This is a genomic window from Chthoniobacterales bacterium (assembly GCA_035274845.1).
Lineage (GTDB): Bacteria > Verrucomicrobiota > Verrucomicrobiia > Chthoniobacterales > UBA10450 > AV80.
The window spans coordinates 113,482-170,545 of sequence record DATENU010000002.1 but is presented as its reverse complement, the minus strand read 5'-3'; the positions used below and the strand labels follow the sequence as shown (position 1 = coordinate 170,545).

The 57,064-nt window shown below is 58.6% G+C and carries 58 protein-coding genes and 1 tRNA gene (2 of these 59 running past the window's edge); 37 read left to right on the top strand and 22 right to left on the bottom strand.

Translation table 11 applies throughout. The features are described 5' to 3' along the window. The 4 genes in view from VJU77_01115 to VJU77_01100 are tightly spaced (at most 4 nt apart) and all read left to right on the top strand, a layout consistent with a single transcriptional unit that may run on beyond the window. A protein-coding gene (locus VJU77_01115; protein ID HKP01935.1) for an efflux RND transporter periplasmic adaptor subunit crosses the window boundary here: on the top strand, positions 1-831 show its 3' portion. Its footprint begins 480 nt before the window's first position; the window shows 831 of its 1,311 coding nt (coding positions 481-1,311); the start codon falls outside the window, past its left edge; its stop codon occupies positions 829-831. Continuing rightward, entirely contained in the window at positions 825-4,007 is a 3,183-nt protein-coding gene (locus tag VJU77_01110) for a CusA/CzcA family heavy metal efflux RND transporter (protein HKP01934.1), read from the top strand. The genes VJU77_01115 and VJU77_01110 overlap by 7 nt, the downstream gene beginning before the upstream one ends. After that, positions 4,004-4,414, top strand: a complete 411-nt coding sequence (locus VJU77_01105) for a MauE/DoxX family redox-associated membrane protein (protein ID HKP01933.1) — start codon at positions 4,004-4,006, stop codon at positions 4,412-4,414. Before VJU77_01110 ends, VJU77_01105 begins: the two co-directional genes overlap by 4 nt. 4 nt (positions 4,415-4,418) lie before the next feature. Next, positions 4,419-5,480, top strand: a complete 1,062-nt coding sequence (locus tag VJU77_01100) for an alpha/beta hydrolase (protein ID HKP01932.1) — start codon at positions 4,419-4,421, stop codon at positions 5,478-5,480. Between the two features lie 2 nt (positions 5,481-5,482). On the opposite strand, the gene VJU77_01095 is transcribed toward VJU77_01100, so the two are convergent. From VJU77_01095 to VJU77_01080, 4 genes are all read right to left on the bottom strand, one after another. Further along, positions 5,483-5,731, bottom strand: coding sequence for a GDCCVxC domain-containing (seleno)protein (locus tag VJU77_01095; protein HKP01931.1), 249 nt, complete (start codon positions 5,729-5,731; stop codon positions 5,483-5,485). A 599-nt stretch (positions 5,732-6,330) separates the two neighbouring features. Further along, positions 6,331-7,035 carry a hypothetical protein gene (locus VJU77_01090; protein HKP01930.1) on the bottom strand — a complete coding sequence of 235 codons (705 nt, stop codon included), beginning with the start codon at positions 7,033-7,035 and terminating at the stop codon, positions 6,331-6,333. A 392-nt stretch (positions 7,036-7,427) separates the two neighbouring features. Beyond that, positions 7,428-8,465 carry a hypothetical protein gene (locus VJU77_01085; GenBank protein ID HKP01929.1) on the bottom strand — a complete coding sequence of 346 codons (1,038 nt, stop codon included), beginning with the start codon at positions 8,463-8,465 and terminating at the stop codon, positions 7,428-7,430. 276 nt (positions 8,466-8,741) lie between these two features. Next, on the bottom strand, positions 8,742-9,686 hold the full coding sequence (locus tag VJU77_01080; protein HKP01928.1) for an AAA family ATPase: 945 nt from the start codon (positions 9,684-9,686) through the stop codon (positions 8,742-8,744). An 86-nt stretch (positions 9,687-9,772) separates the two neighbouring features. Between VJU77_01080 and VJU77_01075 the strand changes: the two genes are divergently transcribed. Genes VJU77_01075 through VJU77_01065 form a run of 3 tightly spaced genes read left to right on the top strand, consistent with a single transcriptional unit; the run spans position 9,773 to position 13,102 of the window. Then, complete coding sequence (locus VJU77_01075; protein ID HKP01927.1) at positions 9,773-10,063, top strand: hypothetical protein; 291 nt, start codon at positions 9,773-9,775, stop codon at positions 10,061-10,063. After that, a complete protein-coding gene (locus VJU77_01070) occupies positions 10,060-10,419 on the top strand; it encodes a hypothetical protein (GenBank protein HKP01926.1) in 360 nt (119 codons plus the stop codon). The genes VJU77_01075 and VJU77_01070 overlap by 4 nt, the downstream gene beginning before the upstream one ends. Next, positions 10,412-13,102: a hypothetical protein gene (locus tag VJU77_01065; GenBank protein ID HKP01925.1), complete on the top strand. Its 2,691-nt coding sequence runs from the start codon at positions 10,412-10,414 to the stop codon at positions 13,100-13,102. The genes VJU77_01070 and VJU77_01065 overlap by 8 nt, the downstream gene beginning before the upstream one ends. Here VJU77_01065 and VJU77_01060 read toward each other — a convergent pair. Further along, entirely contained in the window at positions 13,099-17,340 is a 4,242-nt protein-coding gene (locus tag VJU77_01060) for a hypothetical protein (GenBank protein HKP01924.1), read from the bottom strand. The genes VJU77_01065 and VJU77_01060 overlap by 4 nt on opposite strands. A 74-nt stretch (positions 17,341-17,414) precedes the next feature. On the opposite strand from VJU77_01060, the gene VJU77_01055 reads away from it, so the two are divergent. From VJU77_01055 to VJU77_01010, 10 genes are all read left to right on the top strand, one after another. Beyond that, on the top strand, positions 17,415-17,840 hold the full coding sequence (locus VJU77_01055) for a hypothetical protein (protein HKP01923.1): 426 nt from the start codon (positions 17,415-17,417) through the stop codon (positions 17,838-17,840). A 7-nt stretch (positions 17,841-17,847) separates the two neighbouring features. Beyond that, on the top strand, positions 17,848-18,651 hold the full coding sequence (locus VJU77_01050; GenBank protein ID HKP01922.1) for a hypothetical protein: 804 nt from the start codon (positions 17,848-17,850) through the stop codon (positions 18,649-18,651). 37 nt (positions 18,652-18,688) lie between these two features. Further along, a complete protein-coding gene (locus tag VJU77_01045) occupies positions 18,689-19,786 on the top strand; it encodes a hypothetical protein (GenBank protein ID HKP01921.1) in 1,098 nt (365 codons plus the stop codon). Positions 19,787-19,789: 3 nt separating this feature from the next. Then, the gene (locus tag VJU77_01040; protein HKP01920.1) at positions 19,790-20,458 is read left to right on the top strand and encodes a hypothetical protein; all 669 of its coding nucleotides are present in this window, start codon (positions 19,790-19,792) and stop codon (positions 20,456-20,458) included. Then, positions 20,442-21,335: a hypothetical protein gene (locus VJU77_01035; GenBank protein HKP01919.1), complete on the top strand. Its 894-nt coding sequence runs from the start codon at positions 20,442-20,444 to the stop codon at positions 21,333-21,335. Before VJU77_01040 ends, VJU77_01035 begins: the two co-directional genes overlap by 17 nt. After that, positions 21,332-22,393 (top strand): TrbI/VirB10 family protein, encoded by a 1,062-nt coding sequence (locus VJU77_01030; protein ID HKP01918.1) that lies wholly within the window; start codon positions 21,332-21,334, stop codon positions 22,391-22,393. Before VJU77_01035 ends, VJU77_01030 begins: the two co-directional genes overlap by 4 nt. After that, positions 22,390-22,944 carry a hypothetical protein gene (locus VJU77_01025; GenBank protein HKP01917.1) on the top strand — a complete coding sequence of 185 codons (555 nt, stop codon included), beginning with the start codon at positions 22,390-22,392 and terminating at the stop codon, positions 22,942-22,944. The genes VJU77_01030 and VJU77_01025 overlap by 4 nt, the downstream gene beginning before the upstream one ends. A gap of 17 nt (positions 22,945-22,961) precedes the next feature. Continuing rightward, positions 22,962-23,183, top strand: coding sequence for a hypothetical protein (locus tag VJU77_01020; GenBank protein ID HKP01916.1), 222 nt, complete (start codon positions 22,962-22,964; stop codon positions 23,181-23,183). Between the two features lie 9 nt (positions 23,184-23,192). Then, positions 23,193-23,594 carry a hypothetical protein gene (locus tag VJU77_01015; GenBank protein ID HKP01915.1) on the top strand — a complete coding sequence of 134 codons (402 nt, stop codon included), beginning with the start codon at positions 23,193-23,195 and terminating at the stop codon, positions 23,592-23,594. A gap of 200 nt (positions 23,595-23,794) precedes the next feature. After that, positions 23,795-24,709, top strand: a complete 915-nt coding sequence (locus tag VJU77_01010) for a hypothetical protein (GenBank protein ID HKP01914.1) — start codon at positions 23,795-23,797, stop codon at positions 24,707-24,709. An 867-nt stretch (positions 24,710-25,576) separates the two neighbouring features. Here the strand turns inward: VJU77_01010 and VJU77_01005 are convergent. Together VJU77_01005 and VJU77_01000 are read right to left on the bottom strand one after the other, a co-directional pair. After that, positions 25,577-26,281 (bottom strand): hypothetical protein, encoded by a 705-nt coding sequence (locus VJU77_01005; protein HKP01913.1) that lies wholly within the window; start codon positions 26,279-26,281, stop codon positions 25,577-25,579. Then, positions 26,278-26,547 (bottom strand): hypothetical protein, encoded by a 270-nt coding sequence (locus tag VJU77_01000; GenBank protein ID HKP01912.1) that lies wholly within the window; start codon positions 26,545-26,547, stop codon positions 26,278-26,280. The genes VJU77_01005 and VJU77_01000 overlap by 4 nt, the downstream gene beginning before the upstream one ends. A 286-nt stretch (positions 26,548-26,833) precedes the next feature. On the opposite strand from VJU77_01000, the gene VJU77_00995 reads away from it, so the two are divergent. Together VJU77_00995 and VJU77_00990 are read left to right on the top strand one after the other, a co-directional pair. Beyond that, complete coding sequence (locus VJU77_00995) at positions 26,834-27,337, top strand: hypothetical protein (protein ID HKP01911.1); 504 nt, start codon at positions 26,834-26,836, stop codon at positions 27,335-27,337. 12 nt (positions 27,338-27,349) lie between these two features. Next, on the top strand, positions 27,350-27,628 hold the full coding sequence (locus VJU77_00990; protein ID HKP01910.1) for a helix-turn-helix transcriptional regulator: 279 nt from the start codon (positions 27,350-27,352) through the stop codon (positions 27,626-27,628). 103 nt (positions 27,629-27,731) lie between these two features. Here the strand turns inward: VJU77_00990 and VJU77_00985 are convergent. The 3 genes from VJU77_00985 to VJU77_00975 form a co-directional block, all read right to left on the bottom strand. Next, positions 27,732-27,806, bottom strand: a tRNA-Val gene (locus tag VJU77_00985). Positions 27,807-27,889: 83 nt separating this feature from the next. Next, the gene (locus VJU77_00980; GenBank protein ID HKP01909.1) at positions 27,890-28,480 is read right to left on the bottom strand and encodes a hypothetical protein; all 591 of its coding nucleotides are present in this window, start codon (positions 28,478-28,480) and stop codon (positions 27,890-27,892) included. A 484-nt stretch (positions 28,481-28,964) separates the two neighbouring features. Then, positions 28,965-29,516, bottom strand: a complete 552-nt coding sequence (locus tag VJU77_00975) for a response regulator (protein ID HKP01908.1) — start codon at positions 29,514-29,516, stop codon at positions 28,965-28,967. 244 nt (positions 29,517-29,760) lie between these two features. Here VJU77_00975 and VJU77_00970 point away from each other — a divergent pair, with 244 nt between their 5' ends. Genes VJU77_00970 through VJU77_00955 form a run of 4 tightly spaced genes read left to right on the top strand, consistent with a single transcriptional unit; the run spans position 29,761 to position 32,691 of the window. Continuing rightward, positions 29,761-30,384: an rRNA adenine N-6-methyltransferase family protein gene (locus VJU77_00970; GenBank protein ID HKP01907.1), complete on the top strand. Its 624-nt coding sequence runs from the start codon at positions 29,761-29,763 to the stop codon at positions 30,382-30,384. Next, positions 30,381-31,799 (top strand): class II fumarate hydratase, encoded by a 1,419-nt coding sequence (locus tag VJU77_00965; GenBank protein ID HKP01906.1) that lies wholly within the window; start codon positions 30,381-30,383, stop codon positions 31,797-31,799. The genes VJU77_00970 and VJU77_00965 overlap by 4 nt, the downstream gene beginning before the upstream one ends. Positions 31,800-31,803: 4 nt before the next feature. After that, a complete protein-coding gene (locus tag VJU77_00960; GenBank protein ID HKP01905.1) occupies positions 31,804-32,310 on the top strand; it encodes a hypothetical protein in 507 nt (168 codons plus the stop codon). Between the two features lie 6 nt (positions 32,311-32,316). Then, complete coding sequence (locus tag VJU77_00955; GenBank protein ID HKP01904.1) at positions 32,317-32,691, top strand: hypothetical protein; 375 nt, start codon at positions 32,317-32,319, stop codon at positions 32,689-32,691. A gap of 74 nt (positions 32,692-32,765) precedes the next feature. Here VJU77_00955 and VJU77_00950 read toward each other — a convergent pair whose 3' ends face one another. From VJU77_00950 to VJU77_00940, 3 genes are read right to left on the bottom strand one after another with little or no spacing between them, the layout of a single operon-like run. Then, a complete protein-coding gene (locus VJU77_00950; GenBank protein HKP01903.1) occupies positions 32,766-33,668 on the bottom strand; it encodes an MBL fold metallo-hydrolase in 903 nt (300 codons plus the stop codon). 2 nt (positions 33,669-33,670) lie between these two features. After that, the gene (locus VJU77_00945) at positions 33,671-34,561 is read right to left on the bottom strand and encodes a hypothetical protein (GenBank protein HKP01902.1); all 891 of its coding nucleotides are present in this window, start codon (positions 34,559-34,561) and stop codon (positions 33,671-33,673) included. An 11-nt stretch (positions 34,562-34,572) separates the two neighbouring features. Beyond that, positions 34,573-35,673 (bottom strand): DUF2891 domain-containing protein, encoded by a 1,101-nt coding sequence (locus VJU77_00940; GenBank protein ID HKP01901.1) that lies wholly within the window; start codon positions 35,671-35,673, stop codon positions 34,573-34,575. Positions 35,674-35,789: 116 nt separating this feature from the next. Here VJU77_00940 and VJU77_00935 point away from each other — a divergent pair, with 116 nt between their 5' ends. Beyond that, positions 35,790-36,296 carry a cupin domain-containing protein gene (locus VJU77_00935; protein ID HKP01900.1) on the top strand — a complete coding sequence of 169 codons (507 nt, stop codon included), beginning with the start codon at positions 35,790-35,792 and terminating at the stop codon, positions 36,294-36,296. A gap of 28 nt (positions 36,297-36,324) precedes the next feature. After that, positions 36,325-39,222, top strand: a complete 2,898-nt coding sequence (locus VJU77_00930; protein ID HKP01899.1) for a cytochrome P460 family protein — start codon at positions 36,325-36,327, stop codon at positions 39,220-39,222. A 67-nt stretch (positions 39,223-39,289) separates the two neighbouring features. On the opposite strand, the gene VJU77_00925 is transcribed toward VJU77_00930, so the two are convergent. From VJU77_00925 to VJU77_00905, 5 genes are all read right to left on the bottom strand, one after another. Next, positions 39,290-39,442 (bottom strand): hypothetical protein, encoded by a 153-nt coding sequence (locus VJU77_00925; protein HKP01898.1) that lies wholly within the window; start codon positions 39,440-39,442, stop codon positions 39,290-39,292. Further along, positions 39,442-40,224 carry an STING domain-containing protein gene (locus tag VJU77_00920; protein HKP01897.1) on the bottom strand — a complete coding sequence of 261 codons (783 nt, stop codon included), beginning with the start codon at positions 40,222-40,224 and terminating at the stop codon, positions 39,442-39,444. The genes VJU77_00925 and VJU77_00920 overlap by 1 nt, the downstream gene beginning before the upstream one ends. Next, positions 40,221-40,742: a diguanylate cyclase gene (locus tag VJU77_00915; protein ID HKP01896.1), complete on the bottom strand. Its 522-nt coding sequence runs from the start codon at positions 40,740-40,742 to the stop codon at positions 40,221-40,223. Before VJU77_00915 ends, VJU77_00920 begins: the two co-directional genes overlap by 4 nt. A gap of 444 nt (positions 40,743-41,186) precedes the next feature. Beyond that, a complete protein-coding gene (locus VJU77_00910; GenBank protein ID HKP01895.1) occupies positions 41,187-42,647 on the bottom strand; it encodes a hypothetical protein in 1,461 nt (486 codons plus the stop codon). 56 nt (positions 42,648-42,703) lie between these two features. Beyond that, on the bottom strand, positions 42,704-43,165 hold the full coding sequence (locus VJU77_00905) for a hypothetical protein (protein HKP01894.1): 462 nt from the start codon (positions 43,163-43,165) through the stop codon (positions 42,704-42,706). Positions 43,166-43,411: 246 nt separating this feature from the next. Here VJU77_00905 and VJU77_00900 point away from each other — a divergent pair, with 246 nt between their 5' ends. The 6 genes from VJU77_00900 (at position 43,412) to VJU77_00875 (ending at position 50,056) form a co-directional block, all read left to right on the top strand. Further along, positions 43,412-44,011, top strand: coding sequence for a YdeI/OmpD-associated family protein (locus VJU77_00900; protein ID HKP01893.1), 600 nt, complete (start codon positions 43,412-43,414; stop codon positions 44,009-44,011). 144 nt (positions 44,012-44,155) lie between these two features. Then, entirely contained in the window at positions 44,156-45,451 is a 1,296-nt protein-coding gene (locus VJU77_00895; GenBank protein ID HKP01892.1) for a hypothetical protein, read from the top strand. Continuing rightward, positions 45,448-46,725 (top strand): hypothetical protein, encoded by a 1,278-nt coding sequence (locus VJU77_00890; protein ID HKP01891.1) that lies wholly within the window; start codon positions 45,448-45,450, stop codon positions 46,723-46,725. The genes VJU77_00895 and VJU77_00890 overlap by 4 nt, the downstream gene beginning before the upstream one ends. 52 nt (positions 46,726-46,777) lie before the next feature. Then, complete coding sequence (locus VJU77_00885) at positions 46,778-49,231, top strand: ABC transporter permease (protein HKP01890.1); 2,454 nt, start codon at positions 46,778-46,780, stop codon at positions 49,229-49,231. A 23-nt stretch (positions 49,232-49,254) separates the two neighbouring features. Next, positions 49,255-49,584: a hypothetical protein gene (locus VJU77_00880; protein ID HKP01889.1), complete on the top strand. Its 330-nt coding sequence runs from the start codon at positions 49,255-49,257 to the stop codon at positions 49,582-49,584. A gap of 22 nt (positions 49,585-49,606) precedes the next feature. Then, on the top strand, positions 49,607-50,056 hold the full coding sequence (locus VJU77_00875; protein ID HKP01888.1) for a hypothetical protein: 450 nt from the start codon (positions 49,607-49,609) through the stop codon (positions 50,054-50,056). A 32-nt stretch (positions 50,057-50,088) separates the two neighbouring features. On the opposite strand, the gene VJU77_00870 is transcribed toward VJU77_00875, so the two are convergent. Beyond that, complete coding sequence (locus VJU77_00870; GenBank protein ID HKP01887.1) at positions 50,089-50,931, bottom strand: PhzF family phenazine biosynthesis protein; 843 nt, start codon at positions 50,929-50,931, stop codon at positions 50,089-50,091. Between the two features lie 66 nt (positions 50,932-50,997). Here VJU77_00870 and VJU77_00865 point away from each other — a divergent pair, with 66 nt between their 5' ends. From VJU77_00865 to VJU77_00850, 4 genes are all read left to right on the top strand, one after another. Continuing rightward, entirely contained in the window at positions 50,998-52,041 is a 1,044-nt protein-coding gene (locus VJU77_00865; protein ID HKP01886.1) for a hypothetical protein, read from the top strand. Positions 52,042-52,063: 22 nt separating this feature from the next. Beyond that, positions 52,064-53,140 carry an alpha/beta fold hydrolase gene (locus VJU77_00860; protein HKP01885.1) on the top strand — a complete coding sequence of 359 codons (1,077 nt, stop codon included), beginning with the start codon at positions 52,064-52,066 and terminating at the stop codon, positions 53,138-53,140. Between the two features lie 101 nt (positions 53,141-53,241). After that, positions 53,242-53,685: a YiiD C-terminal domain-containing protein gene (locus VJU77_00855; protein ID HKP01884.1), complete on the top strand. Its 444-nt coding sequence runs from the start codon at positions 53,242-53,244 to the stop codon at positions 53,683-53,685. A gap of 109 nt (positions 53,686-53,794) precedes the next feature. Beyond that, positions 53,795-54,145: a hypothetical protein gene (locus VJU77_00850; protein ID HKP01883.1), complete on the top strand. Its 351-nt coding sequence runs from the start codon at positions 53,795-53,797 to the stop codon at positions 54,143-54,145. Positions 54,146-54,193: 48 nt separating this feature from the next. Here VJU77_00850 and VJU77_00845 read toward each other — a convergent pair whose 3' ends face one another. Genes VJU77_00845 through VJU77_00835 form a run of 3 tightly spaced genes read right to left on the bottom strand, consistent with a single transcriptional unit; the run spans position 54,194 to position 55,957 of the window. Further along, positions 54,194-54,769 (bottom strand): hypothetical protein, encoded by a 576-nt coding sequence (locus tag VJU77_00845; protein HKP01882.1) that lies wholly within the window; start codon positions 54,767-54,769, stop codon positions 54,194-54,196. A 47-nt stretch (positions 54,770-54,816) separates the two neighbouring features. Beyond that, the gene (gene msrB, locus VJU77_00840; GenBank protein ID HKP01881.1) at positions 54,817-55,215 is read right to left on the bottom strand and encodes a peptide-methionine (R)-S-oxide reductase MsrB; all 399 of its coding nucleotides are present in this window, start codon (positions 55,213-55,215) and stop codon (positions 54,817-54,819) included. 7 nt (positions 55,216-55,222) lie between these two features. Beyond that, positions 55,223-55,957: a DUF1223 domain-containing protein gene (locus VJU77_00835; protein HKP01880.1), complete on the bottom strand. Its 735-nt coding sequence runs from the start codon at positions 55,955-55,957 to the stop codon at positions 55,223-55,225. On the opposite strand from VJU77_00835, the gene VJU77_00830 reads away from it, so the two are divergent. Together VJU77_00830 and VJU77_00825 are read left to right on the top strand one after the other, a co-directional pair. Next, complete coding sequence (locus VJU77_00830; protein HKP01879.1) at positions 55,850-56,650, top strand: RNA polymerase sigma factor; 801 nt, start codon at positions 55,850-55,852, stop codon at positions 56,648-56,650. The genes VJU77_00835 and VJU77_00830 overlap by 108 nt on opposite strands. After that, a protein-coding gene (locus tag VJU77_00825) for a hypothetical protein (GenBank protein ID HKP01878.1) crosses the window boundary here: on the top strand, positions 56,650-57,064 show its 5' portion. The gene runs 338 nt beyond the window's last position; 415 of the gene's 753 nt are visible here — the first part of the coding sequence; the start codon lies at positions 56,650-56,652; the stop codon falls past the right edge of the window. The genes VJU77_00830 and VJU77_00825 overlap by 1 nt, the downstream gene beginning before the upstream one ends.

The window sequence follows — 57,064 nt, the reverse complement described above, 5'->3', positions numbered from 1 at the left end:
CTAGGCGTGAATGCGCCGGGCGAGACCGTGAAAAAAAACCAGGTCTTGATGAAGCTCTACAGCCCGGAATTATTGACGACGCAACGCGAATTAATTGATCTACTGCGCACGCGCGATCGTTCGAGCGCGAACGCGCATTCGGCACGCGAAGATTTTCAGGGACTAATCGAATCGGCGGAGCGTCGGCTGAAACTCTGGAATATCACGGATGAACAGATCGCCGAAATCGAGCGAACAAAGCAGCCGCAGGAATCATTGCCGATTCTCTCGCAAGTGGATGGCGTGGTGCAAAGCCTCCCCGTTACGCAAGGAGCGAATGTCTCCGTCGGCAGTCCGCTGGTGGAAGTAGCGGACCTATCGGTTGTCTGGGTCTGGGGGGAATTTTACCAGGACGAACTGCCGATGCTGAAAGTCGGCCAGGAGATCAACGTCACTTCATCGTCTTATCCCGGGGAGAAATTCGGAGGCCAGATCACGCTGGTCGATCCGTTCATCGATCCCGCAAAGAGAACCGGCCGCGTTCGCGCGGACATTCAGAATCCGGAACTCAAACTGAAGCCCGACATGTATGTCGATCTTCTGCTGGAGATGGATATGGGCCGGTCGCTCGTCGTTCCGGTAAGCGCAGTGATGCCGACAGGCGAGAGAAACATCGCCTTCGTGGATAAAGGCGAGGGAAAACTCGAACCGCGCTTCCTCGAACTCGCCGGAAAGTACGGTGACGTTTACGCGGTCAAAAGCGGATTGCGTGAAGGCGAACGCGTCGTTGCGAGCGCGAATTTTCTGATCGACGCCGAATCGAAAATCCAAGGAGCGCTAAAGTCGTGGTAAACGAACCGACATCGTCTCCCGGCGCTCCGCGCGTGACCTTCATCGAGCGCGTAATTGAAGCGAGCGCGCGAAACAAGTTCCTCGTTCTTGTTTTCGTCATCTTCGGTGTCGCAGGTGGAATTTGGGCGCTTCAGCGCACGCCACTCGATGCGATTCCCGACCTGAGCGACGTGCAGGTAATCGTTTATACCGATTGGGAAGGCCGCTCGCCCGACCTGATCGAAGATCAAATCACCTATCCGATCTCCAGCACGTTCATCGCCGCGCCGAAAGTGAAGTTTGTTCGCGGCGAATCGATGTTCGGCAAGTCGTTCGTCTACGTCATTTTTCAGGACGGCACGGACATTTATTGGGCGCGATCGCGCGTGATCGAATACCTGAACGCGGTTCGCGGCTCGCTGCCGGAAGGCGTGAACCCGGTCATCGGCCCGGACGCGACAGGTGTCGGCTGGGTTTTCGAATACGCGCTGGTTGATGAAAGCGGCAAGCACGACCTGGCGCAGCTTCGCAGCATTCAGGATTGGAATCTGCGTTATGCGCTCTCCTCGGTGAAAGGCGTTGCGGAAATCGCGCCCGTGGGCGGATTCGTAAAGCAATATCAGGTCGATCTCGACCCGAACAAACTAGTCAGCTACGGCATTCCTCTTGCCGATGTGGTGAGCGCGATCAAGGCGAGCAACGCCGATGTCGGGGGAAGGACATTCGAGGTCGCAACGACAGAGTATTTCGTGCGCGGACGCGGTTACATCAAAAGCGTCGCAGACATCGAGAACATCCCGCTGAAGGTCGTAAACGGCACACCGGTTTACGTGAAGAATGTCGGGGTCGTGCACCTCGGCGGCGACATTCGCCGTGGCATCGCAGAGCTGGATGGGAAAGGCGAGAGTGTCGGTGGGATCGTCGTGATGCGTTACGGCGAAAACGCTCTCACCGTCATCGACGGCATCAAAAAGAAGCTGGAGCAAATCAAAGGCTCCCTCCCCGAAGGAGTGAAGATTGTTCCGACGTATGATCGCAGCGACTTGATCAAGAACTCGATTGCGACGCTGCGCCGGAAGCTGATTGAAGAAAGCATCGTCGTTGCACTCGTCTGTATCATTTTTCTCTGGCATCTCCGTTCGGCTTTTGTCGCCATCATCACGCTTCCGATCGCGATCATTCTCTCGTTCCTGCCGATGTTCCGGCTCGGACTGACGAGCAACATCATGTCGTTAGGCGGAATCGCGATTGCCATCGGCGCGATGGTCGATTCAGCCATCATCATGGTGGAGAACGCGCACAAATTCCTTGAGCACTTCCGGGAAGAGAACGGGCGCGAGCCAGACGCGCGCGAACGCATTAGCACGATCATCGCAGCGGCGAAATCAGTCGGCAGGCCGCTCTTTTTCTCGCTGCTGGTCATCACCGTTAGTTTCATTCCGGTCTTTTCGCTCGAAGCGCAGGAAGGCCGGTTGTTCAAGCCCCTGGCGTTCACGAAGACGTTCTCAATGTTCTTCGCCGCTCTTCTCGGGATAACGCTGGTGCCGGTGCTCATGACGCTGTTGATTCGTGGGCGGATCAAGCCGGAGGCGAAGAACCCGGTGAATCGATTTCTGATTTGGGCTTACCAGCCCATCGTGAACTTCGTGCTGCGACATCGGGTTATGACTCTCGCCGTCGCCGCATTGTTGCTCGCGATCACGATCATCCCCTTCAAGCGGCTTGGCTCCGAATTCATGCCGCCGCTGAACGAAGGAACGATCCTTTACATGCCCACCGCTGTGCCCGGCATGTCGATCACCGAGGCAACAAAGATCATTCAGATACAAGATCGACAACTCAGGAAAATCCCGGAGGTGCAGACCGTTTTCGGGAAAGCCGGGCAGGCCGAATCGCCCACCGACCCTGCGCCGCTCTCAATGTTTGAGACGGTGGTGACGCTCAAACCGCCGGCTCAATGGCGACCTGGAATGACGTGGGACAAGATCACCGCCGAGATGAACGCCAACATCAAAACCCCCGGCATGGCGAACATCTTCTGGATGCCGATCCAAACGCGGACCGAAATGCTCACGACAGGCTTCCGCAGCAAAGTCGGCATTAAAATTTTTGGACCGGATTTGCGCACGATCCAGGAGATCGGCGTGCAGATTGAGAAAGCGCTAAGCGATTTCCCTGATACGCGCAGTGCCTACGCGGAGCGGACGACAGGCGGCTATTTCCTCGATTTCGAAGTGAATCGCGAAAGCGCCGCGCGCTACGGGTTGAAGGTGGCCGACGTAAATGATGTCGTCGAAAGCGCCATTGGTGGAAAGAACATCACGACCACGGTAGAAGGACGCGAGCGGTATCCGGTCAGCGTTCGTTATGCGCGCGATTTTCGCGAGGACCTCGACGCGCTCAAACGCGTTCTTGTCGCCACGCCGACAGGCGCGCAAGTGCCGATCTCGATGCTGGCCGATATTAAATACAAAACCGGTCCGCCATCAATCCGGGATGAAAACGGGCAGCTCGTCGGCTTTGTCTTCGTCGACATCACAACAAGCGACATCAACGGCTATGTGCGGCGGGCGTCGCAGAAACTTGGCCAGACAATTCAGTTCCCGCCCGGTTATTACATTCAGTGGGCAGGACAATTCGAGTACCTGCAAGCGGCGCTGAAGAAACTCCAGGTCGTCATCCCGTTCACACTCCTCATCATCTTTGTGTTGCTTTACATGAACACGAAATCGCTGACCAAGACTGCGATCGTTTTGCTGGCCGTGCCGTTCTCACTCATCGGCGCGTTCTGGCTGATCTGGCTGCTCGGCTACAATATGAGTGTGGCCGTCTGGGTGGGAATAATCGCCCTTGCCGGACTCGACGCAGAGACAGGCGTGGTCATGCTGCTCTATCTCGATCACGCCTGGGAAAAATTTCGGGCCGGAGGCCGGATGAATTCCATCGATGACCTTCACGAAGCGGTGAAAGAAGGCGCCGTTCAGCGCATCCGGCCGAAAATCATGACGGTCTGCGCAATTCTCTTTGGGCTGCTGCCCATAATGTGGTCGCCCGCCACCGAAGCCGGCGCCGATGTCATGAAGCGCATCGCTACGCCGATGATCGGCGGTGTTGTTACAAGTGCACTTCTCGAACTTTTGCTCTACCCGGTGATCTACGTCCTCTGGCGTTCTCGCAGCATGAAAAACTCTCCATGAAGTTTTTGAAGATCACGCTTGGTATCCTAATCGGCGGAGTCTTGTTCGTCGCCGCAATCGGAAAGCTTTTGGATAATCGACATTTCGCCGAAGCGCTGGCGGCATGGCGGATATTTCCGCGCTGGAGCCTACTGCCGCTCGGTGTTCTGGCGTCGCTTCTTGAATTGGTCTTGGCAGCGTGGTTATTCTCCAACTGGCGCCTGCCGCAGGCGGCTCTCGCTGCCGTGATCTTTCATCTTGGCTATTTCGTAGCGACCGTGATTGCGCTGCTTCGTGGCATTCGATTGCCCGATTGCGGATGCTTCGGAATTTTGTTTCCGCATCCGCTGAACTGGGCCATGGCGTTTGAAGATTTCGGTTTCGCCATGCTTTCGTTCGCTCTTTATTTTCTGGCGAAGAAACGATGAGCGGATGAAGCGCTTGCTGACGTGGGGCTTCATTCTCTTGGGCTTGATAGCGACCGGCCTCGTCGTTTCGCGCCTTGTTCTTCAGCGCAGGGTTGCTGCGCGAATTTCGATCACATCGCCGAGCGGCATCGATTCGCTTGAAACGGTTTCCCTTGGAGGCACGGATCAATGGATTTTGATTCGCGGCTGGGATCGGACGAAACCGCTATTGCTCTTTCTGCATGGTGGTCCTGGATTCCCCGAGATGCCTTTCGCCCACGTGAACACCGCTCTCGAAAGAGATTTCGTCGTCGTGCACTGGGACCAGCGTGGCGCTGGCAAGTCTTATCCGGCGCCGAAGCAGTCGCTCGACGTTGAACAATTTGTTTCCGACACACGCGAGCTGACCGATCTACTCTTGAAACGCTTCAGTGCGCAAAAGTTGGTTGTTGTAGGCCACTCGTGGGGTTCGCTGGTTGGTGCACTTGCGGTAGCGCGCGATCCCAACAAGTTCTTCGCCTACGTCGGCATCAGCCAATTCGCAGACGCGCCGGAATCCGAACGAATGATGTATCAATGGGCGCTCGAACGAGCAGAGCAAACATCGCAGGTGCAGGCTGCGCGCGAGCTGAAGCGAATCGGCTTACCGCCGTACGAATCGATGCGCGACTTCCGTACGATGAAGAGGTGGGTCGCTCATTTCAACGCCGCTGACTACCGCCCAATCAGTCGCCTCCAATTTGTTCGATTGGCGTTCGCATCGCCAGTTTATTCGTGGCGCGATCTCATGAATCTTGCCTGGGGCGTACGAACTTCCTTCGACGAGCTGTGGCGCGAAGTGTTTTACAAGACGAACCTATTGCGCGACGCACCGCGGATCGACGTTCCGGTTTATCTTTTCGAAGGGAGACATGATCGACAGGTGACGGTTTCTGCAGCGATGGCTGAGCGCTACTTTGCCGCGCTCGATACGCCCCGAGGCAAACAGCTCATCTGGTTCGAAAACTCCGGTCATTGGCCCCAACTCCAAGAGCCGGAGAAGTTCCATGCTGTTCTCAGTCAAACAGTGGTCAAAGACCTGCGATAAATTCAGGCGCAGCAGACTTTGCCGGTCTGAATGGGTGGACATGGAACGGAACCGTAGCTGCAAAACACGCAACAATCTCCGGGCTCCGGTTTAAGGCGCGCATGGCAAGCGAGGCAATCGTAGAAAAACACACAAGCATTCGTCGGCATTGTCTGTTCGCTGCGATGTCCACATCGAGGGCAAGTGATAACTGAGTTGAGAACCGGAGCTGCCCTTTTGTTTCTTTTGCCGGCGGTGAACCGATTCCAAATCGTCGCGACCAGCAACCCTCCCAAGCCGGTGTAAAGAGCGGTTGGCGTCATGGAGAAATAAAACGCGTAGCCAAGAACCGCTGCACTGACGAATCCCAATATAATGGGACCAGGTCGCCGATGCTCCAGGGTAGCCAAAATCAACCCGACTAGCGCGAGTGCCGCGAACGCTTGGAAGATATAAAGCACGGCCGTTTCGTACCGGCCGAGCGTGCTCAGCCCGACGGCCGCACTAGCGGCCGCGAATACCGGAAAGCAACAGGGAGCAGCGATTGCCGCAATCAACGCGCCGGTAGAGCCGGCACGATCGAGAAATTTCAGGGCACCGCGCATTTGATCAATTTAGAGAGAACCATTGCCGGTCCAAACAGCATCCGCGGCCAGCGCACGAAAAAAGATTGCGGCGTAACCACCTTTGATGCGCTTCGCGCGGGAGACTGTGTTCGCTGTCGCTCGGCACAGACTCCGGGTTTGCCTGTCGGAGGTGTGATCATCTGCGCCGTCCTCACGGTGCTCTCGGTCTTCCGGCCCATGCTCCCTCTCGGAAACCGGACGCGCCGCTGCGTGTGCGCAGATCATCACGGTGAAACGCTCATCGCCTACGGCATCAGCTCGCCAGCAATTATCCGCAGGCTGACCGCCATTGCATGCTGCGCTTCACGATAGCACTCCCACAGACGTTGCGACGCAAGCGCGCCCTTCTCGTAACGCGCACCGACCGTCGGATAAAGCGGAGGCGCCTTTTCCAATCGAGCGCATTCTGCTGTCGGTAACGCGCCCGCACATTCTTGGACGACCAGCCGAAGATCATGGCTGATCCTCTTTCGTGCACGTTCGGCACTGAGCCCCGCTTTCACAACAGCCAAACCTTTGAGCGTGCTTTCGAACGCGTCGCGCGAGAGCTCTCCTGCTTTTTGATTCGGCGGGACCGCGAGCAAACTCTCGGCAGCCGCCAAAAGCGCCTTTTCTCCACCGGCCAAGAACTCTCGGGCCAGTTCAGGCACATTCGCGTCGTCGATGAATCTTTGGCGGTTCATCTGGTGTTCGCAGTCGAACCAATGCGCATCCAATTCGTCACGCGCGGTGGAGTTCCAACCAAGATGCGTGAAGAGCGCCGGCGGCATCCCGACGACGAATCGAATCGGATCGACTGTGCATTGTCCATAGATCATCGGGACGATCACGGGCCAGAACGCCGTGTCATAGAGGAAGCATGTCTGGCGAAAAGGCGCAGCATGCTCCCGCCCCAGCGAAGTGTGCTCTTTGAAGAACGCGTAGATCGCAGCGAAGGCTGCCGTCGACAAATGTGATAATAGCAGATTGAAACGCGGCCCAGATTGGTCGTTTTGTTCCGCCCAGCGCTCCAAGGCTCGGAACGGCCGCTCGCCAGCCGGAAGTTCCAGCTTCCGAAATTCATCGTTAGTATTGATGAGCCACTCCTCGGGAGGAATCGGCAACTGCGGCAACATCTCGCAGCTTGGCACGAACGCACCGCCGTTCGCAACCACGCCAACCGCGTTCTTTGGTCGATGCGGCTGGGCCGCGGCGAGACTGTGTCCCGCCCGTTTAGCGAGTGATCATCTGCGCCGTACTCGCAACGCTCTCCGGCTGTTCCGCCCCTTCCTCCCTCGCGGAATACAGCCGAAGCCGCGTCGCTACGGGTGCGCAGATCATACGAGAGGCTCAACGCGGACAGTCATTTTGACAGACTCGGCCAAATTGCAGCAACCAATGCGTCGAAATAGCTCACTGGAATTGGCAGCGTAATGAGGCAAAAACTCTCCCCATAACCTCGCGACGTGCTTTGGTACTGAAAGCCGCTATGGACATAGAGTCCCGCTTGATCCCCCGCTCGTAAAAGCTCGGTGCAACGGCGCTGCTGTTCTTCCGGAAGCAATGCCCACTGTTTGTTGCCTAACAAGGTAACGGCATTTCGCACGGTCGCCCGGGTGCTGAATATAAGACGTTCGGGCGCCACTCGGACCGGACGCTTGAAACCCTCTACGGTCATTTCCACTTCTCGAACTCCTTCCGCGCCGACTCGAAACTGTGAGAAGCCGATCTGCTTCCGAAAACCTCTCGCTGCGCCGGACGATTTGATTTCAACCTCATTCAAAAACGCCCAAAACCGTTCAACGCCAGCGCCGGCATAAGAAACGTATACGTCGTCAACGAATTCGACTGCTCTCCCGTCCGTTTTGATGATTCGGATCGTGTGGGCCTTACGCGGCCTTCCAAATTTTGTCGCAACCCTTACCGCTTCCCCTTTGCCATTTACTAAGTCTGGGGCTTTCGCCGCGGGATTGATGCGAAGAAGCGAAGCCGCAATCTTTGGATCGTTTAGTTCTTCCAATTGGCTCAGAGCGTTCGCACGGAAATCGTCATCTAGCGGTTGGAAGTTCCTCACGAATAGGTGCCATAGTTTTCCGCGAATTCGGTGTTGATAACCGCGGATGCAATCCGGAGACATAAAGTCTTCAAACGTCGCCGCGCCAATCCGCATCGCTTCAATGTCTCGAGCAAACAGTAACGCAAGCTCTGCGACACTCCCCGCCCCCAAAGCGGTGGAGTTAATGGGACTTTTACAGCGGCTAATTCGATCTTCGAAAACTTTTGCCAATGTGGTGCGGTCATGAACTCCGGTTTCCTTGCGTGCGACTCGGAAGATCAGTCGTAAGACATCCACGTTGCTCATGACTTCGTCACGCTGTTGATAGAGGTCAGATCGTTTCACGATTCCCTCCAATAATCTCGGTCAGTCCACGAAGGGCGCATCTTGCGACCGACGTCGAGACATTACGACCAAGTGTGTCCCATCCAAAACGAGGCAGATGCGGCTTCGCCGCGGCGAGACTGTGTCCCGCCCTGTCTCCCCACAGACTCGCGAGTTTACAGGCCCGTTGTTTTAGGTGTGATCATCTGCACCGTCCTCACACCGCTCTCCGGCTGTTCCGCCCCTTCTTCCCTCACGGAGACAGCCGAAGCCGCGTCATTGCGGGTGCGCAGATCATCACGGGTTGGTCGCTGATGGCGGGTGCGGCTGAATCGGCCGCAGCAAGAGTTCGTTCGCGCAGATTGCGAATTCCAAATGCCGGGAATGCACTTCTCCGAGTGTCGCATCGACTATCGCACCCCGTAGATGTTTCTCGATCGCATCGCGTAAAGGCCGCGCACCCAGGCGCGGATGAAAGCCGCGTTGCATAACGAAGCTGACGAGTTCCTTGCTCGCTCTGAGGTGAAAGCCTTTATCACGCAAGAAGGAAAGTTCGCGATCAATATGAAAGCGCGCGATCTCCATTTGCACGTCATAGCTCAACCGGTTGAACACCAGCTTCTCTGCGATGCGCGCATAAAGCTCCGGGCGTAGGCAGCGTTGCGCTTTACCGAGGACGTGACGTTCCATGGTCGTGAACGAGGAATGCTGCACGCCAAGAATATCCGAAGCGGCAATGTTTGACGTGAAGACCACATAGAAGCCGCTGAGGTCCAGCGTTTCGCCGCTGGCCATTGTTACACGTGCCGCGTCGACGATTTGCAGAAACAAATCGAGCACGCGCGGATGTGCTTTTTCGATCTCATCAAAAAGCAGTGTGCCGGTAGCTGATTTCGCGCGCGCCAGGCCGAGCAGACCAATCTCACCGACACGGCCGCCGATGAGCACGGCAAGGCTCTCCTGCGTTTGATACTCCGACATATCAAAGCGGAAGAGCTTGTCATCGCCCATCAGGTAATGAGTAAACGCAATCGTCGTTTCAGTTTTGCCGACACCGGTTGGGCCTAACAAAAGGAAGCTGCCGCGAGGACGGGAGGGACTCGTCAGGCCGAGCTCGCCGCGATGAAGCGCAGCGACAATGCGGGGGAGCACATGATCCTGTCCGCGGATCTGTTCGCAAAGATGCGCTTCGAGATGACGAAGGTGGTCGAGCCGGTCGGCTGAAAGGTTGAGTGCGTCCATCCCTCGAAGCGTGCCAGCACTCAGATAGAGAGGTCGCTCTGGCGTTGGAGCAGCATGCGTCTCGCCGCGCGGTAAAACGTCTCCACATGAAAACACTTCTCGCGAAACAGTTTCTTCCCATCGTCGCTCAAGCTTCCGGCGGCGGCCTCGCCCAGGGGGCGAGCAAAGCGATGGGCATCGTCATGCTGATCGGGTTTATCTTCGGCACGATTTGCGTGGTCGGCGGCGGCTTCGCCATTCGGCGCGGCGACACTGATGCTGGCAAGCTGTCCATCATCGGCGGCCTGATCATCGCTGGCGCGCCAATCATCGTGAAAGCACTCTTCACCGCGTTCGGCATCGACAGTTCAACTGTCGACGTTGGCTCCTTCCAGTGAGCAACGTTTCGACACGCGAACTGCGCTTTACGGAAACGAACAGCGCGGACGACTCCGCCGGCAAAACGTGGGGCCTGGAGGGAAACCTCTTCTGGTTCGTGGCCGGCGGAGGGTTCGCGTCCGTCGTGATCCTTCTCCTGCTCTTCAGTATGTGGCGCTGGACACTTCTCAGCGCACTCGTGCCGTCGCTCGTCCCGATCGGCCTCGCGTTGCTTTACGTCTTTGCTTTTCGCCAGGGCAAACCCTCCGGCTACGACACGGACCTGTTTGAACTCTGGTTCAAAGGCCCCGGCTTCGGACCTGAACCTCCGCGCGAGCCAGCACGCTCCTCCTCAAATTCCAACGCCCATGTTTGAATCTGCTCCCAACGGCTACTTCATCCGCGATCTTGTTGTGTTCCAAGGACTGCGCAAAGGCTGCCACATCTCGAAAGGCTTCGTTATCGAGCCCGCTGACCTTAGCGCCGCAGCGCCCGAGCATCTCAATGCGAGTCAGGATCAACTTGCGCTATTGCTCGGCTGCTTGCACGACAAGCTGCGGCTGCAAGTGCAATGGTTCTGCGACTCCGATTATCGCGCGGAGCTGTTGCGCTATCAGGAGCAGACGGAGCGCGCGACCAACATTTGGACGCGTCGCTGCCGCAATGAGCGGTTCGTGCGTTATTGGGAAGCGATGGTCGAACGGCGGCTGCGCCGGCAACGGCTTGTGCTGTATTTCTCGCGCGCGATCGAAACGTCGCCGGCTTTCGCTGCGACAGCCGCAAAACAGCACGCGCACTACAGCGCGTTGCTGGAAGAGATGGCGACGGAGTTCGAGCAACTGCATCAAATGCTGACGAACATTTTCTCCGGCGCGCGAATCACCCCAATGAAGGATGCGGACCATTACCGCCACTGCACGACATTTCTCAATCCGTCGTTAGGCTCGCGTTTCGATTACGACACGATTGAGACGTTCGATCCTCAGCTCTCGGTGCAGGAGAACTGTTGGCACAGTGAGGCCCAAGGTCTCAGCGAGGGGTCCGGCTTTTACATGGACGGGTTTTATCATTCCATGCTCGTGCTAAACCGCTGGCCGAAGATGACGCATCCCGGAATGGTGCATCGGCTGACCGGACTGCCCCTGCTTGATTACAACATCACAGTCAACGTTCGCTCGCTCTCCGCCCGCGCCGAGATTGGTCGAGAAGAGAAAGCGCATGACAGGCTCGCCGGTGACTTCGCGAGTGAAAAACGCCTTTCGCTCCTTACCGCAATGGAGAAAAAGCAAAAGAAGATCGCGGCCTTGATGCAGGGTCACACCCTGCCCTTCAGTGTTGAGTACATCATCCGCGCGTGGGACCAGACGCGCGAAGGACTCTCCGCGAAAACAGCTGCGATCAAGAATGCGATCAATGGAATGAATGGCGCGCAGTATCTCGCGTGTGCTTTGCCGACGACGGCGAAGAAACTTTTCTACCAAAGCTGGCCTGGTCATCCGTGGGGCCGTTATCCGCATCGAAAGCTCTACGCTGAGACGCGCTATCTCGCCGATGTCCTGCCGTTCAGCGCCACTTTCACCGGCCACCTCGAACAAGCCGAAGCATTCTACGAAGGAAATCAGCGAAACTTGGTCGGCGTCACGACGTTTGCCGGATCGAAAGGAAACGAAACACCGCAGCACGCGGTATTGCTCGGAATGAGCGGTGCGGGCAAAAGCGTCACCGTCTGTGATCTGCTTTCACAGACTGAAGCATTTTACGATTACACGGTGATCATCGAGGAAGGGCTCTCGTACGAGATCTACACGCGAACCGTCGAGCCGAACGCGCGTCCGATCATCATTCAGCCGGACGGCGACCTAACGATCAATTATCTTGACACCCACGGCTTGCCGCTAACCGCCGAGCACCTCGCATCCGCGATGGCGCTCGTCGCCAAGATTGCCGGCGTAAGCAGCGACGAAGACAAACAACTTTCACGCGAGGCGCAGATCGCGCGCTACATCATGTTGCTTTACGAAGATGTTTTCGAGGAATGGAGCCGGCGAAACGCCGATCGACTCATCGACATTGCCCGCCAAGCCTGCTTGCTCGGCAAGCTGAAACGCGCGCGGCCAGGTGGAACGACGCTCGATGTATTTGTCGACGTTCGCGATCGACAGCGCGTCAGTCCTGACGCAGTAAGGGAACAACTCGCTGAAATCAGCGAAGACGAAGCGCTGCGTTTCCTAAAGGAGCCGAATACCCGGCGAGAAGTTCGCAACCTCGCCTTCGCCTACTTCACGCCCGGGGAATGCCCGACACATCGCATGCTGCAGGAACTGATTCAGCTCGACGCATCCGATGCAACCGCAGGCGATCTCGCCACACGTTTGGTTCCGTGGTGCGCGGATGGAAACTACGGATGTCTGCTCGATGGAACGAGCAACATTTCGCTCACAGGCAAGATCGCCCATTTCGAACTCGGCTACATTCCCGAAGCCGCCAAACTTTTGCGCGCTGTTGCCGGATTCCTCATCACGAATTACACCCGCCAGCACATCATCACGATGCCGCGCCGACTGCGGAAGCGAAACGTCTACGAAGAAGTTGCGCGGCTGCTCGACATTCCCGGCGGGGAACAGATCGTGAAAGAGAGCTACGCGCAGATGCGGAAATTCAATTGCTGGAACATTTCCATCGTTCAGCAATACGGCCGCTTCAAAGAAAGCCGCATTCGGTCCGCCGTCTTCGGCAATAGCCGACAGTTCTTCCTCATGCGCCAAAACGATCGCGCGGATCTCGACGACATGGCCCGCGACATCGGCCTAACAGAGTTAACCAAACACGCGATCCTTTCCTATCCGCTTCCCGACCAGCAAAGCGGCGACAAATTCGCGGCGTTCACTTATCTGCACAATGACGCGCAGAACCCAATCTGCGGCACCGCGCATAATGTCGCGTCAACCGAGATGCTCTATATTAGCGGCAGCAGCGGGGAGCAGTTTGACAATCGCGCGCGTGATTTGCGTGGTGTACACGATGTGATTTCCGCGATGGAGAATGCCGCGGCTCGCTAGGCAGCAACTGCGTGCGGTTTTGTAGACGACAAGCGTTTGCGGGAACGCAACGAATTCGGGTTCGTCTTCACGCGCTGCGATGACTGTGCGAGCCGACAATCTAGCAGATGCGAACGAATAATAAGGCCCGAAGGAGTCTGTGTCTGAGCCCATCCTCGCACTATTTGTTCCGCGTCAGTAAAGGTAGGTGGAGGCCATCCTCTCTTCTTGCCTTGGACTTCGACAGATTGAAACCAGCCGACTAGGTAAATGCCGTGCGTCCAGTGATTCGGAAGCAGATAGTGTTTCGCGAGCTGCTTCCCTAAAGCGGTCGTGATTTGCGGATGCCAGTCGCCCTTAATTTCGATGATCAAGGTAAGGGGCTCAGCGTTGTGCCGCGAAGAAAGAGCTTCGACTTTGATGTCGAGCTTACTCAGTAGCGTCGCTTGTACTTCACGGTTAAGGACGATTCCGCCGTTCGGTCCAAGATCACGTTTGATCCAGTCGTGTACGATGTTCGAAAGGACGAGCTCGTCTTTTGGTGTTGCAACACCGGTTCGACCGGGCTCATTCCAGAGCGCGTGAAGCTCAGCGCTTTCCGCCATATGCAGCCGGCATTGCAGCCGTTCCAACGAAGCTTCCACCGCTTCGAGTAACTCATCAATAGTGTCGATTGCGACAACACGGAAATCGCGCGCGATTGCGATTATCTGCGCAGGCGTACGGGTGCGCGCGGTCCAAGCCAGGCGCAGCGCATTTTTCACAGCCTCGTTATGGCGCCACTGCATCCACACGCGCTGATCTGGGGGGACGAGATCGGCGAGTGCTCGTAGACTGGCGCACGCTTCCAAAGTGGCGCGTGTCACGAGCGCACCTGTGAGACCGTCGCGTAATCCGGGCATCATGTGGCGCGCTCCGACGTGACCGTGGGCATCATGCCACTCATTGTATTCGACCGCGGGGAATAGCTGCCAAACCCGCGCGCACAATGATGTGAGTTGAGCGGTAGTCAGCGGCTCGTGAAATCTAAAGTCGCGATCAAGATACTCGGAGGCGGCCTCGAAAAAGACGCGCCGGGCGATCGGTGCATTACGCTTCTTAAGGGCCGCCCAGCCACGTTCCCATCGTTCCGGCACAAGCAAGAATAATGCGATCGAAAGCAAAGCTCGTCCTCGAGAATTCAGCGGCGCGAATCCGCCCCTACGTGTGAGCGCGTCATCGAAAAGCGAAATGGCAGATTCACGATCATGCTCCGCGAGAAACGCGAAGACGCGGCGAAGGGCACGCGGTCTCAGTCCACGCGTGAACAGAAACTGCCTGACCACATTGACCAACCGGGAATCCCAACAGTCGAGATAGCGCTCCAAGTCCAGCAAATATCCGTCCCTGCAATTATGTGCGCGCAGCCTGAGGGACAGTCGATCGACCGCAACATCGGGCACCAACTGATAGACCGCGGCAACCGCGACGCGCTGCACCGCACTATTTTGGTCTTCAGGATTGTCGAATGCCACGCGCGGCCAGTTGCGTTCGATTGCCGCGCGCAAGTCGTGATCGCTGTCTATTTCGTCGCGCAATAACGCGATCGCAAAACATGCGGCGCGAGCCCAGTTATTCCATTCTTGCTTCGGCCGTGCGCTATCGTGCCGCTCGATAAGGAACCGCCGCGCGGCAGTGCGAAGACCGTTGCGTTGTCCCTCATCGGCATCGACCCAGCCGGGAGATGTCGTGATGTCACCGTGATCTCTGTGGTGATCTGGCGCTGGATCGGAGTCTTCTCGTTTGAAAGCACGGTCGCAAAATCCCACCCAGACCGTGTCATTCGTCTCTAGTTCTCGCCAGATTGGAACCATCAATTCAGCTCGGCTGTATGTCGGCCAGCGGCGCGAGTTCCGCGCTCGGACACGTTCGATATGCAGCTCCTGTGCGCGACGAAGCCGCCGAACCGTAGTGGCAATATCGAAGCGCCCAGCGGCAGGTAACGCTGCGCGCAGTTCTGGAAATTCCGCATGTCGCGCTTGGATTAAAGCATCACTGCAAGAAGGCAAAGCGTGCCACACCTGACGGGCGCATACCTGCGCCCAGACGGCGCGATGCTGCTGCGCAATCTCTGGCAGTTGTTCAAGCATCCATGCAGCATCTTCAAGCCGGACGAGCGTCATCTCACCCCGGTCAATGTCGTGCGCTTCCGATGCTGGTAACTCCAGCAACAGGCGGATGAGCCTTCGGCGCTTCGCCGGATCGTCGAGGCCACGGAGCGGATTAGGATCTCGGGAACTCCGGTAAGGCAGCGAATGATAGTTGCGCGCGCACACCCGCCAGTAATGGGCTAGTGCTGGGCCGACTTTAGGGTCCTCGAGATTTTCCATCGCCATCTCAAAGGCGCGGGCACCGAGTTCGTTCAGACCAATAAAGTCGTGGCCGATAAATCGCCCACTCTCCATTGCCGCAAGGACTGGTGGCACGTCATCCAGGGTCAAATGTTTGCTGATTCCATGCGCGAAAGAAATCCGCTCTGCTGACGGAGGCCTAAGGAACGGCAGCACGTCGCGCACATTCAAGGCCGCCGGAACGAGTTTAGTAATCGCCAGGTCTCTGAGGTTACCGCGATCATTGTCAGGTAAATCGCCATGCAAGGCTGCGGTCAGACGATCGCGGGAATGCAGACCTGTTATGTCCCACAGAGCGCCGCAGACGGCAGCGAATGCAGGATCGCGCGCCCCGATTCGTTCCCATAACAGCGGCTCCAACTCAGAAACCTTTGCGTCCCCTGCGATGCTTAACGCCATCCGCCGAACGACAGCGTTATGCGTCGGGTCTTCTATGTAAGGCCGAAGCTGCTCCGCTAACCGCGGATGCCTCAGTGTGTGATAGAAAAATCCCGTCCCAGCTTCGTCGAACGCTTCTTGGCGCGCGGCCTTTAGCAGCACGCCGGCGATCGCATGTTCGCGCTGTTCGTCCGTTAAGGGCGAAGCGTCAGCGCGCAGAAGAAGTTCCGGTTCTGTGGAGATCAAATGCTCACACCAGGACGAATTCATCGTAGCAAGCCGCGCTGCCACTTCAGCGAGCTGCGGAGCGACGCGTTCCCGCCCATCAAATGAGACACACAGCAACCGCCGAAGTTGTGTCGGCGCGCAGCCACTTAAGTAATCGGCAGCTAAGTGTTCGGCGAAGGTCTGGTGATCGAAGCCATACCGTTCAGGTCCACGCAAACTGAAAAGCGGAGTATCCAGAGCGGATGCGACGAGTTCGCGAGTGACGGAAAATTTTTCGCCACCGACAGTTTCATAACCACCTGCAATTTCATCAATCGGCAAATCGCCGTTCGCGACATCCTCGGTGTGGCGCGCGATAATGTCTCGCCCACCGAGCATCGTCAAAGAAGCGATTCGTGCTGCAACACGCATGATCTGCGTGGCGGGCGGAGACGGAGTGGGCAAATGCCGCGCGCGCTCATCGTCAAGCTCTCCGCATAACCGCTGGATTGCGCGCGAGAACAACTCGTGATGGCTACTAGGAAATTCGCCGCCTGCACGTGCCTCATCTAACAGGAGTCGCAATGTGATTGGACGAGCGGCCAACCCTTGGACGCGATGTCGTGTGACTTCGCGCCAAAACCATTCGGGATCGACATTACTGAGCTGCGCTGCAAGTTCGACATCCTTCCACCGCAGCGGACAAAGCTCGAACAGAACTGACGCGGCATCCTCTCGCCATAATGACGCCAGTGCTTGGCCGTCAGCGTGGTGCCATTCAGCCGCGCGGCAAACGAGAATGACCTTCACCCTGGCGAGTGGCTGCTCTTTGAGCGAATCGACCAAATCGAGCACGAGAACAGAAAGGCGACGCAATGCCTCATCTACTCCATCAAGCAACAGGCGAACGTCACCGCCGTCGGTTATAGTAGATGTCCAAGCTGCTGACTCGATAGTGCGTCGCCGTAGCTCTTCCGGCGAATGCAATAGTCGCCCGGTAAGCTTGATTAGTCGTTCGTTAGGCTGCAACCATTCCGTCGCTTTCGCGGCGAGTTCGTCAACCTCGATCGTTTTTCCAATGCCGGGCTGTCCGGAAAGCACCAGGCAGGGGCGGGTCAGGAGGTCGCGGAGCTGGTGGACGTGGGGATTTAGCGCGCGACCAAGTTCATCCTCGGGATCATCAAGGAAGCCGCGTCCGTCGTGACCAGCAGACAGTCGAGCGGTCGGTGATGCCCAGTGGCGACGCCACGGCACGACCTGACCGGCGATCAGTCGACGAACCATCGATCAAGGTACTCGCGCATCGCTCCCGCGCTAGAGCAGCCCTGTTTCACGCAGCGGATAAAAACGATCGCGTAATGAAAAACGCGACACTTCTTCTTTCACTTCTCCTTTGCGCACTGCTAACGAGCTGCGCGGGAATTAGTCCGACGCGCGTTGTCGGGGACACCGTCGCTGCAGCCGGCGGCGCATTCATCGGCAACAAACTCAGCAACGGAAATCCGCTGATCACTACGGCAGCAGCCGGCGGCGGTGTGCTTCTCAGTGAAACGCTCCAGGCGCAGAGCAACGCCTCGTCGCGCAAGGCCTACGATGCCGGTTATGACAAAGCACGGAGCGACTCCGCAAAGCAACAGTTCCAGACGCTCAACGATCGTCAGCGGTTTGGTCCGCAAGGCGATGACCGCATGCACGTGCGCTCAGTCGAAGTACCGCTCCCGGAACGCGAGGAGAACGGAGTCATTCTCGCGCCGAGCACCGCAACCATTCGAATTCAGGAGTAAATCGCCCATGAAACTCATCGCCTCACTCGCAGCATTACTGATTACCGCGCCAACTCTGCCGGCGCAGGTCGTCGTCATCGATCCGACCGCGATTGCTCACGAACAGGCCAATCACGCAGCCGATCTCGCCAAGTATGTGGAGATGGTTAACAACCAGCTCACGCAGATCAACACGCTGACGCAGCAGCTTCAGCAGATCCAGGCTTACGTGAAAGCGTTCGGCAATCCCGAGCAGCTTCTCCACATCGCCGGCGCGGACCAACTGATCGGCAGTCTGCAACAGACGGGTGTCGGTCAAACGCTAACGCAGTTGCAGCGGACAGCGAATGGGATTCAGGCGCTGCAATACAACGCCAACGGACTTTACACGAGCTTGGGTCCGTCCTTCACGACACCGGGCGGCGCGCAGATCCCGCGCATCGAGCAGCTCTACAGAAAGTACGGCGCGATCCAGCAGGATTCGCGGAATTTTCAGTCCGTCACCAGTGACGTACTGCAACGGCGCGAAAACCTGCGCAACAACATCGCCACCACGACAACGAAGCTCCAGGCGTCAACCACAGACGCGGAAACGCAAAAACTGACCGGCGTGCTTGTCGGCTACAACGCGGAGCTGGCCACAGTTGACCACGAGATCGACAACGCGACCGGTCAGGTGCTGACGCAGGACGCAGAGAACCGCGCCGATCGCGAGCGCGAAGAACAGGCGCGGCGGGAAGAGCGCCAAGCACAAGTGGAAGAGAGCGTTCGCCGCTACGGCGAAGTGTTCCGACTCGAAGACACGCCGGCTCAATTTCCCACAGATCGATAACGGAACCGCCTAACGAGCAAAAAACAGCGGCGCAACCATGAACGATTTCAACACCCTGTTTCCGAATTTCCTCAGCCAGTGCGCGGAGATGAATCGCGTGCTGATGCCAATTGCGTTCGTCCTCCTGGCGATCGGTGTTGTGTCCTCGACCGTCACCGGCCACCGCAGCCCGAGCGCCTACCTGCGGACTATCGGTCGCACCTTCGCCATTGCCGCGGCCCTCTCATATCTGCCGACCTGGTCCAACGAAGCGGCAACGGTCGTCGACACCACGGTAAGGGAAACGCTCCACGCTGATCCCGCCGGTGTATTCGACCAGTACAAGAAGACGCTTGCGATCAACAAAGGCCCTGGCGCTTCGAGTTCCGGCTCGAAGTCGTGGTGGGATCTGCTCGATGCGCAGGCGCTGTTCGAGATGTTCATCTCCGGCGTAATGTGGCTGCTCGGATTTCTGGCGAGCGTCATCGTTTTCTACGCCTACCTCGTCCAGAAGTTCATCCTCTACGTTGGCTACGCGCTCGCACCGATTTTCATCGGGATGCTCGCCGTGCGAACGCTGCATTCGATCGGCGTTGGATTTCTTCTCGGTTATGTCGGTGTCATCTGCTGGCCGATCGGCTGGGGGGCGGCGTCAATTCTCACATCTGGTCTGATTCAGTTCATGACCGACCAGAGCTTTCTCGCGTCTGGCGGGTTCACGGGGGGCGCTGGTTACGGACTTCAAAACCTGATGGGCCTGGCCGCACTCGCGCTGTGGCTGATCTCAAGCACAATCGCCGCGCCGATTATTCTTCAGAAGGCGATCGCAACCGGTGCGCAGGTCGGACAAGGACTTGTCACGACAGCAACGACTGCGGGCGTCGCGGGCGCCACCGCCGGCGCCGGAGCCGCGGTGGCTTTCGGCGGTGGGGGAGGATTTGCTGGATTGGCTGCCGGTGCCGCAGCTGGTGGAGGAGCGGCTCTGCTGGGAGCTGCCGAAGCATCCACCAGTGGCAGCTCTTATTCGCCGTTGGGAAGCATGGTCGGCTCGATTGGAAGCTCTCGCGGCATCTCGCGTCGGCCGCGGAAGCCAAAGAAGCACGACCCAAGCGGTGATGACGCTGTGCGTGAACTCCTCATGCGCTCACGGAACTAATCCATGGAAACAATCTCTTCTGATCTACGAACAACCACGCCCGCCGCCCAGCGTTCGCGGAATGTGCGGCGCCGTGACGTCGATCCGGTTCGCATCTTCGTCGACAAAGATCGACTGGCGCGATTCTGGTTCCTCGCAGCAGTCGCGGTGTTGATTGGCGCGGCGGTCGAGCGCATTCACCTGGCTCGCACGCTCAAAGAGCGCGAGCGCGTCGTGATTGTCGATCCAGCGGGGACGTTTTTTGTTTCGCCGCTCCTGCAGTTCCAGGAAGCGCGCGAGCTACACGCGGAACAAAGCACCGTCGCGGCCATCGCTTTTCTGGAGCGCAACCCGAAAGGCTTCGATCATCCCGAGCTGCTAAAGCAAATGTTCCTCAAGCAGGCACACGAGAAGGCGCTAGCGGAGTGGTCGGCCGAGGAGCCGGAGTTCAAAGCGAAGGACCTACATCAGAAAGCCGAGATCGCGAAGATCGATTTTCTCGAAACACGCAGCGACGCCGTTCTCACACAAGTCACCGGCCAGCTGATCCGCAGCGGCATCTTTCAAGAACGCGCCTTCAGCGAGGCGGTGCCCTTCACGCTCAAGCTCAAGATGCGGCGCAATCCCAACATGGTCGAGAACGGCCGCTTCCCAACCGCAATCCAAGACTTCAAGTATGAACCGATTCGTTAGGGTGATACTCCTCAGTTTCCCGATCGTCGGCATGAGTGCGCACGCCGTCGAGCCGCGCGTGCAGGACCTCGCGCTCGACGATCACACGGTTTACTCCGTGCCCGTTTCAGGAACGCGCGTTACGACGATCAGTTTCCCATCGCCGATTACTGCAATCGATGGCGCGCTGCTGACCTTGGATGGCAAAACGCCAGGTCTGTTTCAGGTCGCGCATACCAAAGGCACTGCGTTTCTGTCGCTGCGCGCGCTGGCAAAGGATGCGGCAACCAACCTGAACGTGCGATGGAACAATCGGACCTACGCGTTCGAACTGCATGAGAGCACGGACCCCTGGTATTCGGTCGTGCTTCGAACTGGAACGGAGAAATCAACCCGAGCGCCGCGTCCGCTCACGCCGCCGCGGCTGCTCGGTTTGATCGATAAAGCAAAGGCGTTCGGCTTGCTCCAGACGCAGCAACCGGATGCTGTTGCCGATGTTGAGTACGCCGATCATCGCGATAAGCCGCTCATCAGCGATTGCGGCGAGTACGAAGTTCGAGTGACGGAAGCGTTCCGCTTCCCTCAAGACGACGCCATTGTTTTCCACCTCGTCATTGTCAATCGCGGCGACAAACCGCTCGAACACGCGCCCCAAAAACTGGAAGTGCGCGTCGCCGATCGCGTTTTCAATCCTTCAATTACCGATCTCGTGAGCGGGATCGCTCCGCATGAATCCACGATTGGTTATGTGGTTGTGAGCGGCGGACCGAATGGCCGCAACAGCCTTTCCCTGAAGAACGATTTCACCTTTGTCCTCTCGCGCCGCGATCCGGCCGTCGAAATCAACGCGCCAGACGCGAAAGACACAGAGATCGAACCCGCTCCGCTACCGCAATGACACCGCGTCGCTTCCTCAACTTCTTCAAGTCACCAACGGGCGCGCTGACGCTGTTTCTCCTGGGTCTGCTGGTCGTGCTGATCCTCGTAAACAGCCGCCGACCGGCGCAACAACGAGTCTCGTTACTTCCGCAGAAGCTCTTGTCCAAACGCGAGAACGCGCCGCAGCTGCCGGAAACAGTCCGTCGCGACATGGTTCCGTTTGACCCGAAAGATGATCGAAAGGGGGAAACAACACCGCCACCGTCGCCGGCAAAATCGGCGAGTACACCACAGTTGCCGGTGCTGAGCCTCGTTGCTGAAACCCCGGTCGGCGTCACGAAAGCAGCAAAGAAGTTCAGCGAAGACTTCGCACCATTCGGTCGCCTCATTCCCTGCGAACTCGTTATCACGGTTGATTCTTCGTCAATCCAAACACCCATCATCGGGCTCGTTACCGAAGACATTTTTCATCACGGCCAGTTGATCATTCCTGCGGGTACGGAGGTGCATGGAACCGCACAGGTGGACCGCGCGCGTGAACGCATTGCCAGCAACGGACGTTGGACCCTCGTGTGGCAGAACGGCCAGGAGCTGAATGTCTCAGGACTCGCACTCGACCATGAGCTCGATCCCGAGACTGGCACGTGGGGGATCACGGACGGCAGCGCTGGTTTGCGTGGCAAGCTTCTGAAGACTGACAATCTCGCGGAGGTGAAACTATACGTCGCGGCCCTCCTCAGCGGCGCAGCGGACGTATTCACCGACAGACAAATCTCCGCGTTCGGCTCGTTCGCTCTGCCGAGTTTGCAAAACGCGCCACTGAGAGGCGCGCAAGCGGTGCTCGATCGATATGCGCAGCAAATTCTCACCGCGATCGAGCGTGACGGTTTCTACGTGCGCGTGCCCGCGGGTAAACAGTTTTACCTCTACATCACGCAGACAGTCGACGAGGACGACGCGAAGATCGGCGGCACGATGACGGCCGCATTGCATGCCGTTGATGCAACGAGTCCGACGCCGTCGCCAGCGTCTTCCGCGCTGATGCCGATGCGTTCCGAACCTCCTTCCACACCATGAAATATCTAGCTCTACTCCCACTATTCTTTTTGGCCGCGTGCGCATCTCATCCGCGCAAGATCGTAACTTCGCCGGCTCCGGTCGGTACGCCGACAGGCTCCGACGGACTTCGGACTAACGAACAATTGAAGGAGTACCGTCTCGGTCGGTACGTCGATGCGCGTGATCCCTTCGCCATGCACGAAGGTCATCCGCTTTACCGAATCGAGACTAGCGCCCGCTGGGACCTGCGGCCGAACAATGGCGCAACGCTACCTCGTCGGAACACAGTCCAGCCCGTCAGCGTTTCCGCAAACGATGCAGTCCTTGCCGAAGTAAATAAACAGCGCGCCGCAACACGCGCGTTCACGGAGCAAACCGCCGCGCTGAACCAGCGACTAACCGAACTTGGCCACGCAGTCGAGCAGACCCGCGAAGTCGCGAGGCAAAACTTGGAACTGAAACGCGACGTGGCAACTCTGCGCGAGCAGCTGGATTCGCTCGATACAAAGCTTCGCGAACGCAAGCCGCCCACCGCTTCGCCGTCGCCATCACCCGAGGACAAATGGTGATGCCTGGGATTCACAATATGAAAAGCACCGACAACCAACCTGTGATCGTCACCGTGGCGCCGACCACCGTCTCGAGGTACTCGGAAGCGAGCGAGGAGGTCGAGCAACGGCTCGGCGCTTCGCCCGGTCCCGAGTTTCTCATGAGCCTGGCGGTCGAGCACGAGGACGCTCTTGAGCTCGTTGATCTCTTCTGCGGCGAGATCATCGATGCTCTCCATCAACCCGCCGCTGCCATCTAATTAATACATATGAGTCTGAAACGACCAGATAAGAACACCAACGGCAACGGCGCCGCATCGGGTGATGCAGCCGGCGAGCCGAAGTATCGCGACAACGTCGAGATCAATGCCAAGATCGACGCCTACATTCAGGCGAACCCTAAAGAATGGGGCTACATCCAGGGCCTGCCGCGCGAGCGTTTGGAACGAATGCTCGTTCTGCAGCAGGTCAACAAACTCGACCGCCGCGAGCGCATCCGCGCCAGCGTGATGAAACAACTGGAGGCTAATCCGGAGCTGAAAGAGGCCTATAAGAAGCTCGTGAAGAACCTGCCAGCCGAGCAGCAGGAGCGCGCCATGCTCTCAATCGCGTCGCGGACGCTGCGCACCGTCACGCCACGTCAGCAGCAAAGCAAAGGCGCGCGAGTCTAGGCGCCGCGCTGCCAAACGCGAAGACTCCAGACTTGCTCCGGGCGTGCGCCGCTTCGTGCGCCCGGAGACTTCGCGGGCGTTTTCCCGGAGATGATGCCGCTGCTGCGCAACCGTATCGGTGCGCGACCAAACGCTAGTGGGTCGTGATCTTCGCGTTGAGACTCGCGAATCCTAACATTGGGTCGATATGATCGTGAGCCGTGATTTCCCAGTACATTCAAGGCTATCTCATCCCGACACTTGCATCATTCGGAGCGAGCGATGTGCAGATCTCGCTCATTACTTCGGAAATACGGAACCGCTTGGAATCATTGTTGCACCACTGGACTGATTCTGCATTCGTGGGAGCAATGCTTGAAACCGGCATGGAAGAGGCATCGGTCTATGTTCCCGAAACCGCTAACATCCGTATCCGAGCCCTCGTCGTCCTCGGCATTCGAAACAGTGCTCTTGAAGATATGGGATCTACGCGGCCATATCACGAGGACTTCCAAAGCAGCTCATCGCCAATGATTAGCGATGCTGATATGCGCACGATAACTTCACAAGCCGTTTCCTATTTCGAATCCGCTTTTCGCCAAGAGTGTTTCCATGACCTTGCGCGTCGACCGCAACAGGACATCTTCGCATCGCTTGCGCAATCTTATCCGCTCACTTGGAAACTTCTTGGATCAACAAGTACTTTGAATGGCGGGGAACGCCGCGTTCATTCGATAGGTTATCCTCCACCGCGAATCGATTTCACCAACGCGAGGTCGCGTGCCACAGGAACTCACTCCATAGTAGCCAGCGGTATTGATCCACGGCTAGACGACACAATCAGCAGCATCTTGAACGCTGTAAACATCGGGTCCACTGACCTGGTCTTCTTTCCCGCGTTCAAGTGGTTCACTCGGAACACTGAGAAGCTCTTCCGTGTGTTCGAGTTTATCCTGTGCAAGGACGCTCATATTGTGACGCTCAATTACTTCTTTTCACGCAACGTAGTCTGCAAACGCCGTTTCCTTCTTCCACCGTCGCACAACTCTCGCGAGATAGCCGCTCAGATCACTGACAGGCGAGGACTCTGCAAACGACATCGAGAAGCTCTTGCACAGGTGACTGCACCCGGTTAGACCCGCACGCAGGCGACCGCTCTTTCGATTATGTCCCTGCAGTATCAGTGCGCACCACAAACAGAATCGTGCTGATCTCACCGAACCTGACGCGCAATCTTCGCAGGATTACGTCACGTCGCGCTGGATTCTCAAGCCATTTCCGCCAAGTTTCGTTTGCGCAAGCGACGGTTAGAGTTCGTCTGTCTCGCCGTACCGGTTGCGAATGCTTTGATGCTTCTTCGCCCGCAACCTCGGTCCACTCGTGTTGATAAGCGCCAAGAGCCGCCGGATTCCATTTGCGTACACTAATTGTTGCGCGTGCCCAACTCCACCATCTCTCGCGAGTCATTAGATTCCGCCATTCGTAATGCGGGCGAATTTCATACCACCAGAGCTCAACCCAATTATCGCGCCGCAGAACTCCCTGCGCTTCGAGCTTGCGAACAGCGCGCCTGAGAGCCGGTAAACTCAGATGTGTTGCGACAGCGAGGTCTTCTTCCTTCGAAATCCACATTCCTTTCTGATGCAACTGAATGCACCAGTCGATCAACTGACTCCCGACACGCCATGCATTTCCTCGGATGCGATATGGCAGGAAGTAATCTCGGGCTCGATGTATGCGAACGTAATAGTCGTCGCCTCCGACCGTCTTCAATCGCATCGAATTCCCACGCTGCATCCCGGGCTCTTTTCTATCGCCAGTAGCCGCAGAAAACCAGTCTCAAATGACAAGCAACCTTTCTTCAATTCTATCGCTCGCTGCGCGCCGTAAAGGTATTGCTCGCTGCGCTGCGCTCCACCTTGACTGTGCTCGCTCCGCAAATAAGGAGGTCGTTATCGGTTGCCTTCAAGGAGCTATTGCTCTTTCCGAAATTCGATGACGGCTCAGCGTGTAAATGAGATGTCGCGCAGCGCTTTTGCGATTCGCGCTTTCACTCGTTCCAGCTGTTCCTGGGGCACAGGGTGTCCCTCTGCCTCTTCGATCAAGTGATCCAACAGAATTTTGCGACGGCCTCCTTTGCGGCGGGCTGCAAGTGTTTTTCGCGTAAGTTTGCGTTGGAGCTTCGAGCGCGGATCAGCCGTTGTCGTGGAATGCGGGCCGCCAACGAGCAGATCGTAGCGAATGAGCCCAGTGACGTACGCGGAGAACGATGGATAGCCAAGTTCCTGCCATCGCACGTCAACGAGCCTCCAGATATCGAACGGGAAGGTGACACGTTCCGGGACTGCGCTGAGCTGCACGGGCAAATCGTGCCGGCTACGGGTCGCGAGATCTTGCAAGTGATGAATACGCTCGACGAGCTGCACGAGTAGACCCTCGCGTTTCTGTCCCGGGCGATACCGCGCGACCAACTCGCGGTCCACGGCATCCTGCGCGGCCTGCGTGTCACAAGCTATTGCAACCGTGATCTCGTGCTTCGCGTCGGAACGCAGATCGTAACAGACCAGCTCCACGGCATACGGGTTGAAAATCGCGTGGCCGAATTCAGCGCACCGCAGCTTCACTGCCGGAGCGAGCAGGCCAGGAATCGTGATGCTCTTGCGAACTCCTTTGGCCATGGTGATCCCTGTTTCAACCAAACGGTTCATTCTTGTTTAAAGCCCGGGTGATTGGCAAGCCAGGCGTCGAGTCGTTGCAGAGTACATTTCCCCAACGAGAACGGAGAGTCGGACGCGTTTTTGATCTGCGACATGGCCGTTCGGCCGATGCCGGAGAGAACGCATAACTCTGCGCTATTAAACTGACGGTGGGGAAACTTGGCTGCTAAAAAGAGCAGCGCCGCGATCGCTGTTGTCGATGTAAAGGAGCCGTTTTCAACGGCTTCCATTCTGTTTCTGGTGGTTTGTCTGGTCATTGTTCATCCCTCTCGTTTGGCCCGTTGAGGAGAATACGTTCACGTGAACACTTCGACAATCTTTGACCAATGGCCACTTCGCCTATCGAGAGCGAAAACCGGGCACTCGCGGCCCGGCAAGATCGGCGTCGGTTGGCCGCCGCTCAAAACCTGTCAAAAAAAATCGCAGGTCGGGAGAGAACGTCTGACGGACGCCGGAGAACACGAGAGAAAGGCCGGCGCGCCGTTCGCGAAGTCAGCAAAAAACGGGGTGTAGAGCGTTCGTGTCGCGCGAGTTCTGGAGCAAGTGCGCCAGAGCGAGCGCGGCGAGAAACCTCAACGCACTCTGTTTATGACTGAAAATGAATTAAAGAAATTGGTAAACGAAGCGGTATCGCTGCACCGCGCGCTCACGACCTATGGGGAGCGTCTCAAGATCCTCAAAGGCGAGCTTGTTCGTGAAGCTAAACGTCACAAGGAAGATTTTGTTATCACCGATGGCGGCGGGTCCCGCTGGACCGCGACCGGAACCGATGGCTGCATCGCGCGCGTTAACTTTCCTGCGCCGGCGCTTCTCTCGCACATCGCCACCGAAGACGAAACCTTCGACAAAGTTCTGGCTCTCGCGGGTGAATCGCTCGACGACCTGTTCGAGTCGCGCCATTACCTGAAACCATCCGCGGACTTCCGCGACAAAGCCGCGCGTGCTTTGCCGAGGCGCGCTGCGACTCAACTCATCGAGTTGTGTCAGGTCGAGTGCTCACCGCGCGTAAGCTTTGAAACTGCGGAGACGAAAACCAAAGAGCGCTGAGTCGAAATCAACGTGCGCTATAAAAACAACATCGGTCCGCAGGTCCGGCGTCGTCGTTACGCGCTCGGCTGGTCGCAATCCGATTTCGCGACCAAACTGCAAATCGCCGGCTTCGATATCAGCCGGAGCGGCGTTTCAAAAATCGAAGCGCGCCTTTCGTACGTCGACGATAAGACGCTGCTCTACCTCGCAGAAGTCCTGAAGGTGCCAGTGCAGGATCTCTTCCCGCCGCGCACACCAGGCAATCGAATCCGCGAGTTTATGGACAAGCTGGAGACGACACGATTTTGATCGTAACCGCTGCCAAAACAAAAGTGTTACAACGGAGTGTTACAATCGCCTCACGCGCGTCTTCGCTCATCGGAGTAAATCGATGTCGTCGAGGGAGAAAAGGTGGTGCGCGGTAGAGGGTTCGAACCTCTGACCCCTACCGTGTCAAGGTAGTGCTCTACCACTGAGCTAACCGCGCGTCCCCGAATGAGGTTCGGGATTATGGACTGCGCGGGTTTGCTTGGCAACCTCCGCCAGGTTGACCGGTTGCCGCCCCGGGCCTTAGCGCCCGGCCTTGGGAAATGGGTTTCTGGCCACAACCACGAAGCTGTCTGCGCGAGCGTAAGCGATGAACTGTCCTGTCGGGGAATAGGCGACACTTTTGACGTAGGAACTCAGATTGTTGGGATCCTGGGGGAAAAATCCAAGCTGGGACCCATCTTTCACCTTAAAGAAACGAACCACCCCCGCCGCAGCATCGTCGCCCCCGCCCGAGGCTATGACTTGAGCATTGGGCTGGAAAGCCACGGAATTAATCGGCTGATCGCTGGCCGGGATCGTCTTGAGGAGCGTTCCGTCTGAAAAACGCCAGAGCTTAACATTGTAGACCGTTCCATCCTGGCTCGTAAAAAAGCCTCCCGCGAGCGTGGATCCATCGGCCGTGAGCGAAAGCGATTCCACCGTCTCCGAGGCCTCCACCAGCCGTTGCACCACTTTCCCGGTGGCGGTTACAAGAATGATGAGGCCGCCCTGACCCCCGACCGCGAGGTATTGGCCATCGGGAGAAAATTGCGCCGTCGTCGTTCCGTTGCTGTGCGCTACCGTGGGGACGGTCCGAAACCCGTCAGAAACGCGGTAGAAGTTCAGGTTCAAATTATAAGCCTGAACTCCGATGGCGCAGTACTGGGAGAAAAAGCCACGGTATTGACCGAGCTGCCCGAACCAGTTCGGAGGTTAAACGTCCGAATTAACTGCCCGTTTGTCGCCGCCCGCAGTTGATTACCGCCCAAGACCGCTTGCCCGTCGGGGGAAAACGTGACGGCCGTTCCGGCTGAAGGCAATTGCCAGATTACCTCCTGATTCTGGGCCCGCGCTCCGCCGGCCTGGAGCAACAGTGCGACAACAACGAACGATAAGGTGGCGAGGCAGCAGCGAACAGGGAGCTGCGTACTCTTGGGGTTTTTCATGGCGACTCCTTCTCTATTCCTTTTCGTGTTCGCCGCCGACTTTGGACCTCGCGGAGCCGCTCCGGAATAGTAACAGAGCTGTTACCTTCCGGCAGGGTTCGAGTCGCGGAGCGTGCCTCGAAAATGCGCCGAGCCAATCAACCACCAGAGGCCGGCAAAAACCGCTCCGATCAGGCCGCGAGCTTGGCGGCGTCTTTGTGCCCGAGGATCCGGACCGTCTGTTGAAGCTGCTCTACTTTGAGAGGCTTCTTCAGAACCGTGATCGGACCCTTGGCCAGAATCCGGTCGAGCATTTCGCTGTCGGGATAACCGGTGATAACGACAATGGGCAATTCGGGATCAGCTTCTTTCGCGGCCTCGAACACGTCGTCAGCCGGGCCATCCGGCAGTTTCAAGTCGAGGAAAAGAAGATCGAATTTTTGTTTCTCGATCGCGGCGATCGCTTCCTTCACCGTGCCGACAACCACCCGGCTGAAACCGATTTTTTTGAGGAAAATCTTGAAGAGACTCTGGAGGCTTTCGTCGTCATCGACCACGAGCACCGTCGGTTGCCCCGATTTGTCTTCCTTCAAAATGTCCTTGTCGAGCGACGCCTTCTTGATGCGCCAGCGGCCGCCGATTTGAATGGCGGGCAACTGCCCTCGCTGGACCAGGTAATAAACGGTCGGCAACGGGATTCGCAGGTATTTGGCCGTTTCCTTGACCGTCAACAGGTTATGCATTTGAGAAAAACAGCAACTTGCGCGCTAATGGGCAAGCCTTTTCGCTGAAATCAGGATTATAACTTTTATAGTCAATGTCAATTCCTCATTTTTTTGACTTTCCCCCGGGATTTTAGTGAGGCACGCCGGTTTGGGGCGATCCCCCGCCTGCGATCGCCTCCCCGACCCCCTCCGGATCACCCGCAAACCGCCTACATCCCGACTGGACAAGCCGGGGGCGGGGGGTGACTATTCCCCCCTTTCAATGAGCGCTCTCTTCTTCAAGCGGTTTCTCCAGCGGCCGTTCCAAATCGCTTCCATCATGCCGAGCTCAAAGGCGCTCGTGAAACGGGTGGCGCGTAAGATTGATTTCAGCGAACCGCGGGTAATCGCCGAGTACGGGCCGGGCGAAGGCGTTCACTCCCGTGAGATCGCGCGCCGGATGTCGGCCGATTCGCAGCTGCTCCTGTTTGAGCTGGATCCCGCCCTATCCCGGGACCTTCGCCGCCAGTTCGCCAACGATCCGCGGGTCCATGTGATCAACGCCGATGCGGCCCGGCTTCCCGAGGAACTGGAACGCCGCGGCATTCCCCGTTGTGATTACATCCTTTCGGGGATCCCGTTCAGCATTCTTGAGATCAGGAAAAAGCGCGCGCTCCTCGAGAAAACCTACGAAGCGCTGGCGGACGGCGGCAGCTTCATCATCTACCAGGTCACGAACGAGCTGCGACAGCACGCCACCCTTTTCGATCGCGCGGAATCGGAATACTTCCTGCAAAATATTCCGCCGATGTTTATCACCGTGTTTCACAAGTTGAATCGCCGGAACGGGCATCGCCGTCCTCTTCGGCAGGCCGCGGCGCTCTCCACCAATCATCACTCGGCATGACGTCCGGATCGACCCGAGTCGAGAAGGACTCGATGGGCGAAATGTCCGTCCCGGAGTCCGCGCTTTATGGCGCTTCCACCCAGCGCGCCGTCCTGAATTTCCCGATTAGTGGCTACCGATTTTCGCGCCCCTTCATTCGCGCCCTCGGCTTGATCAAATGGGCCGCCGCCCAGGCCAACGCCGACCTCGGCCTGCTCGATTCTCATCGGACCGCTTTCATCGTCCAGGCAGCGGAAGAGGTGGTCGAAGGGAAGCTCGACGAACATTTTCCGCTCGACATTTTTCAGACCGGTTCGGGCACGAGCACGAACACGAATGCAAACGAAGTAATCTCGAACCGCTCCTGCCAGCTCGCGGGGAAAAAGATCGGCGCCAAAGATCCGGTCCACCCCAACGATCACGTCAACATGGGGCAGTCCAGCAACGACGTGATTCCCTCCGCCATTCACGTCAGCGCGGCGGAACAGCTTCGGCATTGTCTGTTGCCCTCTTTGGAAAAACTGGGGGCGGCTCTCGAAGCCAAGGCGAAGGAATTCCAGAACATTATTAAAATCGGCCGGACCCACTTGATGGATGCGACCCCGGTCCGGCTGGGCCAGGAATTCGGCGGATACGCGCGCCAGATTTTTTATGCTCGCGAACGGGTGGAGCGCGCGGTTTCGGTTCTCGCGGAACTGCCCCTCGGCGGCACCGCGGTCGGCACCGGGTTAAACCGGCACCTGGAGTTTCCCGGCAAAGTGATGCGTCATCTCGAACAGCGCACCGGGATCAAATTTCGCGAAGCCGAAAACCATTTCGAAGCGCAAGGAGCCAAGGACGCAGTCGTGGAAACCAGCGGACACCTGAAAACGATCGCGGTCAGCCTGTTCAAGATCGCGAACGACATTAGGTGGTTGGGAAGCGGTCCCCGTTGCGGCATCGGCGAGATTCGGTTGCCCGCCACCCAGCCGGGCAGCTCGATCATGCCGGGCAAGGTCAACCCGGTTCTGTGCGAATCGCTCATGATGGTTTGCGCGCAGGTGATCGGAAACGACAACGCCGTGACCTGGGCCGGGGCCAATGGAAATTTCGAGCTCAATGTCATGATGCCGGTGATGGCGCACGACCTTCTCGAGAGCATTCGGCTTCTCGGCAATGCCTGCGATGCATTCTGCGAGAAGTGCGTCCTCGGCATTGAAGCAAACGAAGAGCGCTGCCGCGAACTGGTCGAGCTTTCCATGGCGATGGTGACGAGTTTGGCCCCGAAAATCGGGTACGATCGCGCCGCGGAGATCGCGAAGGAGAGCGCGAAAACCGGACGGACCGTCCGCGAAATTTGCCTCGAGCAGAAAGTGCTGCCGCCGGAAGAGCTTGAGCGCGCGCTCGATCCAGTCGGGATGACGGAGCCCGGCGGCGAAGGTTCCGCAGGCGGATAAATCCATGCGCACCCTCATCGCGGGAGCAGCCATGACAGCAATGGTCTGCGCGTTCGCCCCTCTCCTGGCCGCCCAGGAAAAACGGATCGATCTCGTCGCGATCATTACGAAAGCGGACGCTCAAACTGCCCTGGGCGAAGCGGTCAAGGATCCCCAATCGCGGAATGGGGAAGGCGCCGACGGTTACTATTCGCGTTGCAATTATTACAGTGAAAATCCAGGCCGATCCCTCGTTTTGCGGGTCCGCCAGGCGAGTCCGGGCCAGCTCGAACCGAAACAGCAGTTCGATGAAATGAGCGCCGCCAGCCAGAAATCAAAGCCGGTTTCCGGTCTCGGGGACAAGGCGGCGACCGTCAGCGAAGGGCCGGAAAAAGGTCCGTCGCACGGTTTGATGCTCTACGTCGTCAAAGGCGACTTCTTTATCACCGTCGGCATCAGCGGCGTCGACGACGAAAAAAGCGCGACTGAGAAAGCGAAGACTCTCGCGCGCAAAATCCTGAAACAGCTCTAACTCGGAATGGTCGCTAACGTTAATGGTCCCCAATTCTCCGGCGGCGCGAACATCGCGATCAAATGCCCGAGCCACACTTACGATCAGATGCTCGCCTTCTATCGCGACACGCTCGGGTTGCCCTTGATCGAGGAAGAAGATGACGGCTGCATTTTTCAGTTCGGGCCGAACCGGCTCTGGATCGATCGGGTCCCGAACCTGAGCCATCCCGATATCTGGCTTGAGCTGGAAACGAACGACACGGAAGCGGCCGCTTCCTACCTGAAGATCAACGGCGTTCCTCGCCGGGATGAAGTCGAGCAGCTCCGGGAAGATTTCGACGGCTTCTGGATTTCCGATCCCGCCGGCGTCATCCACCTCGTCGTCGGCGACGAGGAATAAATGGAGACGGCCTGCCCTCAGGCCGCTCTTCGATTTTCGATTTTCGATCGCCCTGCTTCCCTAACCTCGACCCCTCACCTCTCCACTTCCTCCGGATGATGCTTGCGCCAATACCGGGTTGCGGCGCTCACGGCCATAAAACTTGGATCGGCTTGCTCGTAGTCGCGCCTCTCCTCTTCCGTAGCCCCGCCTTTCCGTAATTCCTCGACGACGAATTCAGCAAACGCCGTCTTCAATTTTTCCTCGTCGTCGCCGGCACGAAGGCGGTCGCGAAACCAAAGGGACCAGCGGCGGACCCGCTCTTCGAGCGCATCGAGATGCGCGGGGATCGAATCTCGCACCGGTCCAAAGTGGGGAAGAAAAAGCTCGGCCGGATTCAGAGCCCGAATTTTCGCGATCGCCTCCAGCCAGGCTTCGATGTCCAGCTCCGGCGGAACGAACGGCGGCGCCGGAGGACCTCCGCCTAACCGCACGCCGGCGACGTCGCCGCCGAAAAGATTATCTTCCCACTGGTAAACGTGATGATGACTCGCGTGGCCCGGCGTTTCGATGGCCCGCACGGCAAAGGGTGCGACGCGCACGACGTCGTTGTCCTGCAAAACCCGAACTCGCTCTGAAGCGATCGGAGAAAATTTTCCCCAAAGCCGTTCCATTTGGTCGCCGTAAAGCCGGGTGGCGGACGCGACCAGTTTTGCCGGATCGATCAGGTGCGGCGCGCCGCGGGGATGAACGTAAAGGGTCGCGCCGAGCTCGGCGAAGCGCCAGGCGGCGCCGGCATGATCGAAATGAATATGACTCAGAAAGACATGCCGAACGTCGCGAACGCTGAAGCCTCGCTCCGGGAACTGCGCGGCCAGAGTTTCAAAGGTCGATTCCGGGCCGGTGTCGAAAAGGATCAGCCCCTCATTCGTTTCGACTGCGGTGGAAGCGATGATCCCACGGCGCCCGAGATGTTGAGTGTCGAGGACGTGGATCATTCCTATTCTCCTCCGCGCGGCGACAAACTCGGTTTGGGATTCTTCGGCGCCGTTCCCCGCGCTGTCCGCGGCTCGTATTTATCAATCGTCAGCCAATGCTTTTGGCGGACGGCGTAAAATGGAAAGCTGACCACGGTCTTCGCGGTCGCCCTGCTCAACCGAAACAGGCGCGGTCCCCGCGCCGGCTCGAGAAGATAAGTGAACTGAAACGTCGTGACCCGCGCCAGGATCCAAAACAGCTGGCAGGGTGACTGGAGAGCGACATCCATTTTGAGAATGATGAAATCAGACCGGCTCACCCAGATTTTCCCGGCCAGGAGACTGAAGAATCGTTCTTCGCGCGACCGGACGTTCTGACGCGGCTTCGGTTCAAAGGCCAGGACATAGGCACTTTCGCCTCCGACGTTTTCGTCCGGCAATCGCTTCCAGGAATAACGATCCTGCAGGTTGAATTTCCGCACCGCTTCGACCGCGGATTCGGCCTGGTTCTTTTCCTCTTTTTCATCGCGCGGTTTCGGTTTCGGTGAAGGCGCCCTGGCGGGCGAAGACGAAGGCGAGGGTGATGGTGACGGCGACGACGCGCTTTCCGCTTTGAAAAAGGAAAGCTTCCCCTCCATTCGTTCCGCGGTGTATTCGAGCGGTCTCGGATCGCCCGGGCGCACGATCGATTGCCAGGTGCCGCGCGCCACGACTTTACCCGCGGCATCGAACTGATGCGTCGTCAGCGTTTGCTGATATTGCCAATCGCGCAACGCCACCCGCTGATTATCGAAAGAAGTCAGGGCGCGGTCGAAAATTTCGAGCGCGGTCAGTTCTTTTTCTTGCGCTTTCGCTCTCGGGGCGAAAAACAGGAGAACAAAAGCAAGACAGAGACTGAAATGGAATCGACGCATCCGAGCGAAGTCTATTTGGCTGGCTGAATCCCGCGGTGCGTGACCAGATAAACAGCGAAACTGCCCAGCCAATGGCCGCCTTCGTAATGCGCGCCGGTGACCGCCGCCAGGCCCGCGCGCCGATGCGCATCGGCGGCTGACATCAGCGCGGGACGGCGCGCGTCATCCGCGGGAAGCGCGGAGAGAATTCCTTCCAGCATCCAGGCGCGGCTCAAGTTCAAGCCGTCGAGATGAGCCAGCTTCGGATCGCTCGGATCGGGTGACACTGTCACCGGCCACCAATCCGCTCCCGCTTTCGTGGGGATTTGCGGCAAAAAATCCTGAAGCCACTTCGCAAATTCGCCGGGAGCCAGGACCCGGCGCATCGCGTCCGCTTCTCCCAGACAGGGAGAAAGAAAATCCTCGCCGGACGGTTCGTAGTTGAGAGCGCAATTCTTGTCCGCGAGATAAAATTGGCGCGCCTTCTCCGTGAGCAACTTCGCGAACTCCTCATTCCCGGTTGCCCGCGCGTAATCCAGCATGAGGCCGAGGGAAAAACCGGATTGGTTGTGTTCCCCGATGCGAACCGGATGAGAGAGCTTCGGCAGCCAGGCTTTGAGACGCTCGAGCGTCGCCTCTTCGAGCGGACGCAAATTCGCCAGCATCTCGCGCGCTTGCGGATCGTCCCATTCCCGCAGCTCCACGATCAACTGGAGCAACCACGCCAATCCATAAGGGCGCTCGAAACTGGCCCGGCCGTTTCCGCGCAGATACGCGGCTTCCTGTTTGAGATTGCCCGCGGTCAGGCTTTTCCGAAGAGCGGCCCGGGCCGGCGCGGCAAATGGCGCCTCGGGGAAAGTCCGGGCCAGGCGCACGAGCAGCCAGTGCCCGTGCACGGACGAATGCCAGTCGTAACACCCGTAGAAAGCCGGCGTCAGTTTCCTCGGCGGTGCCACATCGGCGTCGCCATTCAAGACGTGACTGAGCTTATTCGGATATTCTTTCCCGACGCACGCCAAAGCGAGGTTCGCGAAACGTTCCGCCGCTGCCGCGTCGAATTTCGGTGAAGCGTCATCCGCCATCGCTCCTGTAGCCGCGAGAAGCAGAAAAACCGGGACCAGCGCCTTCCTCATCGGCGCAATGTAACCCAATCCGCTCCGCGACAAACCGGCTTGACGCCGCGCGGCGAGATTCGCCATTCTGGCGGGCGAAGCCAAGCGCGCTTCGCCAAATCTCAACTCATACCCTTATGAAAAAGATTACTTCCATTCTCTTCCTCGGCGCCAGCCTGGCGCTTTTTTCGGTGGCTTTTGCCGCTGAAGAAAAGGCGAAAACGGAGACCGCCGCGGCGAGTTCCGAGCATGTCATGTATGCAGCCGCCGATTTGAAATGGGGCGACGCTCCCCCTTCATTGCCGGCCGGCGCGAAACTCGCCGTCCTGGAAGGCGATCCGAAAAAGGAAGGATTGTTTACGATCCGGCTGCAAATGCCGGCGGGTTTCAAAATCCCGCCTCACACGCATCCGACGGCCGAACACGTGACCGTGATTTCCGGGACCTGCTATCTCGGCATGGGACCGAAGTTTGACGAAGCCACCGCCAAGACCATGACGGCGGGAGCGTACGCGGTGATGCCGGCTGGAATGCAGCACTTCGCCGGCAGCAAGGAGGGATGCGTAATTCAGGTTCACGCCACGGGCCCGTTCGAGGTCAAGTACGTGAATCCGGCCGACGACCCTCGCACGGCCAAGAAGTAAGAGCTGGCGAAGCTGTCCCCGGGGACGAATGCGGCCGATAACCAAGCGACGGTTGCTGATCCTCGCGGCCGTTTGCGCGGCGGCGGCGGGCTATCTTCTTTTCACCACCGCGGTCTACCCAGAGCCCGGCCGGGTTGAAGGCAAGAGCGCTCCACTTCCACATCCCAGCACCTTTCTTCCCGATCGGCTGCCGGAGTTCCAAAAAATCCTGACCGATTTTCTGGAGCGCTACGATTACCGGAATCTGGGCTGGGCGGAAGACAAAGGCCTGCGCGACACAGGCCCTTTCATCAACAACAAATCCTACGGCGTTCATCCGACCGTTAAGATTTATTATTCGCCGGAGATCATGACCTGGCTCACCGGGGGCCGGGAAGGAACAATTCCCGACGGCGCGATGATCATTAAGGAACAGTACGCCGCGCCGGCCGCGCGCTACCAGCTCGCCTCAAACCCGCCCGCCTCCGGGTTTATCGACTGGACGATCATGATCAAGGATTCCAAGGGATCGAAAGACGGATGGTATTGGGCCGAGATCTGGAAAGGGCAGACGATCGATAACAACAAACCTCCGTTCGCGGTTCCCAATGCCGGCTTCGGATTGTACTGCACCCGCTGTCACACTTCGGCCGAGAAAGAGTTTACCTTCGTTTCCCTGGCCAACATCAAAGGTTTTCCCGGCCAGCCCCTCACCTATTTCACCGATCAATCATGGGCCCCGCAACCCACGCCCACTTCTACGCCGCAACAAGGAATGGGACATCTGGGCAAACCGTTCGGGCAGGTGGGACCGACTCCGCCCGAAGTTCGCGTAGGCCGGCCGCCGCCCCGGAGTCACCACGAAGAAATGGCCCTGCTCGGTCCCCCGGACAAGCCGGTGGAGACCCGTCCTTCGCCCACTCCGAATCCAGCGTTTGTTCGCTTCTACAATTCGATCCGTCCCGTGCCGTTGGCGGAGGTAAAGAAAATCCCGGCCGAGACCTACGATCACATTGTGCCCGATCACAAAGGTCCCCAGCAGTTTCTCACCTCGGATTCGTGCATGGGCTGCCACAGCGCCATTTATTACGGCAACCTCATGGTTTACACGGGCCAAACCCAATCGGATGGGGCGACGCCGGTGATGAACGTCTCGCCCTATGGCGAGTGGCGCTGGTCCCCCATGGGCCTGGCCGGCCGGGACCCGATTTTCTATTCCCAGCTCGACAGTGAGCTGGCTTACCTGAAGACCCTCAAGGACAAGCCGGCAGGAGAAAAGCTCGCTCGCGAAGTAGTGAACACCTGCTTTCGCTGTCATGGCGTGATGGGAAAACGCCAGTTCGATCTCGACCACGGGGGATCGGCTGATTTCGATCGCGAGTTTGTTTACCAGACCGAGATGAAGGACCCGACCTTCAAGTATGGCGCCCTGGCGCGAGACGGAGTCAGTTGCGCGGCTTGCCATCATATCGTCGATGACAAACCGCCGCCGGGGGTGTCCTCCCTGAAATATTTCCTCGATCACTCGATCACCGGCCAGTTCCAGACCGGCAAACCCGACGAGCTGGCGGGCCCGTTCGAAGACAATGTCATTGTCACCGATCCGATGAACAATGTGCTCGGGGCCAAACCGAAGCACGATCCATTTATCAAAACTTCCCGGATGTGCGGCAGTTGCCACACGATCGATCTTCCGGTCGTCGATCAAAAGCCGATCGGCCACAACCTCGAGCAGCTGACTTACCTGGAGTGGCTCAACAGCAGTTACCAGAATGAGTTCGGGCGCGGCGCTCAGGCGCAGACCTGCCAGGATTGCCACATGCGCAGCAGCTACAGCAACTCCGCGGGCACCCTGAAAGTCCCCCTCATCCAGCAGCCGTTCGCTTCCGTGGAGGATGACAACTACCCGGCGGCCGAGCATCGCGCGCCGGCCGACAAGATCCAGGTCCGCTTCCGCGACACCGGCTTCGTCCGGCACCAGTTCCAGGGACTCAATGTTCCGCTGCTCGAAATGTTTTCCCAATTCATGACTGAGGCCACGCCGAAATCCGGTCTCCCTTCCAACGAAGTTTTGGGCGTCCGCCAGAACGATTACATGCTCACGGTGAACGCCGATTTGCCAAACGCGATCGATGCCTTCGTCGAGCAGGCCCAGAATTCAACCGCCTCGATCGCGGTCACGCCGGTCCGGGTCGAGAACGGCAAGCTGATTGCCAACGTGACCGTGACCAACAAGACCGGGCACCGTTTTCCGAGCGGCGTTGGGTTTCGCCGCGCCTTCATCGAGTTCCAGGCGATTGATAACCGGAACAACAAAGTCGTCTGGGCTTCGGGCCGCACCAATGAGCTGGGCATCATCGTCGATGAAAAAGATCAACCGCTGCCCTCGGAGTTTTTCGATCGCTACCAGGACGAATCCGGGAAGAGCCAGCAGCATTATCAGCCTCACTATTACGACCAGGCCGGGCATACGATCACGCGACAGGATCAAGTCCAGATTTTTGAGGAGCTGATGCAGGATGCCGACGGAAACTTTACCACGAGCTTTATCCGCCGGGACACCCCGGTGAAAGATAACCGCCTGTTACCGCTCGGCTGGACCGAGAAAGGACCCGATCCTTCGCTCTCCGGCTTTTTCCTGGAAGCGACTCATCCGCATGCCGTGGGCGAGGACAGCCATTACCGGGATGGCAGCGGAACGAGCGTGGTGACTTACGAAATCCCGCTCAACGGAATCGATCCCGCCTCGCTAACCCTGACCGCGACGATCTATCATCAAAGCATTCCGCCGTATTATTTGAAAATGCGTTTCGACCAGGCGCCGGATTATCCCGCCACCAAGCGGCTCTACTACCTGACGTCCAATCTCAATACGTCGGGCACGCCTCTCGAGAACTGGAAGCTGAAGATTGTGTCGGCAAGCGCTCCGGCGGCTTCAACGCGTTAGGCAATCGAAATCGGTGCGCGTGTCGATGTCCATCGCGCCTTTCTCAAACTTGATCGACGCCACCTCCTCAGGCCTGCGATCCGATCAGGGCCTTGGGTGGCAGATCGACCGGTAACGCCAGCAAGGCGACAAAGCAGGAGCGATCAAAAAGCGTGGGAATACCGAAGCGACAATGGGCGCGACTTTCGCTCGATTTGTAAGCCGCTGCGAACGTCTTCACTAGCGGTTCTCCGAAAAGAGCGCTTCGCTTTTTCGCACCACCCGGATACAGCCGGACTGTTGGAGCGCTTTCGTGCGCTCTTTCACGATATTGGCGAAATCCGTTAGATTTTGTTCTTCCAACCGCTTGATGTCTTCCACCTTCATCCCGCCGATTCGCAACTGTTCCCCGCGATAATTAAAGACATGCTGGATCGAAGTTAGGGTCTTCGGCACGTCCACCGGAAAAAGTGTCCCCTCATGCAGCACTGCAAAGGCGGTGAAGGCCCGCCCATACTTCGATTGAATCGAAATATTCTTGGCCCGCGCGCTCCCGTAAACGTCGTGCACCAGGCTTTGCGAACTGCTTTCAAGGTCCTCCAGCGTTCGCGGAATATAGACCGTGAAGATGCCCACGATTCGATATTGGCTGAGTTCATTGGCACGCTCATACTTAAAGCACCCACTTTCGCCAATAACAAACCCGCCCAAAAAATTGTCAACGTAGCCAAGCGCGAGGGGAGCCGCCGGCGAGAGGAGTTCCTGGATAGTGCGCGCCGCCGAGTCCAGGTTTTCGCTCCGCACCTTCTTCAACGCTTCGATAGACCAGTCGCCATACTTTAACCCCAAGTCGCCCCGCTCAATCCCACCGGTAACTTTCTGTCCAAAGTCGAGCAACATTCTCCCCAGATTTGCGATCTCCCGCCGAAACAGAATCAGAAACAACGCCAGGATCAGCGGGTAGGCAATCTTCCCGAGAAAGCCCAGTATGACCTTGAGTAATTCAATATTAGCAGGACTCATTCGATTGTCGGCGAGGTACGCGGACTTCCCTGTCCCTTGACGTCCCGCAAAGCTTTCTCGGCCCGCAATAACATTGCCGCCATCTTTTCCCCTTGTATCAACTCGATGACCGCAAATCGATAAGAAACAATGATCGGCTCGCTGCCTCCGAGAGCTAGGGCGGGAGTAACTTCGCAATGCTCCCGGAAGGCGTTGAAGAGTTTCGCCGCTGCCCCGGGCTCCAGCGGGAGAAAAAACAGGAACTCATCCCCATGTCGAAAGCGCAGGCTCAAACTCCCTTTAGGCAACCACGAGCGAAGGTTGCTGATGAAAGCTGCGATCACCCGGTCGCCGGTGTCGTAGCTATAAAGATCATTAACAACATGAAAATTCTTCATGTCGAGGACGACGAGCGAATAAGCCTGCTCCTGGACCAAGACAAATTCATGGATATCCCCTACATATTCTATCCGAGGAATAAGGAGCAGCGGATCGAGAGCGCACATCGGCTCCGCGCGATGCATCTTTTGGTCAGTCATCGTCTCATTCACAACCGGAGCGCCCCGTCCGGAACACGCTATCGCGGCCTGAATTCCAGGCAGCCATTTACAAACCGCGTTTCACTGCCGCTAAATCAACTTGTCCGGCGTGATTGGCAAGTCGCGAATTCGTTTTCCGCGACGATCTATTATCAAAGCATTCCGCCATATTTCTTGAAGATGCGGTTCGACTAGGCGCCGGATTCTCCGGCGACGAAACGGCTCTATTATCTGACATCCAATCTCAACACCGCGGGCACGCCGATAGAGAATTGGAAGCTGAAGATTGTTTCGGGCAGTTCTCCGGCAGCTTCAACCCGTTAGGCGCTCGAAGTCGGCGGGCTCCGGAGCCGCCTCGTTGCCAAGTTCCAATTGGAAATGCCGTTGTCTCGGCAGTTGCCCAGCCTGTCGGAGCAGAGTTTCGAAAACAATTGCCCGCAGTCTCTAACTCGTCGTCGGCACCGTCCAATGAGGCGATGCGCCGCCGTTTTCGGCCATCCACTTGAGCGCGGTGATGCTCGGAATAAAGCAGTACAAACCGCCTTTCGTGGTCACGAAGCGGGAAAAGCCGCCCACGGTAACTGGATTGCCCGACTGCCAATAAGTGAAGCTGCTCCCGCCTGGAACATTTCCCAAAAGCGGATCGATCCCGGCCTGGGCCTTGAGTCCCGGGAACGTCCCGCTGTTGACCCACTGAGACATGATGAACTCGAACTGATTGGAGAGCATTGCGCACATGAAATGCCCGGCCAGCCCGCGCGGTTTACCGTCGTCCACGCCTTCGTAGTGCGGCCCATACGCATCGGCTCTGCGCATAATTCGGTGGTTCACTTTATCGCCCACCGAGACGAGCGGGCCTCCTCGCGGATTCGACCGCCTGGTGTGCGCGGAAAAAGGACAGGGCTGTCCGACCGTGTCGGTGCCATAATCGAAATCAGTCAGCTGGATGTCGGGCAACCTGAGGCCGGGCGCGTTCGGCTGAAGAACCACCGGATTCGCATTGCGCCATCTTCCGCACAGCTTGCTGGCCAGGAATTCCTGCGCCGCCTCGTCCCGGCCATCGGCGCTGAGATAAGCCTCAAACGCCGCCACGTCTTGCTCGAGGATGCGAAACGCGCTGAAGGTTCCGTTTTGGCCAAACTCCAGAGGCTGCGGCAGGTTGTAGCTGGTCATGGCGCCGTCGCGGGTGACAAATTGCCAGGCCGGCACGTACGGAAGCTGGTTGGGTCGCGGCGGCGCCAGCCCTACCTCGTCGATGATTGGGTTGGAAATCCCGTCGGTGTATCCGAAATGAATTTTGCGATAGTTCTCTCCACTGATCGGGTCCGTGAAAACATAGGGATCGACATCCCACTCAAGAACGTCGCTGTCCGGCGCACCCGGCGGTGGGATGACCCCGGCAAACATTTCTCGGAGTTGCGCGGAGTAGAGATCGCGATCCTGGGCGGTGTTCGTATACAACGACAGAAGCAGGTGGGCCCGATTCGCATTTGCGGTATTGAGCTTGGTGAGCCAGTTATCCGGACTGTTGGAGCCAACGTCGCCCACGGAGTTAGCAGCCCCGACCGCGCCGCGGAGGAACGAGCTGAAGTTCCCCTGATTGATGCTGAGACTCGCGGGGAGCTCGAGCGCTTCGAGTCCCTGCGCGGTCAGTCCAATGTTGAGCGCATACGCCGGCTTCACGCCCCGGGGCCATCGTTCCGCGCTGGTGATCGACAGCGGGCCTGAACTCGAAGTGAGCGCGGTCAGAAACTCCAACGCAGCCCCGGCCTGGCCGATGGTCAGGACGAAATGCCGGCTCTTGGGCATGTTATACCCGTGCAAAATAAACCCCTGAATATCCGGGAAATCCTCCGGATGAATCTTGAGCGGGTCGGCCTTAGTCGCGGTCAGGGGTTGAGACATGGATATCTCCCGGCGGTGCGGATTGGCTCACGGAGCTGGGCGGCGCGGTAGCGGGCCTAACTCGAGCTCGGGTTCAGAATGTTCTGCACGCTCAGCTCAGGATAGGCGCTATACCACTGCCCCCATGAGTTAGCCGGATTGGTGTTATCGTATTTTTGCACGAGAGCGGCGAACCCGGCTGCATTCTTGGTCACCGGCACCAGGCCGGCCGCGGCCGGATCATCGACCGCCAATAGAAAATTGTCGAAGAATGCGGCGACGGAAGGTTGGTTAACGAAATCCTGGATATAGGCGGCGAAATCGAAGTCGTAAGACGTGATCACCGCGGCGAGGTTGGAAGGGACTCCCGAGGCGTTGTTTTCTGCAAAAACAAAGATGCGTGCAAAATGCACGGTCCCGACGGCGTCGAGGCCGGAAGGGTCGATGGGATTGTTCGCGAGCTGTTGGCGCAGCGTATCCACGAATTCTGCCTTTATGGGAATGATCGCGGTCAGCGCATTTTGGATGGGTGTAGCCATAATTTTCTCCTGGTTGGGGTTGTTTTGTCGGACCTGTTTCCGCCCGGTGAAAAACGATGGCGCGCGGCGGCGCGCGGCAGGGAATTCCAGGGTGGTCCGCTCAGGATTCCGGGATTACGAAGGATTGTAAAGCTTAAACGCAGCGCCCTGGCGGTCTAAAATGACGCGCATCCCGTCTCGCGAAAAATTCTTTTCCGTGACCCGGGGCCTGAGGCAGGTTGGTCGTTGCGCTGCGCGCATTTTCCCATGGAAGTAGGAACGACTCTCTACGTCACGACGCGAAAAGCGTGGCGCGCCTGGCTCCAGAAAAATCACGCGAAGCAGAAGGAAATCTGGCTGGTTTACACCAAGAAACAGAGCGGCAAGGCGCGGATCCCGTACGACGTGGCGGTGGAGGAAGCGCTCTGCTTCGGTTGGATCGATGGGATCATGAAAAGCATCGACGCAGATTATTTCGTCCAGCGGTTCAGCCCGCGCCGGAGCGCGAAGAGTCAGCTCTCGGAAACGAACAAGGAGCGGGTGCGCCGAATGATCCGGGCCGGATTAATGACCCCGGCCGGGATGGAAAAAATTCGCGGCCGGATGAGCGAGAAGTTCGTGCCCGCTCCCGACATCATCGCGGCGCTGAAACGCGATCCGGTCGCCTGGAAAAATTTCCAGCGCTTTCCGAAATGGTATCAGCGCGTCCGCCTCGGCTGGCTCGACATGTCGCGCCACCGGCAGGACATCTTCGAGTCGCGCCTGCGTTATTTTCTGAAAATGACAGCGCTGAACAAGCGCTACGGACAGGTGAACGAGGCGGTAACCAGGGAGCGGCGGTTTACAAACCGCCGAGCGAGTTTGTAGCGCCGCGCTCCAATATGAAATCGGCGATTTCAAATCGCCGCTCCTTGAAGCTTGCGACATGTCACGCTTAAAGATCCCCGGCAGACAACTCCAAGTGAAAGAAGGGCTGTTGTGGCATCAAGCCTTCTAATAATATCAGGCAACTTGAAGACGCGTTTGCTATTCCCTGGAACGGCGTTCGCCATCGGAGTCATAGCGTTTGCGGTCGGTTACCGGACTCCCGGGCCGCTCCGGGCATTGACCACCAAAGTGGAGCCGGCGCCTGAGGTTGTTCGCGTCTCGACCGATCACGCTTCGGTCGCTGGCACCTCGGACACCTTGCGGCGCGACAATTTGCGCGTGGAAGGTTTCGCTAAAATCGGCTTTGCCGAAATGGAGGAACTGTTGACGACGTCTTCGGCGCCGCAGCGAGAGCGATGGGCCCGGGAGTTGGGCGCGCTACCCGATAGCCCTATGAAGCCGATTGCGTTGATCGCTTTCTATACCGCCTGGCTCGACTTCAAACCGGAAGAAGCCTTTCGTTCGCTTCGCAAGTTTCCCGATTTGCTCTACCGCTCAAGCATATTCGACGCGCTCCATGCGGCTGTTCCACCTCCGTTGCTGCCAGAGCTGATCGACGTGATCTCGGAGTTGTCGGAAGCGGAACGGCGCGTCCTTTTGCCCTCCTATCTTGCCGCGCTCGCCCAGACTGACCCGGCGGCGACGGCGCGTTTTCTTAATACGCACCCGAAGCTTGTCTCAGATTCGGATGCGACCGCCCTGATGTCGACCTGGGCACGAGACGACGTCGACGCGGCGAGGAAATGGCTCGACGAAAGCCAATTTCTTAACAACTCGGATGTGCTCCGCTCGCTGGTAGACGCATGGTTCGCGAAGGATCCGGCGGCAGCGCAAGACTACGTCGTCCACCAGGGTGACATCCTGGCGATTGACGCGGCCGCCAATTCTGTCGCTGCTCGTCTCTTCAGCACTTCGCCGGAGCAAACCCGCGAGTTCATCAGGAGGTTCGATGATCCACGCGCGTCATTACTGCTGCTGAACCTGGTTTCCTCCGTGAGCGATGATCAGGTCGCCAATTTGGCGGCGTGGGCCTCCACCTTTCCAAGGTCTGTCGCCGAAGAAAGTCTTGGCTACACGCTAGCGCGCTGGAGCTCTCTTGATCCGAAGCAAGCTCTTGATTGGATTCGAGACAAACCTGTAACCGAGCGCGAATCGCTCGTCGTCCAGATGGTCCGTTCCCAAATGGCGCCCGTAACGCCCGAAATCGCGGCCCTGGCCTACAAGATCCGTGATCCGCAGAAGCGCGACGAAACTCTTTCCATTCTGGTCCGATCCCTCACGGATGGACCCGAGTATGCGACGGAGCAAATTCGCGCCTTCGGATTATCCACTTCGCAGACAAACCACTTGCTGGAGTTGCGGGCTAAAGGGTCAGAATGATGGTCAAGCGATTCATTATTATTGGCTGCTGTGCCCTTGGCGCCTTTGCCTTTGGCCGCTGGCTATCGCCACCCGCCACGGCGCGCGCTCCGGAACCGCGGATGGCGGATTCTCGGGTCGCTATGCAAGACGCGCCGGTTGAATTGCCGCCGCCGGAGCGTGCCGGCCGGGTGCCCTTCGTTGACGTATACCGCAGCCTTCGCTCGTCCAGTGCGGGAGAACACCTCAGGTATCTTCACTCGATCCAGAAACTTCCTGACGGTCCCGATCGCCGCGCGGCGTTGACCGCATTCTTCCAGGACATGGCCAGCCTAAACCCGCAGGAAGCAGCGGACCTTGTTCGACAGGTTGGCAAAGACGATATCGAGCGAGCCGTAAGCGCTGTCCTGGGGGCCACTCCTGCGCCCGATACCCCGGTGCTCGTGAAGATGCTTCTCGATTTACCTGCGGACACTGACCCGAAGTGGCGCGAACAGAGGCTCAAAGGCCAGATGTATTACTGGGCTGCCTTCGATCCGACAGCAGCGCTCCAGTTCGCCGAGCAATACCAGAGTGTCTATCCCGGCCTCGCCGCCGGCGGCATCCTCCACTGTCTCGCGGCCGTGGACCTGCCGACGGCGGACCGCTGGCTCAAGGAACATCCTGATCTTGCCCGGCAGCCCGAGTTCATGAGTAACTACCTGCAGGGGCTTTTTCAGAGTGATCCGGCGAAAGCCCGGCAGTTCCTGATCGAACACGCCACCGACGAAGGAGTGCAGCCCAGTCTGAAAGGGGCCGCTCGTCTCACTTTCCTGAGTTCTGCGGACGACGCTGCTCAATTCATCGATCATCTCCCGACCAGCGACGCCCGTCGGACGGCGCTCGACGGCATCGTCGACACGAACGTTGACCTCTTTGTTAATCGTGAAGCCAGCCGGAGCGAACTTTGCGCGGGCCTGGCAGAATGGGTCACCAAATTCCCGCAGGACGACTGGCCGAATCTCCTGTCGCGATTTCTTGGCAAATGGCGCGAGTTTGATCCGGACGGCTCCGTTAGCTGGATGGCCAACCTCCCGCCGCCAACGCGATCGGCAATCGCACGCGAAGTCGTGCGGGACCTGCCATCGCCCTACCAAATGAAACAGATCCTGACCACGACCACGGGTGACTTTCATCACGACGTCCTCGATGCCGTTGCCAAGAGCTTGTCGCAGGATCCCGACGTCCGAAAAGCCATTATCGAGTCGCTCGAGCTCCCGCCCGAGGAGGCGGCGCAACTCGCGACCGTGCGTTAAGGCGCTCCTTGAAGCTTGTCGACCATCTACGCTTAAGAGCATTGTTCCTCCGGTGAAAAATTTTCTGGCCGATCTCCGCTTCGGGCTTCGCTTGTTGCTCAAGTCGCCGGGGTTCGCCTTCACTACCATCGCGGTGCTTGCGCTCGGCATTGGCGCGAACGCGGCGGTGTTCAGCGTGATTGATGCCGTGTTGCTTCGTTCTCTGCCTCTCCGCGACCCGGAGCGCGTCGTCATGATCTGGGAAAAAAATCCGGCCCTCGGCGGATCGATTGGCGAGCGGGTGCCGTCGGCTTACGTGAATTTTCTCGAGTGGCAGCGGCAGGCCACCCAGTTCGAAGCGATCGCTGGATTTGAAGACGCAAACTTTAACCTGACGGGAGGCCCGGAGCCGGAACGGATCGAAGGCGCTCGCGCTTCGCCAAACATCTTCGCGCTTTTCGGAGTGAAACCGGCGCTGGGGACCGGCTTCGATTCCGCGGGCACCGATGCCTCCAAGACGCACGTCGCCGTCTTGACCGACGCGTTTTTCCGGAGCCACTTCGGCGGCGACCGCAACGTTTTGGGTCAAACCCTCACGCTCAATGACGTGGTCTACACGATCGTCGGCGTGCTGCCGTCCGAGTTTCATCTCCCGGCGGCGCGCGAAGGCCAGGACCAGCATTCCCCGAAGTTGTGGGTGCCCTACGATGACACTGCGACCCAGAACCAGGCCGAAGCGAAGCGGCGCAAAATGCAGGTTTACGGCCGACTCCGGACGGGTGTCACCCTCGCCCAGGCCCGCGCCGAGATGTATGGAATCGCGAAAAATCTCGCCGAACAGGACCCGACCCAGAACGCCGGCTTCGGCGTTAACGTTTTCCCCGTTTCCGTGGAGAACCTCGGGCTGGATTTGCGGCGCAACCTGTTGGTCATGCTCGCCGCGGTCGGGTTCGTCCTCCTCATCGCCTGCGCGAACATCGCCAACCTGATGCTGACTCGCGCCACCGCCCGCCAGAAGGAAATGGCGGTCCGCAAAGCGCTCGGCGCCGGCGGCGGCCGGCTTGTCTCGCAATTGCTGGCGGAAAGTCTGCTGCCGAGCGGGATCGGCGCGCTCCTCGGGCTGGGCTTGGCCCATTTCGGAATCAAAGCGCTCGTCGCTCTTCACCCGGCCGGAATTACGCGGCCTGACGACATCAAGCTCAACTTGACCGTCCTGCTTTTCACCATCGGCCTCTCGGTCGTGGCCGGCGTTTTCTTTGGGATCATCCCCGCGTTCCAGGCGGCGCGCACCGACGTTAACGCGTTCCTGAATCAAACCCGCGGTGCGAACGCCGGCGCGTCCTCGAGCCGGCTTCGACGGGCCCTGGTGGTGGCGGAAGTGGCGCTCGCCTGCGTCCTTCTGGTTGGCGCCGGGTTCATGGTCAAAAGCATGCTCGCCGTCCTGAGCGTCGATCCCGGATTTCGCGCCGATCATTTGCTGACCATGAAATTCAGCATGCCGGCTTCGCGGTACGCCAACGACGTCCAGATCGCCGCGTTCTGTCGCCAGGTCGAAGACAAGATCGCCGCCATGCCGGGCGTGAAGAACGTGAGCTTTTCCGATGGCCTGCCAATGACCCGGATTCGGCTTACTCGTTTCGTGCTGGAAAACCAGCCGCCACCGGCGCGCGGGAGCGAACCGACCGCCGATATGCGCGGCATATTTTCGCCCGGTTATTTCGACGCGGTCGGGATTCGTCTTCTGGCCGGCCGCAATTTCACCGCGGACGAATTGCAAACGAAAGCGCCGGTCATGGTAGTCAACCAGACGCTGGCCAAGCGGCTGTGGCCTAACGAGGACGCAGTCGGCCAGCATCTCCGCAGTGTGCCGTCGCGGGCGGAAACGCCGCCGGTCGTTTCCACGATCATCGGCGTCGTTGGCGACACGCACCAGGAAGGACTGGAGAGTAAGACGCGGCCGGAGATCACCAAACCGATGGTCGATTTTACCCAGCTCACCCTGGCGGTGCGCGGCAACGGCGATCCCGAGTCGCTCGTTACCGCGGTCAAAAGCCAGATCTGGTCGGTGGACAGAAATCTGCCGGTCTTCGAGGTCCGAACCATGGAGCAAATCCTCGATGAAGATACGAGCCAGCGAAAATTCCAGTCGTTCGTCATGAGTGTTTTCGCAGGGCTCGCCCTCGTCCTTGCTTCGATTGGGCTGTTTGGCGTGCTTTCGTCGCTGGTCGGCCAGCGGACCCAGGAGATCGGGATTCGCATGGCTCTCGGGGCGCAGGGCAAGGATGTTATGCGGATGGTGGTAGGCGAAGGCCTGCGCATGGTGCTGCTCGGCGTCGTGATCGGCATTGCGGCAGGAATTGGGCTGTGTCGTTACCTGGCGAGTTTGTTTTTTGGCGTCAGTCCGGCCAGCCCGGCGACCTATCTCGAAGTGGCGATCGTCATGCTGGGGATGGCGCTGCTTGCCTGCCTGCTGCCGGCCTGGCGCGCGATCCGGGTCAATCCAATGACAGCGTTGCGTTACGAATGACCGCCTGAGAGACTTCACGCGCCATGGATTCCGATCAGCCGATGCGAAAAGTAGCCCGCGCCGCCGCGGAAGACATTCTCCGGATCATTTTTGGCGACGATCTCGAAGGTTGCCGGGTGAGTCTCGATCAGGTCACCGACGTGATTTCGAGCGCCATGGCCGGTCAGGCGGATTTCAATCGCGCCGTTTCGGAGCTGAACGACAAAGCTTTTGAAGCGATCCGAACTCTTTCGACGCCGCCGGCCAACGGTGCCACCCTGAATGCGGATGAACTGCGATCGCTCCTGAGCGAACGGCTCGACAAGATTCAAACCCTGGCCCAAAAAGTAATCGCGGCGAACAAGAAGCTCTGAGTGCTGCTCGCAACCTAACGACATGAAAACAATCCTGACGGCAATCTTCGCCGTGATCGGTCTGACGACCGCCGTGGCCGGCCAGCAATTCGACGCCGCCACCTGGAAGAACGTCCAGACTTACGACGTCCCGACGCTGTTGAACCAGGAGGCGTCGCTTATTAACCGGGTCGTTGCGGTCCGTTTCCATTATCGAAGCGCGAAGCTGCGGCACCTCAAGCCGAGCTGGTACGAAGCGTCGATCTGGCAGCACGATCCAAAAGCCAAGAAGGGTTACTCCGCGCTCCGGGTCTGGGTGGCGAAGAAGGACGTGCCCGCTTTCGAGAGCATTACCTCTGATTTCAATTCCATGACCGAGACGACGGTTTACGCCAAGGTCGAAAAGGATCCTGATAACAATCTCGCGCAGCTGCGTCTCCTGGGCCGTAAAGTCACCCTCGATGCCGCCGGCAACGCCACCGTCGATTGGTAGGCTTTAAGGAACGGCGGTTTGAAACCGCCGTCTTAACTGGTCGGCGATTGAAAATCGCCGTTCCTTGATGACCTATCCGCGATTACCACCGCTAGCTCCATCGTCCCCTGCACGTACGTCACAGCGGTACCGCCGATCCCGACCCGGTCTGCGCGGTCTTCGCAAAACAACTCGCCGCCGCGCGGGGAAAGCTGGCGCGCATGCAATTCCGTTTTGCCGAGGCGCTTCGCCCAGTAGGGAATCAGTCCGCAATGGGTCGAGCCGGTCACGGAATCTTCCGGCACGCCCACGCTCGGCGCGAAGTAACGCGAAACGAAATCGCAATCGTTTCCCGGCGCGGTGACGCAAACGCCCTGGACACCCTCGAGCTTCGCCAGCTCAACGAGGTCAGGCTTGAGGTCCGCCACCTGTTCCGCTCGTTCGAAGACCGCGATGTAATCCCGGTTCCGCAAAACTTCCGTCGGCTGCGCGCCTAACGACTCCGCCAGTAACGGCGGCGCCTCGCAAGGACTTCCCGGCCGCGAGGGGAAATCGAGCACCAGGCGTTCCCCTACCCGATCGACTCTCAGCTCGCCGCTGCTCCGCGAGTGAAACATCAACGAGTCCCCGGTTCGGCCGAGATGCTGAAAGAGCACGTGAGCCGAGCCGACCGTCGCGTGGCCGCAAAGATCGATCTCCGCCGACGGCGACAGCCAGCGAATGTCGAAAAAGCTCCCCCGATCGATAAAGAACGCCGTCTCCGCCAGGTTGTTCTCGGTGGCGATCTTCTGGAGCATTTCGTCTGGCAACCATTCCCCGAGGATGCAGACGCCGGCCGGGTTCCCGGCAAAGAGCCGGTCCGTGAAAGCGAGGACTTCGAAATACGGAATCTTCATCGCGGAACGTGGCCGCAGTTTCCTTTCCTGTCATGCCGACAGTAGGGTGGCGGCGTGTTTGAGCAGATGTCGCTTCCGATTCTGGCGCCGGTCTTCGCGGTCGCCGGTGTGGTGGTCTGGATCGCGGGGATTTACGTGTCGAAAACGACGGATGTTCTTTCGTCGCGGTTCCATCTCGGCGAAGCGCTCGGCGGCGCCATTCTCCTCGCCATCGTGACGAACCTGCCGGAGATCGCAATCACTGCCAGCGGCGCGTTGCGGAACCAGCTCGACATTGCCACCGGCAATATCCTGGGCGGAATCGCCATTCAGACAGTTGTGCTCGTGCTGCTCGACGTTGCCGCGATGGGGAAACTCGCCCCCCTCATCGGCCACGCCGCCTCGCTCGATCTCGTTCTCGAAGCGGTCCTCGTGATCGTGATGCTCACGATCACGGTGGCGGCGCATCAGCTCCCGGATTCCCTGGTCTGGAATGGGATAACGCCAGACGGTCTCCTCATTTGCGGGGCGTGGATCGCGGGTCTCTATCTCATCGGTAAAGCGCGGGGCAATCTTCCCTGGCAAAGCCACGGCGATGCGCCTGGTGGCCAGCGGCGCCGGACCCAGGTTCAAAAGAAGGAAAAAAATGCTGCGGGAAAATCGAGCACGCCTTGGGCGATCATCGTTTTCCTGATTGCGGCAATCGCAACCCTGGCCGCGGGCGTTGTTCTCCAGCAAACCAGCGAGATAATCGCAAAACAACTCGGGCTCAGCGGCGTTGTCTTTGGCGCCACCATCCTGGCCGCGGTCACCGCGCTGCCGGAAATCTCAACGGGATTGGCCGCGGTCAAGCTGGGCGATTACAAACTCGCGGTGAGCGATATTTTTGGCGGCAACGCCTTTCTGCCGGTCATCTTCATTGTTGCGACACTCGTCTCCGGCAAAGCCGTTTTGCCTCACGCGACGAAACCGGACATGTATCTGACTGCGCTCGGGATGCTGCTGACCGCGGTTTATGTTTACGGCCTGATCTTTCGGCCGCGCCGCCAGATTGCGCGCATGGGAGTCGATTCGTTTGTCGTGCTTGTTCTTTACCTCCTCGGCATCGCCGGCCTGTTCGCGATCAAGTGAATTTGCCGCTACGCTGCAGACCATGAGTGCTCTGCTCCGATTTCTCATCGCCTTTTTCCTCGCCACGCCATCGGCTCTTTTCGCCGCCGAATACCCGCCACCCACCGAAGCCGACCACGTCATTCACGATTTCAAATTCACTTCGGGCGAGACGTTGCCCGAGCTGAAGATTCATTACCGGACCATCGGCAAGCCGGTGAAAGACGCGAAAGGTGTCGTGCAAAACGCCGTCCTGATCACGCACGGGACCACCGGCAGCGGCGGACAATTCATCCGGCCCGAGTTCGCGGGCGAACTTTTCGGCGCGGGCCAGCTGCTCGACGCGGCGAAATTTTTCATCGTCCTGCCGGACGGGATCGGTCACGGCAAATCGAGCAAGCCGAGCGACGGACTGCACGCGAAGTTCCCGCGCTACGGCTACGTGGACATGGTCGAGGCGCAGTTCCGCTTACTGACCGACGGGCTCGGCGTGAACCACGCCCGGCTCATCATGGGGACTTCGATGGGCGGAATGCATACCTGGCTTTGGGGGTCGGCCCACCCTGATTTCATGGACGCGCTCATGCCGCTGGCCAGTTTGCCGACCCAGATCTCCGGGCGGAACCGCGCCTGGCGCCGCGTGATCATCGACGCGATCCGGAACGATCCGGATTGGAAAGGTGGCGAGTACACCTCGCAGCCGCCGGCGCTCCGGACTGCCGCCGAAATGCTTTTTCTCATGAGCAGCAACCCGGTTCTACGCCAGAAGGAAGCGCCCGACCTGAAGAAGACGGATGAGGTTCTCGACAAGTTTGTCGGCGATCACTTCAAGACCGACGACACCAACAATGTGCTTTATGCCCTCGATGCATCGCGCGATTACGATCCCGGACCGGGGTTGGAGAAAATTAAAGCTCCGCTCCTCGCCATCAATACCGCCGACGACCTGATCAATCCGCCGGAGTTGCAGATCCTCGAGCAGGGAATCAAGCGGGTCGCCAAAGGGCGCGCCATCGTCATTCCCTTGAGCGACAAAACCCGCGGCCACGGCAGCCACACGCTGGCCGCACTTTGGAAGAGCGAGCTGGAACAGTTGCTCAAGGACTCCGAAAGACAATGAGACCGGCGACACGGTGGATCGCGCGCTCCGCGCTCGATGACGGAACGCCCGAGAGCAGCCACGCATTTCGCCATCGCGCGACGTAGCGCGCGATCCACCAAATGAACGAATCGAAAGCGGAGAAATTTCTCCACGAACAAATCCCGATCACGCGAGCAATGGGTTTGCGGGTCGTGGCGCACGACGAAGCCGGCTTCACGGTCGAAGCGCCCGTCGCGCTGAACTCGAACCATCTCCGGACCGCGTTCGGCGGCAGCATCAACGCCGTCGCGACATTGGCCGCCTACGGATTTCTCTGGGTCGAGCTGAACGACGCCGCTGCGCACGTGGTGGTGGCGGAAAGCTCGATCCGTTTCCTCCGCCCGGTGCGCGAAACCATTCGAGCGACCTGTTTGCGGCCTGACGCGAACGCGCTCAGCGAGTTTCGGCGCCATTTCAGCGGGAAGGGGAAGGCGCGAATCACTCTGCGCGTAACCGTCGTCGAGCATGGCCAACCGGCAGCAGAATTCGAAGGAATTTTCGTGGCGCGCACCCATACGGCCTGAGGGCAGGCCGTCTCCAATGGAGCCGGCACGCCACCGTGCCGGGCGGGATGACGCTTCGAAATCAACTCTTCGGCTCGACGGCGTCTCGCCCTGCCAATAACATTCCGGCATGATCACCGGCGCGCATTCCATCATCTACAGCACCGATCCCGAAGCCGACCGCAATTTCTTCCGGGATATCCTCAAGCTCACCAAGGTCGACGTCGGCCAGGGGTGGCTCATCTTTGGTCTCCCGCCCTCTGAAGTCGCCGTTCATCCCGGCGAAAAGAACGACCAGCACGAATTCTATCTCATGTGCGACGACGTAAACGCCTTCGTCGCCGAGATGAAAACGAAAAATATTTCCTGCGGCGAAGTGCAGGACATGGGCTGGGGTGTCTTAACCCAGCTCACTCTTCCCGGCGGCGGCAAGCTTGGCGTTTATCAACCGCGCCACGCCCGGCCGGAGCCGATGAAGTAAGTCGGCGGCGGACAACTTGGTTACAACTCATTTCGGGCACCACTAGCATCACAAATCATCGCGACCAGTAGCCACGACGCGATGTGAAGATACTGGGTACGCGATGACCCACCTATCCCCAAGCTTCGCTAAGCCAATGTCGCTGAAAACGTCTCCAACCCGCTCCTGGCGACCGCCGATAACAACAGCGTTTGGACTGTAGACGGCGAAAATGCGGAGGATCGGTTTGTGAAACTCGGAGTGGTGCATCACGATGGAGGTAATCTGCTGAATATCGGTCTCGCCAAGCTGTCGGCCTCCACCGTGACAGTGCCAATAATCGGCATCGCACAGCGGGCAGTACGTAATGGTGCCACCCATCGCATGGATCTTTGAGGGTTGGAACTTCCGGTCATCTGCGAGCCGATTTGGATTGTCTGGATCACATTTCAGCGCCGCTGAAGACCAGTCGTGGACGAGAACAAGCCTTTCGCTCGCATTGATGGAGTGATATCCGCGCACACTAATCGTCGGGATATGATGCTTTGCGCAGTATGTAACCCCGGCGACCGCCGTGGTCGGCCGATAGGGATGCAACCACGGGCGCTGGTCGACGACGCAGCCCGTGAGTACTGCTGCAAGCATTCCAAGACGGGCGCCTTGGAGCTCCCGAGTTCGGAGGGGCTTGATCGTTATTCCTTTCTCTCCAGCTTCAGCGCCGCGGAGTTCATGCAATAACGCAACCCGGTCGGCTGCGGGCCATCGGGGAAAACGTGGCCGAGGTGGCCGCCGCATTTGGCGCAGAGAACTTCGGTCCGCGTCATCCCGAACTTGCGATCGCTCTCCGTCTCCACGGCGTCCTTGGCGACCGGTTGGTAAAAGCTGGGCCAGCCGCTGCCCGACTCGTATTTGGTGTCGGAACTGAAAAGCGGATTCCCGCAGCCGGCACAATGATACGTGCCGTCGTCGTGCGCGTCGGCGTACTCGCCGGTAAAGGGCCGCTCGGTCCCTTTCTCTCGGAGGACATGATACTGCTGCGGGGTCAGCGCATTCCGCCACTCGTCATCGGTTTTGTTAATTTTGTCGCTCATAGAATTTTCACGGCAACCAGCCGCCGACGGCCTGGATCGGTTCCATCTGGCCGGCCTCAGTCACCCAGGCCGCCAGCGCGCCGCGTTCGCCGGTTTGCCCCGAGGCGGCCGCGGGAAAGCGGAGTTCCTTTGTGCCGCCCGGCATGGCTTCGTTCGTCAACGAAAGCACGACGAAATCATGCTGCAATTTGCGCCCGCGATTTTCTCCCGCCTTCACGTTCGTGCTCAATCCGAATCCCAGCCGCGCGAGATGAATTTCAAAATCGCGCCCACCGCCAGTCGCGGGTTGGTAGGTTGCGGTCACCCGATCGCCGTCCAAGAGCCGAATCGTCAAAACGCCGGTCGCTTCGGCGGCGGGCGACGGGACACTCCGGTTTTGCCATTCGCGTCCGTCGAGAACGAAACCGGGTGTGTAAACGCTTCCGCTCTTCCAGCGTTCGGCATAATCGTATTGGCGCGCAGTCCAAATCTTGGAGGCGAAGGGATCACGCCAGCCCAGGCGGTCCCAGTAATCGACGTGGAACGCGACCGGGACGAAATCGCGCCAGAGTTGCGGCTCCTTTTTCAAATTGCTCAGCCACGCTTCCGCCGGCGGACAACTGCTGCATCCTTCGGAAGTGAAAAGCTCGAGAAGATGGGTCTTCGCCGGCTTGCTTTCGTAAACCGCTTCACCCGCTCGCAAAGGGGAGGTCTGGAGAAGAATCATCATCAGGGAGAGAAATATCAGGAGGCGTCCGGGCATGCGAGTGAGAGGGCGGGTTGGCAAAAATATTTCAGGCGAAGGAATAATCGGCGCTCCGGCGTCTCTTACGCCCCTGAGCCCCCATCTCACCCATGCCTGATAAAGGAGCAACGGAGTTTTGGCTCGCGCGGGTCCGGCCCGCTCGTTACTCATGGCGTCGTGGCTGGGGTCGATTTTGAAAAGCTGGTTGAGGAATTTTACATGCCACTATACCGCTTTGGATTATCGCTGAGCCGCAACGAGTCCGACGCGTTCGATCTGACCCAGCAGACCTTTTATGCCTGGGCCGCGAAAGGACACCAGCTTCGGGACACCTCGAAGGTTAAGACCTGGCTCTTCACCACTCTTTACCGCGAATTCCTCACCAAAAAACGGCGCGACGACCGCTTTGTCGAAACCGACGAGGAGACAGTCTTCGCGGAACCGCTCCAGATTTCGCCCTCGATCGTTGACGAGATCGATGCCGCCATCGTCCAGACCGCGCTCCACCAGCTCGACGAACGTTACCGCGCGCCGGTGACGTTGTTTTACATGGACCAGCATTCCTATCGCGAAATCGCGGAAATTCTTTCGCTCCCCATCGGCACCGTCATGTCGCGCATTTCCCGCGGGAAAGCGGAGCTGCGCAAACGCCTGAGCGACCTCGCGGCGGAGGAATCGAAGAAAATTCTGCCGATGAAAGAGAACCGGTAATGGATGAGGTGACTTCATGGCGCGGAATGTTGAGCGTCCATCGCGGAAGCGACGCGGAAGCGATCGATCCCCGGTTGGCGGACGCGCGCACGAGAGCGGAGTCGGATCCCGCGCTCAAGGAATGGTGGGCAGCGGACCAGGAGCAGGATCGAACGATCAGCGCCAAGCTGGCCAGTCTCCCGGTTCCCGCCGGCTTGAAAGCGCGATTGCTCGCGCCGCCGCCGGAAGTTTCGGCCGAGCCGCGCCGGGGCTGGACCCGCGTCGCGCTCCTCGCAGCCGCGTGCCTGGTCGCGCTGGCGGTGCTGTTCGGTTCGTGGCGCGGGCCTTTTCAACCGGCCGTTTCCCTCGCGGATTATCGCGATGAGATGGTCGGATTCATCAAGGTCGATCCGAACCTGGAGATGAAATCGCCGG

Coding starts and splice junctions, on each gene's coding strand:
- VJU77_00860 (HKP01885.1), top strand. CDS start 52,064: ATGAGTGCTCTGCTCCGATTTCTCATCGCCTTTTTCCTCGCCACGCCA.
- VJU77_01055 (HKP01923.1), top strand. CDS start 17,415: ATGAAAAACGCGACACTTCTTCTTTCACTTCTCCTTTGCGCACTGCTA.
- VJU77_00855 (HKP01884.1), top strand. CDS start 53,242: ATGAACGAATCGAAAGCGGAGAAATTTCTCCACGAACAAATCCCGATC.
- VJU77_00975 (HKP01908.1), bottom strand. CDS start 29,516: ATGCATAACCTGTTGACGGTCAAGGAAACGGCCAAATACCTGCGAATC.
- VJU77_00870 (HKP01887.1), bottom strand. CDS start 50,931: ATGAAGATTCCGTATTTCGAAGTCCTCGCTTTCACGGACCGGCTCTTT.
- VJU77_00930 (HKP01899.1), top strand. CDS start 36,325: ATGCGGCCGATAACCAAGCGACGGTTGCTGATCCTCGCGGCCGTTTGC.
- VJU77_00890 (HKP01891.1), top strand. CDS start 45,448: ATGATGGTCAAGCGATTCATTATTATTGGCTGCTGTGCCCTTGGCGCC.
- VJU77_01035 (HKP01919.1), top strand. CDS start 20,442: ATGAACCGATTCGTTAGGGTGATACTCCTCAGTTTCCCGATCGTCGGC.
- VJU77_00960 (HKP01905.1), top strand. CDS start 31,804: ATGCGCACCCTCATCGCGGGAGCAGCCATGACAGCAATGGTCTGCGCG.
- VJU77_01060 (HKP01924.1), bottom strand. CDS start 17,340: ATGGTTCGTCGACTGATCGCCGGTCAGGTCGTGCCGTGGCGTCGCCAC.
- VJU77_01050 (HKP01922.1), top strand. CDS start 17,848: ATGAAACTCATCGCCTCACTCGCAGCATTACTGATTACCGCGCCAACT.
- VJU77_00935 (HKP01900.1), top strand. CDS start 35,790: ATGAAAAAGATTACTTCCATTCTCTTCCTCGGCGCCAGCCTGGCGCTT.
- VJU77_01030 (HKP01918.1), top strand. CDS start 21,332: ATGACACCGCGTCGCTTCCTCAACTTCTTCAAGTCACCAACGGGCGCG.
- VJU77_00830 (HKP01879.1), top strand. CDS start 55,850: ATGGGTCTTCGCCGGCTTGCTTTCGTAAACCGCTTCACCCGCTCGCAA.
- VJU77_01105 (HKP01933.1), top strand. CDS start 4,004: ATGAAGTTTTTGAAGATCACGCTTGGTATCCTAATCGGCGGAGTCTTG.
- VJU77_00880 (HKP01889.1), top strand. CDS start 49,255: ATGGATTCCGATCAGCCGATGCGAAAAGTAGCCCGCGCCGCCGCGGAA.
- VJU77_00945 (HKP01902.1), bottom strand. CDS start 34,561: ATGCGTCGATTCCATTTCAGTCTCTGTCTTGCTTTTGTTCTCCTGTTT.
- VJU77_01020 (HKP01916.1), top strand. CDS start 22,962: ATGAAAAGCACCGACAACCAACCTGTGATCGTCACCGTGGCGCCGACC.
- VJU77_00905 (HKP01894.1), bottom strand. CDS start 43,165: ATGGCTACACCCATCCAAAATGCGCTGACCGCGATCATTCCCATAAAG.
- VJU77_01100 (HKP01932.1), top strand. CDS start 4,419: ATGAAGCGCTTGCTGACGTGGGGCTTCATTCTCTTGGGCTTGATAGCG.
- VJU77_00920 (HKP01897.1), bottom strand. CDS start 40,224: ATGAGTCCTGCTAATATTGAATTACTCAAGGTCATACTGGGCTTTCTC.
- VJU77_00915 (HKP01896.1), bottom strand. CDS start 40,742: ATGACTGACCAAAAGATGCATCGCGCGGAGCCGATGTGCGCTCTCGAT.
- VJU77_00970 (HKP01907.1), top strand. CDS start 29,761: ATGAGCGCTCTCTTCTTCAAGCGGTTTCTCCAGCGGCCGTTCCAAATC.
- VJU77_01065 (HKP01925.1), top strand. CDS start 10,412: ATGTTTGAATCTGCTCCCAACGGCTACTTCATCCGCGATCTTGTTGTG.
- VJU77_00865 (HKP01886.1), top strand. CDS start 50,998: ATGTCGCTTCCGATTCTGGCGCCGGTCTTCGCGGTCGCCGGTGTGGTG.
- VJU77_00850 (HKP01883.1), top strand. CDS start 53,795: ATGATCACCGGCGCGCATTCCATCATCTACAGCACCGATCCCGAAGCC.
- VJU77_01025 (HKP01917.1), top strand. CDS start 22,390: ATGAAATATCTAGCTCTACTCCCACTATTCTTTTTGGCCGCGTGCGCA.
- VJU77_00910 (HKP01895.1), bottom strand. CDS start 42,647: ATGTCTCAACCCCTGACCGCGACTAAGGCCGACCCGCTCAAGATTCAT.
- VJU77_00965 (HKP01906.1), top strand. CDS start 30,381: ATGACGTCCGGATCGACCCGAGTCGAGAAGGACTCGATGGGCGAAATG.
- VJU77_01000 (HKP01912.1), bottom strand. CDS start 26,547: ATGACCAGACAAACCACCAGAAACAGAATGGAAGCCGTTGAAAACGGC.
- VJU77_00900 (HKP01893.1), top strand. CDS start 43,412: ATGGAAGTAGGAACGACTCTCTACGTCACGACGCGAAAAGCGTGGCGC.
- VJU77_01045 (HKP01921.1), top strand. CDS start 18,689: ATGAACGATTTCAACACCCTGTTTCCGAATTTCCTCAGCCAGTGCGCG.
- VJU77_01015 (HKP01915.1), top strand. CDS start 23,193: ATGAGTCTGAAACGACCAGATAAGAACACCAACGGCAACGGCGCCGCA.
- VJU77_00845 (HKP01882.1), bottom strand. CDS start 54,769: ATGCTTGCAGCAGTACTCACGGGCTGCGTCGTCGACCAGCGCCCGTGG.
- VJU77_01005 (HKP01913.1), bottom strand. CDS start 26,281: ATGAACCGTTTGGTTGAAACAGGGATCACCATGGCCAAAGGAGTTCGC.
- VJU77_00835 (HKP01880.1), bottom strand. CDS start 55,957: ATGCCCGGACGCCTCCTGATATTTCTCTCCCTGATGATGATTCTTCTC.
- VJU77_00940 (HKP01901.1), bottom strand. CDS start 35,673: ATGAGGAAGGCGCTGGTCCCGGTTTTTCTGCTTCTCGCGGCTACAGGA.
- msrB (HKP01881.1), bottom strand. CDS start 55,215: ATGAGCGACAAAATTAACAAAACCGATGACGAGTGGCGGAATGCGCTG.
- VJU77_01040 (HKP01920.1), top strand. CDS start 19,790: ATGGAAACAATCTCTTCTGATCTACGAACAACCACGCCCGCCGCCCAG.
- VJU77_00875 (HKP01888.1), top strand. CDS start 49,607: ATGAAAACAATCCTGACGGCAATCTTCGCCGTGATCGGTCTGACGACC.
- VJU77_01080 (HKP01928.1), bottom strand. CDS start 9,686: ATGGACGCACTCAACCTTTCAGCCGACCGGCTCGACCACCTTCGTCAT.
- VJU77_00955 (HKP01904.1), top strand. CDS start 32,317: ATGGTCGCTAACGTTAATGGTCCCCAATTCTCCGGCGGCGCGAACATC.
- VJU77_00950 (HKP01903.1), bottom strand. CDS start 33,668: ATGATCCACGTCCTCGACACTCAACATCTCGGGCGCCGTGGGATCATC.
- VJU77_01075 (HKP01927.1), top strand. CDS start 9,773: ATGAAAACACTTCTCGCGAAACAGTTTCTTCCCATCGTCGCTCAAGCT.